This window comes from Streptomyces sp. NPDC030838 (assembly GCF_055572035.1).
This window is the reverse complement of record NZ_JBVIED010000001.1, coordinates 71,653-128,526: the sequence shown is the minus strand read 5'-3', so window position 1 is coordinate 128,526 and position 56,874 is coordinate 71,653. Positions and strand designations below refer to the sequence as shown.

The 56,874-nt window shown below is 71.6% G+C and carries 47 protein-coding genes and 1 tRNA gene (1 of these 48 only partly in view); 23 read left to right on the top strand and 25 right to left on the bottom strand.

From position 1 onward, the window contains the following. The 4 genes in view from ACZ42A_RS00570 to ACZ42A_RS00555 are tightly spaced (at most 8 nt apart) and all read right to left on the bottom strand, a layout consistent with a single transcriptional unit that may run on beyond the window. Positions 1 to 564 carry the 5' end (the start) of an ADP-ribosylglycohydrolase family protein gene (locus ACZ42A_RS00570; protein ID WP_468524918.1) on the bottom strand. The gene continues 810 nt to the left of window position 1, outside the view, so the window shows 564 of its 1,374 coding nt (coding positions 1–564); its start codon is at positions 562 to 564; its stop codon lies off the left edge, out of view. Further along, on the bottom strand, positions 552 to 1,727 hold the full coding sequence (locus ACZ42A_RS00565) for an ADP-ribosylglycohydrolase family protein (protein WP_468524917.1): 1,176 nt from the start codon (positions 1,725 to 1,727) through the stop codon (positions 552 to 554). The genes ACZ42A_RS00570 and ACZ42A_RS00565 overlap by 13 nt, the downstream gene beginning before the upstream one ends. Before the next feature lie 8 nt (positions 1,728 to 1,735). After that, positions 1,736 to 3,007, bottom strand: coding sequence for an ADP-ribosylglycohydrolase family protein (locus tag ACZ42A_RS00560; protein ID WP_468524916.1), 1,272 nt, complete (start codon positions 3,005 to 3,007; stop codon positions 1,736 to 1,738). Then, positions 3,004 to 4,008: an ADP-ribosylglycohydrolase family protein gene (locus ACZ42A_RS00555; protein ID WP_468524915.1), complete on the bottom strand. Its 1,005-nt coding sequence runs from the start codon at positions 4,006 to 4,008 to the stop codon at positions 3,004 to 3,006. The genes ACZ42A_RS00560 and ACZ42A_RS00555 overlap by 4 nt, the downstream gene beginning before the upstream one ends. 273 nt (positions 4,009 to 4,281) lie before the next feature. On the opposite strand from ACZ42A_RS00555, the gene ACZ42A_RS00550 reads away from it, so the two are divergent. From ACZ42A_RS00550 to ACZ42A_RS00540, 3 genes are all read left to right on the top strand, one after another. Then, positions 4,282 to 5,013 (top strand): VIT1/CCC1 transporter family protein, encoded by a 732-nt coding sequence (locus ACZ42A_RS00550; RefSeq protein WP_468524914.1) that lies wholly within the window; start codon positions 4,282 to 4,284, stop codon positions 5,011 to 5,013. Positions 5,014 to 5,415: 402 nt separating this feature from the next. After that, positions 5,416 to 10,008 (top strand): glutamate synthase large subunit, encoded by a 4,593-nt coding sequence (gene gltB, locus ACZ42A_RS00545; protein ID WP_468526099.1) that lies wholly within the window; start codon positions 5,416 to 5,418, stop codon positions 10,006 to 10,008. Next, positions 10,001 to 11,464 carry a glutamate synthase subunit beta gene (locus ACZ42A_RS00540; RefSeq protein ID WP_468524913.1) on the top strand — a complete coding sequence of 488 codons (1,464 nt, stop codon included), beginning with the start codon at positions 10,001 to 10,003 and terminating at the stop codon, positions 11,462 to 11,464. Before gltB ends, ACZ42A_RS00540 begins: the two co-directional genes overlap by 8 nt. A 130-nt stretch (positions 11,465 to 11,594) precedes the next feature. Here ACZ42A_RS00540 and ACZ42A_RS00535 read toward each other — a convergent pair whose 3' ends face one another. Beyond that, complete coding sequence (locus ACZ42A_RS00535) at positions 11,595 to 12,512, bottom strand: rhomboid family intramembrane serine protease (RefSeq protein WP_468524912.1); 918 nt, start codon at positions 12,510 to 12,512, stop codon at positions 11,595 to 11,597. Positions 12,513 to 12,674: 162 nt separating this feature from the next. On the opposite strand from ACZ42A_RS00535, the gene ACZ42A_RS00530 reads away from it, so the two are divergent. Both ACZ42A_RS00530 and qcrB read left to right on the top strand, forming a co-directional pair. Then, positions 12,675 to 13,397, top strand: coding sequence for a vWA domain-containing protein (locus ACZ42A_RS00530; RefSeq protein ID WP_468524911.1), 723 nt, complete (start codon positions 12,675 to 12,677; stop codon positions 13,395 to 13,397). Between the two features lie 89 nt (positions 13,398 to 13,486). Continuing rightward, the gene (qcrB, locus tag ACZ42A_RS00525) at positions 13,487 to 15,136 is read left to right on the top strand and encodes a cytochrome bc1 complex cytochrome b subunit (protein ID WP_468524910.1); all 1,650 of its coding nucleotides are present in this window, start codon (positions 13,487 to 13,489) and stop codon (positions 15,134 to 15,136) included. On the opposite strand, the gene ACZ42A_RS00520 is transcribed toward qcrB, so the two are convergent. Together ACZ42A_RS00520 and ACZ42A_RS00515 are read right to left on the bottom strand one after the other, a co-directional pair. After that, positions 15,111 to 16,073: an acyl-CoA dehydrogenase family protein gene (locus ACZ42A_RS00520; RefSeq protein WP_468524909.1), complete on the bottom strand. Its 963-nt coding sequence runs from the start codon at positions 16,071 to 16,073 to the stop codon at positions 15,111 to 15,113. The two genes, qcrB and ACZ42A_RS00520, sit on opposite strands and share 26 nt — an antisense overlap. Beyond that, complete coding sequence (locus ACZ42A_RS00515) at positions 16,073 to 17,212, bottom strand: acyl-CoA dehydrogenase family protein (protein ID WP_468524908.1); 1,140 nt, start codon at positions 17,210 to 17,212, stop codon at positions 16,073 to 16,075. Before ACZ42A_RS00515 ends, ACZ42A_RS00520 begins: the two co-directional genes overlap by 1 nt. 48 nt (positions 17,213 to 17,260) lie before the next feature. On the opposite strand from ACZ42A_RS00515, the gene ACZ42A_RS00510 reads away from it, so the two are divergent. Genes ACZ42A_RS00510 through ACZ42A_RS00500 form a run of 3 tightly spaced genes read left to right on the top strand, consistent with a single transcriptional unit; the run spans position 17,261 to position 19,854 of the window. Beyond that, positions 17,261 to 18,049 carry an SDR family oxidoreductase gene (locus ACZ42A_RS00510; RefSeq protein ID WP_468524907.1) on the top strand — a complete coding sequence of 263 codons (789 nt, stop codon included), beginning with the start codon at positions 17,261 to 17,263 and terminating at the stop codon, positions 18,047 to 18,049. 15 nt (positions 18,050 to 18,064) lie between these two features. Then, positions 18,065 to 18,679, top strand: a complete 615-nt coding sequence (locus ACZ42A_RS00505; protein WP_468524906.1) for a TetR/AcrR family transcriptional regulator — start codon at positions 18,065 to 18,067, stop codon at positions 18,677 to 18,679. A 17-nt stretch (positions 18,680 to 18,696) separates the two neighbouring features. Then, complete coding sequence (locus ACZ42A_RS00500) at positions 18,697 to 19,854, top strand: acetyl-CoA C-acetyltransferase (RefSeq protein WP_468524905.1); 1,158 nt, start codon at positions 18,697 to 18,699, stop codon at positions 19,852 to 19,854. On the opposite strand, the gene ACZ42A_RS00495 is transcribed toward ACZ42A_RS00500, so the two are convergent. The 4 genes from ACZ42A_RS00495 to ACZ42A_RS00480 are packed head-to-tail and all read right to left on the bottom strand — an operon-like array spanning position 19,838 to position 23,167. Next, a complete protein-coding gene (locus ACZ42A_RS00495; protein WP_468524904.1) occupies positions 19,838 to 20,887 on the bottom strand; it encodes an NAD(P)H-dependent flavin oxidoreductase in 1,050 nt (349 codons plus the stop codon). The genes ACZ42A_RS00500 and ACZ42A_RS00495 overlap by 17 nt on opposite strands. After that, positions 20,887 to 21,603: a CoA-transferase subunit beta gene (locus ACZ42A_RS00490; RefSeq protein WP_468524903.1), complete on the bottom strand. Its 717-nt coding sequence runs from the start codon at positions 21,601 to 21,603 to the stop codon at positions 20,887 to 20,889. Before ACZ42A_RS00490 ends, ACZ42A_RS00495 begins: the two co-directional genes overlap by 1 nt. Beyond that, a complete protein-coding gene (locus ACZ42A_RS00485; RefSeq protein WP_468524902.1) occupies positions 21,600 to 22,415 on the bottom strand; it encodes a CoA transferase subunit A in 816 nt (271 codons plus the stop codon). Before ACZ42A_RS00485 ends, ACZ42A_RS00490 begins: the two co-directional genes overlap by 4 nt. After that, the gene (locus ACZ42A_RS00480) at positions 22,412 to 23,167 is read right to left on the bottom strand and encodes an enoyl-CoA hydratase family protein (RefSeq protein WP_468524901.1); all 756 of its coding nucleotides are present in this window, start codon (positions 23,165 to 23,167) and stop codon (positions 22,412 to 22,414) included. The genes ACZ42A_RS00485 and ACZ42A_RS00480 overlap by 4 nt, the downstream gene beginning before the upstream one ends. A 66-nt stretch (positions 23,168 to 23,233) precedes the next feature. Between ACZ42A_RS00480 and ACZ42A_RS00475 the strand changes: the two genes are divergently transcribed. Next, positions 23,234 to 23,989 carry an SDR family oxidoreductase gene (locus tag ACZ42A_RS00475; protein ID WP_468524900.1) on the top strand — a complete coding sequence of 252 codons (756 nt, stop codon included), beginning with the start codon at positions 23,234 to 23,236 and terminating at the stop codon, positions 23,987 to 23,989. Continuing rightward, positions 23,986 to 24,891: an SDR family oxidoreductase gene (locus tag ACZ42A_RS00470; RefSeq protein WP_468524899.1), complete on the top strand. Its 906-nt coding sequence runs from the start codon at positions 23,986 to 23,988 to the stop codon at positions 24,889 to 24,891. The genes ACZ42A_RS00475 and ACZ42A_RS00470 overlap by 4 nt, the downstream gene beginning before the upstream one ends. 30 nt (positions 24,892 to 24,921) lie before the next feature. Here the strand turns inward: ACZ42A_RS00470 and ACZ42A_RS00465 are convergent, their stop codons facing one another. The 6 genes from ACZ42A_RS00465 to ACZ42A_RS00440 all read right to left on the bottom strand — a co-directional run bounded on the left by ACZ42A_RS00465 (position 24,922) and on the right by ACZ42A_RS00440 (position 32,201). Next, entirely contained in the window at positions 24,922 to 25,902 is a 981-nt protein-coding gene (locus ACZ42A_RS00465) for a hydroxyacid dehydrogenase (RefSeq protein WP_468524898.1), read from the bottom strand. A 38-nt stretch (positions 25,903 to 25,940) separates the two neighbouring features. Beyond that, positions 25,941 to 26,852, bottom strand: coding sequence for a carbohydrate ABC transporter permease (locus ACZ42A_RS00460; protein WP_468524897.1), 912 nt, complete (start codon positions 26,850 to 26,852; stop codon positions 25,941 to 25,943). A gap of 2 nt (positions 26,853 to 26,854) precedes the next feature. After that, positions 26,855 to 27,775, bottom strand: coding sequence for a carbohydrate ABC transporter permease (locus ACZ42A_RS00455; RefSeq protein ID WP_468524896.1), 921 nt, complete (start codon positions 27,773 to 27,775; stop codon positions 26,855 to 26,857). Between the two features lie 82 nt (positions 27,776 to 27,857). Beyond that, positions 27,858 to 29,168 carry an ABC transporter substrate-binding protein gene (locus tag ACZ42A_RS00450; protein WP_468524895.1) on the bottom strand — a complete coding sequence of 437 codons (1,311 nt, stop codon included), beginning with the start codon at positions 29,166 to 29,168 and terminating at the stop codon, positions 27,858 to 27,860. Positions 29,169 to 29,304: 136 nt separating this feature from the next. Next, positions 29,305 to 31,086 carry a glycoside hydrolase family 35 protein gene (locus ACZ42A_RS00445; RefSeq protein ID WP_468524894.1) on the bottom strand — a complete coding sequence of 594 codons (1,782 nt, stop codon included), beginning with the start codon at positions 31,084 to 31,086 and terminating at the stop codon, positions 29,305 to 29,307. A gap of 53 nt (positions 31,087 to 31,139) precedes the next feature. Next, complete coding sequence (locus tag ACZ42A_RS00440; RefSeq protein WP_468524893.1) at positions 31,140 to 32,201, bottom strand: LacI family DNA-binding transcriptional regulator; 1,062 nt, start codon at positions 32,199 to 32,201, stop codon at positions 31,140 to 31,142. 223 nt (positions 32,202 to 32,424) lie between these two features. Between ACZ42A_RS00440 and ACZ42A_RS00435 the strand changes: the two genes are divergently transcribed. Then, entirely contained in the window at positions 32,425 to 34,839 is a 2,415-nt protein-coding gene (locus ACZ42A_RS00435; RefSeq protein WP_468524892.1) for a polysaccharide lyase 8 family protein, read from the top strand. Positions 34,840 to 34,872: 33 nt separating this feature from the next. On the opposite strand, the gene ACZ42A_RS00430 is transcribed toward ACZ42A_RS00435, so the two are convergent. Further along, a complete protein-coding gene (locus ACZ42A_RS00430; RefSeq protein ID WP_468524891.1) occupies positions 34,873 to 35,769 on the bottom strand; it encodes a hypothetical protein in 897 nt (298 codons plus the stop codon). 200 nt (positions 35,770 to 35,969) lie between these two features. On the opposite strand from ACZ42A_RS00430, the gene ACZ42A_RS00425 reads away from it, so the two are divergent. The 8 genes from ACZ42A_RS00425 to ACZ42A_RS00390 all read left to right on the top strand — a co-directional run bounded on the left by ACZ42A_RS00425 (position 35,970) and on the right by ACZ42A_RS00390 (position 44,781). Continuing rightward, on the top strand, positions 35,970 to 36,737 hold the full coding sequence (locus ACZ42A_RS00425; RefSeq protein WP_468526098.1) for a S1 family peptidase: 768 nt from the start codon (positions 35,970 to 35,972) through the stop codon (positions 36,735 to 36,737). Between the two features lie 130 nt (positions 36,738 to 36,867). Beyond that, the gene (locus tag ACZ42A_RS00420; RefSeq protein WP_468524890.1) at positions 36,868 to 37,320 is read left to right on the top strand and encodes a GNAT family N-acetyltransferase; all 453 of its coding nucleotides are present in this window, start codon (positions 36,868 to 36,870) and stop codon (positions 37,318 to 37,320) included. Between the two features lie 34 nt (positions 37,321 to 37,354). Then, complete coding sequence (locus tag ACZ42A_RS00415) at positions 37,355 to 37,705, top strand: chorismate mutase (protein ID WP_468524889.1); 351 nt, start codon at positions 37,355 to 37,357, stop codon at positions 37,703 to 37,705. A 163-nt stretch (positions 37,706 to 37,868) separates the two neighbouring features. After that, entirely contained in the window at positions 37,869 to 38,408 is a 540-nt protein-coding gene (locus ACZ42A_RS00410) for a response regulator (protein ID WP_468524888.1), read from the top strand. A gap of 69 nt (positions 38,409 to 38,477) precedes the next feature. Further along, entirely contained in the window at positions 38,478 to 40,964 is a 2,487-nt protein-coding gene (gene pepN, locus ACZ42A_RS00405; RefSeq protein ID WP_468524887.1) for an aminopeptidase N, read from the top strand. A 98-nt stretch (positions 40,965 to 41,062) separates the two neighbouring features. Next, entirely contained in the window at positions 41,063 to 41,896 is an 834-nt protein-coding gene (locus tag ACZ42A_RS00400) for an NmrA family NAD(P)-binding protein (protein WP_468524886.1), read from the top strand. Positions 41,897 to 41,983: 87 nt separating this feature from the next. After that, positions 41,984 to 43,354 carry a pyridoxal phosphate-dependent decarboxylase family protein gene (locus ACZ42A_RS00395; protein WP_468524885.1) on the top strand — a complete coding sequence of 457 codons (1,371 nt, stop codon included), beginning with the start codon at positions 41,984 to 41,986 and terminating at the stop codon, positions 43,352 to 43,354. Continuing rightward, positions 43,351 to 44,781 (top strand): lysine N(6)-hydroxylase/L-ornithine N(5)-oxygenase family protein, encoded by a 1,431-nt coding sequence (locus ACZ42A_RS00390; protein WP_468524884.1) that lies wholly within the window; start codon positions 43,351 to 43,353, stop codon positions 44,779 to 44,781. Before ACZ42A_RS00395 ends, ACZ42A_RS00390 begins: the two co-directional genes overlap by 4 nt. Before the next feature lie 45 nt (positions 44,782 to 44,826). Here the strand turns inward: ACZ42A_RS00390 and ACZ42A_RS00385 are convergent, their stop codons facing one another. After that, positions 44,827 to 46,632 carry a bifunctional metallophosphatase/5'-nucleotidase gene (locus ACZ42A_RS00385; RefSeq protein ID WP_468524883.1) on the bottom strand — a complete coding sequence of 602 codons (1,806 nt, stop codon included), beginning with the start codon at positions 46,630 to 46,632 and terminating at the stop codon, positions 44,827 to 44,829. A 177-nt stretch (positions 46,633 to 46,809) separates the two neighbouring features. On the opposite strand from ACZ42A_RS00385, the gene ACZ42A_RS00380 reads away from it, so the two are divergent. Both ACZ42A_RS00380 and pyk read left to right on the top strand, forming a co-directional pair. Next, a complete protein-coding gene (locus ACZ42A_RS00380) occupies positions 46,810 to 47,529 on the top strand; it encodes an SIMPL domain-containing protein (protein WP_468524882.1) in 720 nt (239 codons plus the stop codon). A 226-nt stretch (positions 47,530 to 47,755) separates the two neighbouring features. Then, positions 47,756 to 49,192, top strand: coding sequence for a pyruvate kinase (pyk, locus tag ACZ42A_RS00375; protein WP_468524881.1), 1,437 nt, complete (start codon positions 47,756 to 47,758; stop codon positions 49,190 to 49,192). A gap of 73 nt (positions 49,193 to 49,265) precedes the next feature. Here the strand turns inward: pyk and ACZ42A_RS00370 are convergent. Beyond that, positions 49,266 to 49,338, bottom strand: a tRNA-Leu gene (locus tag ACZ42A_RS00370). A gap of 102 nt (positions 49,339 to 49,440) precedes the next feature. Here ACZ42A_RS00370 and ACZ42A_RS00365 point away from each other — a divergent pair. Both ACZ42A_RS00365 and ACZ42A_RS00360 read left to right on the top strand, forming a co-directional pair. Then, a complete protein-coding gene (locus ACZ42A_RS00365; protein WP_468524880.1) occupies positions 49,441 to 50,094 on the top strand; it encodes an ANTAR domain-containing response regulator in 654 nt (217 codons plus the stop codon). Positions 50,095 to 50,108: 14 nt separating this feature from the next. Further along, entirely contained in the window at positions 50,109 to 50,444 is a 336-nt protein-coding gene (locus ACZ42A_RS00360; RefSeq protein WP_468524879.1) for a hypothetical protein, read from the top strand. Positions 50,445 to 50,515: 71 nt separating this feature from the next. Here the strand turns inward: ACZ42A_RS00360 and ACZ42A_RS00355 are convergent, their stop codons facing one another. The 5 genes from ACZ42A_RS00355 to ACZ42A_RS00335 all read right to left on the bottom strand — a co-directional run bounded on the left by ACZ42A_RS00355 (position 50,516) and on the right by ACZ42A_RS00335 (position 56,214). Then, positions 50,516 to 51,232 carry an ABC transporter ATP-binding protein gene (locus ACZ42A_RS00355; RefSeq protein ID WP_468524878.1) on the bottom strand — a complete coding sequence of 239 codons (717 nt, stop codon included), beginning with the start codon at positions 51,230 to 51,232 and terminating at the stop codon, positions 50,516 to 50,518. Continuing rightward, positions 51,229 to 52,101, bottom strand: coding sequence for an ABC transporter ATP-binding protein (locus ACZ42A_RS00350; protein ID WP_468524877.1), 873 nt, complete (start codon positions 52,099 to 52,101; stop codon positions 51,229 to 51,231). Before ACZ42A_RS00350 ends, ACZ42A_RS00355 begins: the two co-directional genes overlap by 4 nt. Positions 52,102 to 52,106: 5 nt before the next feature. After that, entirely contained in the window at positions 52,107 to 53,930 is a 1,824-nt protein-coding gene (locus ACZ42A_RS00345; protein ID WP_468524876.1) for a branched-chain amino acid ABC transporter permease, read from the bottom strand. Positions 53,931 to 53,935: 5 nt separating this feature from the next. After that, complete coding sequence (locus tag ACZ42A_RS00340) at positions 53,936 to 54,865, bottom strand: branched-chain amino acid ABC transporter permease (RefSeq protein WP_468524875.1); 930 nt, start codon at positions 54,863 to 54,865, stop codon at positions 53,936 to 53,938. Between the two features lie 116 nt (positions 54,866 to 54,981). Next, positions 54,982 to 56,214, bottom strand: a complete 1,233-nt coding sequence (locus tag ACZ42A_RS00335) for a branched-chain amino acid ABC transporter substrate-binding protein (protein WP_468524874.1) — start codon at positions 56,212 to 56,214, stop codon at positions 54,982 to 54,984. Between the last annotated feature and the right edge of the window lie 660 nt (positions 56,215 to 56,874).

The following is a 56,874-nucleotide window of genomic DNA, read 5'->3' as shown; positions in this document are numbered from 1 at the left end:
GTCGTCGTCCTCGGGCATGCCGTCGATGTTCTCGGCGAGGGAGGTGGTGGCCGAGCGGCGGTTCCAGGGGTACTTGGCGGCGAGGTCGGCGGGCAGGCCGCGGGCGGTGAAGTACGCGGTGAGCGGCCAGTTGCCGGTGGCGTGGGCGAGTTGGCGGATGCCGTCGAGGGGGAGCTTCTCCACGGGTTTGCCGAGGAGGCAGCCGACGGCCCGGCCCAGCCACGCGGCGTGCAGGCGGGGGAGGAGGGTGGCCGGGGGAGCGGGGGCGGCGGCCGGCGCGGACGGCCACTCCGGGCACAGGGAGATGATCCGGTCCAGATCCGTCGGCTCCTGGTCCGCCAGCCTGCTGGGCAGGTCGGCCAGTTCGTCGAGCAGGTCCTCCGCGAGCAGGCGCAGATAGCGGGAGCACGGTTCGGGGGAGGCGCCGGCCCGGGCGGGGGCCTCGCAGCCGCCCGCCGCCTTCCAGCGGTCCGCGATCGCCGACGGCTCGCGGCCGTCCTGGGCGGCCTGCCGGAGTTCGTGGCCGAGCAGGTCCTCGGGCTGGACCCAGGTCAGTCGGAGCATCCGGTACCTCCCAGCGCGGCGAACGCCTCCTCGTGGGCGCGGCGGCGCCGTACGTCACGGGCGAAGATCTCCCGGGTCACCTCGGTGAGCATGCGGGCCGGTTCGTGCAGATCGAGGCGGCTGGCCTCGGCGACGGCCTTCGCCCAGTCCTCCGGGACCGGCGAGCCCAGGGCGCCGGCCAGCGCGCCGGCCATGGTGGCGATGGAGTCGCAGTCGCGGCCGTAGTTGACCGAGCCGAGCACCGCGTGCCGGTAGTCGCCGCCCGCGACCAGCAGCATGCCCAGCGCGATCGGCAGTTCCTCGATGGCGTGCAGCCGGGAGGGGCGGCGGGCGCCCAGGGAGGGGGCGCGGTAGTCGGGGCCGACCGTGTCGTACGGGGCCACCGCCTCCCGCAGCGGGCCCAGCGCCGACTCGAAGTCGGAGTGCCGCGCGGCGGTCTCGCAGACCTTCTCGATCGCCGCGCGGGTGCCGTCCTTCGCCAGGGACAGACAGGCGGCCACGACCGAGTCCGGGGTCGCGCCGGGGGCGCAGGCCGCGGCCACCGCCGCCGCGAGGACTCCGGCCGCCTCCCTGCCGTACGACGACTGGTGGGCGCCCGCGATGTCCAGTGCCTCCGCGTAAGCGCCTGCCGGGTGGGCCGCGTTGACCAGTCCGACCGGGGCCATGTACATCGCGGCGCCGCAGTTGACGATGTTGCCGACGCCGGCCTCGCGGGGGTCGACATGGCCGTAGTGGATCCGGGCGACGAGCCATTTCTCCGCCAGGAACACGCGGTGGAGGGGGAGTGCCTCGGCTTCGAGTTCGGGGATCCAGCGGGGAGTCGTCATCAGGTCGGGGACGAGGTGCTCGGCGATCGCGTAGGCGTCCAAGTGGTCGCGGACGCGGGCGTAGACCCGGACCAGGGCGTGGGTCATGAGGGTGTCGTCGGTGACGTGGCCGTCGCCCTTGTGGTACGGCGCGATGGGCCGGGCGGTGCGCCAGGCGTCGCCGTTCCAGGGGCCGACGACGCCGTGCACACGGCCGCCGTGGCGTTCGAGGATCTGGTCGGGGGAGTAGCCCTCCACGGGGCCGCCGAGGGCGTCGCCGACGGCGGCGCCGACCAGTGCGCCGGTGATCCGTTCGGCCAGGGACTCCGCTCGGCTTTCTTCTCCTTTGGGCGTCATGCCCCGAATCATCCTCCTGGTGGGGCCGGTTGTGTGGCTTCCAGGAGTTCGGCGAGTTCCACCAGGTCGGTGCCGGTGAGCCGGGGCAGGACACAGCCGGGGAGGGTGCGGCAGGCGTCGCGCCAGGACGCGGGGACCGCCGCGCCGCCGCCCAGCGCGCCGGTGAGGGCGCCCGCGAGGGCCGGGGCGGAGTCGGCGACCCGGGACAGACAGGCCGCGGCGGGGATCGCCTCGGCGATGCGGCCGTGGGCGGCGACGGCGAGCGCGAGGGCCACCGGGACGGTTTCGGCGGCGGCGATGCCGTAGCTGTAGACGTGGTCGACGATCTGGTGCTCGAGGAGCGGGATCAGGGCGAAGGCGCTGTCGGCGGTGTCCGCGAGCGCCAGGGCGTGGCGGGCGTTGCGGCCGATCTCCGTCTCCTCCGGCAGCTCGGCGAGCGCGGCGGTGGCGCAGGCCCTCGCGTCCGCGCCGGAGAGCGCGAGCGCCACCGCGGCGGCCATCGCGCGGGCGCCGTGCACGCCGTCGCCGTCCTGGGTGTAGCGGGCGTCGAACTCGGCGAGGTCGGCGGCGCCTGTCGGGTCGCCGGGGTGGGCCACCGCGAGGACGCAGGCGCGGACGCAGGCCGCGTCGTCGAAGTAGTGCGGGTTGTCGTGGCCGGTGGCGGGCGGGCGCAGGCCCGCGGCCAGGTTGCCGAGGCCCGCGCGGACGGAGATGCGGGCGCGGAGGGGGAGTACGGCGGACTCCACCTCGGGGGCGCGTTCGGCTGCCGCCGCGACCTCGCTGGCGACCGCGTTCCAGGTGAGGTCGATCGCGGCGCGCATCCGGCGGTCGCGGCTCAGGTCGCCGAGGGCGGTGTCGTCGCCGGCCCGCAGGACCGCCTCCGCGGCGAAGGCGGCCCACTCGGCGTCGTCGGAGGGGCCGAGGCGGAGGGGTTCCGGGGGCTGGTTCAGGGCGATGGGGACGGGGAGGGTGGTCGTGGCGTTGTGCTCGGCGAAGGTGTCCAGTTCGCGGGTGAGGCGGCGGGTCCAGTCGGGCATGCGGGCGGCGCGGTGGCGTGCTGCGGGCCAGCCCGCGGCGTCGCCTGCGGCGAGCCCGAGGAGCAGTCCCTCGATCCGGGCCTCGGCTTCGCCTTCGGCCCGTTCGTTCCCACCCGCACCACCCGTGCGACTTTCGTCGTCGGGTGCGGGTGGCCCCAGCGGGTGGTTCTCGCCGTCGGCGACCGCGGGTTCCAGGGGCTCCTTCAGCGTCGTCGCGTCGTCCCAAGGCGCCGGAGGGCTCATGACCCCGCCTCCCGGGTCAGCAGGTCCGCCACGTCCAGGACATGGTGGCCCGCCATCGACGGCAGGCAGCTGCCGCGTGCCGGGCCGATGGCCGCCGCCCAGTCCTCCGGGATGGCGGACACGCCCTGGGTCGCGCCGGCGAGGGCGCCCGCGACCGCTGCCGTGGTGTCGGCGTCGCGGCCCATGTTGACGGCGGTCAGGACCGCCTCCTTGAAGTCGCCGTCGGCGGCGGCGTAGGCACCGAAGGCGAGGGCGACGGCCTCGGGGGCGAGGTCGGTCCAGGGGTAGCCGCCGATGACGACGGCGGAGCGGACCGCGCGTTCGCCCTGGTGCGCGACCGCCGCCGCGCGGCGCAGGGAGCGGGCGGTCCAGGAGTCGTCGGGGACCACGGCGAGGGCGGAGGCGACGACCGCGACGGTCGGCGCGCCCGCCATCGCCGCCGCGACGCCCGCCGCGACCGCCTGGCCGCCGTAGATGCCCTCGCCGTCGTGGCTGACCGAGCCGTCGATCGCCACCAGGCGGGCGGCCTCCGCGGGGCGGCCCGCGGCGAAGACGCCGAAGGGCGCCGCCCGCATGGCCAGGCCGTCGCTCCAGGCGTGGCGGTGCTGGGCGGAGATGGGGGCGGCGAGGCCGCGGCGCAGGTTCTCCAGGGTGCCGCGCTCGCTGAAGCCCGCGCCCCGGAAGGGGCCCTCCGCGCGATCGGCGATCCACTCGTGCCAGGCGGCCTCCACGTGGGCCGGGGTGAGCGCGGAGCCGTGCCGGGCGAGCAGCAGGCCGGAGAAGATCGCGTACTCGGTGTCGTCGGTGCCGGACGGGGTGTCGGCGACGTAGCCCGTGATGCGGCCCCAGCGGGCGCGGATCTCCGACGGCTTCATGTTCTCGGCGGGGGCTCCCAGCGCGTCCCCGACCGCGAGGCCGAGCAGTGCGCCGCGTGCCCGTGCGCGGAGTTCGGCGGCGTCCCCGGGCGCCGCGACCGAGGGAATGCAGGCGATCGATGCCATACGGGCCTCTCCTCTCAGGGGCGCCGAGGACGGCGCGGAGCCCTTTGCGGAACTGTCCCCCGGCGCGGTGTGCGGCGCAGCCTCAGGAGCCTCAGCATCACCCGGTCGACATATGTGCGGTGCTCGGCACGAATGAGCGGCAACGGGTAAAACCGCAGGTTAGCCCAGCCTTTCCTTGCTGGCGGGGAGGAATGCGAAGGCATAGTCTGGTTGCTGTCGAAAAGTAGAAGCAGTCCAAAGAAGCTTTTTCGAGCATTTTCTGGGGGACCAGTCATGGCCATCATCGAGACCGAGGCGACGCTGCACGAGGCGCACCGCGACAACCACACCCACCGGGATGTGAACGGCGGCTGGCTGCGCCCCGCCGTCTTCGGCGCGATGGACGGCCTGGTCTCCAACCTCGCCCTGATGACCGGTGTCGCGGGTGGTACGGCGAGCCAGCACACCGTGGTGCTGAGCGGGCTCGCGGGCCTCGCCGCCGGCGCCTTCTCCATGGCGGCCGGCGAGTACACCTCCGTGGCCTCCCAGCGCGAGCTGGTCGAGGCGGAGCTGGACGTGGAGCGGCGTGAGCTGCGCCGGCACCCCAAGGACGAGGAGGCGGAGCTGGCCGCGCTGTATGTGGCGCGGGGTGTCGATGCCGATCTGGCGCGGGACGTGGCGCGGCAGCTGTCCCGGGATCCCGAGCAGGCACTGGAGATCCACGCCCGCGAGGAGCTGGGCATCGACCCCGGTGATCTCCCGTCGCCGCTGGTCGCCGCGGTGTCGAGCTTCGGCTCCTTCGCGCTGGGCGCCCTGCTCCCCGTACTGCCGTATCTGCTGGGGGCGAGCACCCTGTGGCCGGCCGTGTTGCTCGCGCTGCTCGGGCTCTTCCTGTGCGGTGCGGTGGTGGCCAAGGTGACCGCGCGGAGCTGGTGGTTCAGCGGTTTGCGGCAGCTTGCCCTGGGTGGTGCCGCGGCCGGTGTGACGTACGCCCTGGGCATGGCGTTCGGTGTGGCCGTAGGATGACCCGACTGGAACTTATGCGATGGGCCGTATAAGTAGCCGTTACTCGTTGGTTTCGAATGCTTAACCACCGGGCATGAGCCGTAAGCGCTGCGGGCAATGAGGCCTGCGGCGCATCCGCGGGGTGAGCGACGCTGCTCCCCCCGCCCCGGGCCGTCGGACATCGATCTGTCCGCATCGGTCCCCCTTGCTTCCGCCGCCGTGCGCGGTACCCCCGCCGCGACCGCGGCGTCCGCATGTTGGAACGGAGTATCCGGTTCCCGAGAACCGCTCCATCATGTAACCTGCACGAAATTTTGATCTCAGCGCGGATCCCAAGGATCTCCAGCGCAGATCTCATTCGCAGAGGGCCAACGTCGTCCCTCGGCACCTTGCACATGCCACATGACGACGACGGGAGAGCCGATGCGTACGCCGCGCCAGCCGTCCCAGCACTCCGCGAATGGCCAGAACTGGTCGTTCATGGATGCTCGCCCTGCTGCGCAGGGTATGTACGACCCCCGCAACGAGCACGACGCCTGCGGCGTCGGCTTCGTCGCCACCCTCACCGGCGAGGCGTCCCACACCCTGGTCGAGCAGGCCCTCACCGTCCTGCGCAACCTCGAACACCGCGGTGCCACCGGCTCCGAGCCGGACTCCGGTGACGGCGCGGGCATCCTCTCCCAGGTCCCGGACGCCTTCTTCCGTGAGGTGGCCGAATTCCAGCTGCCCGAGGCCGGTGCCTACGCCGCCGGCATCGCCTTCCTGCCGGAGGACGGCACCGCCGACGCCGTCTCACGTATCGAGACGATCGCCGGCGAGGAGGGCCTGGACGTCCTCGGCTGGCGCGAGGTCCCGGTCGCCCCCGACCTGCTCGGCGCCACCGCCCGGTCGACCATGCCGGTCTTCCGCCAGATCTTCGTCGCCGACGGCACCAGCAAGGACATCGCGCTCGACCGCAAGGCGTTCGTGCTGCGCAAGCGCGCCGAGCGCGAGGTCGGCGTGTACTTCCCGTCGCTGTCCGCGCGGACGATCGTCTACAAGGGCATGCTGACCACCGGCCAGCTGGAGCCCTTCTTCCCGGACCTGTCCGACCGCCGCTTCGCCTCCGCGATCGCGCTCGTGCACTCCCGGTTCTCCACGAACACCTTCCCGTCGTGGCCGCTCGCCCACCCGTACCGCTTCGTCGCGCACAACGGTGAGATCAACACCGTCAAGGGCAACCGCAACTGGATGCGCGCCCGCGAGTCGCAGCTGGTGTCCGACCTGTTCGGCGAGCGCGAACTCGACCGCATCTTCCCGGTCTGCACCCCGGACGCCTCCGACTCCGCGTCCTTCGACGAGGTCCTGGAGCTGCTCCACCTCGGCGGCCGTTCGCTGCCCCACTCCGTGCTGATGATGATCCCGGAGGCGTGGGAGAACCACGACTCCATGGACCCGGCCCGGCGCGCCTTCTACCAGTTCCACTCCACGATGATGGAGCCCTGGGACGGCCCGGCCTGTGTCACCTTCACCGACGGCACCCAGGTCGGCGCCGTGCTCGACCGCAACGGTCTGCGCCCCGGCCGCTACTGGGTCACCGACGACGGCCTCGTCGTCCTCGGCTCCGAGGTCGGCGTCCTGGACATCGACCCGGGCAAGGTCGTCCGCAAGGGCCGCCTCCAGCCCGGCAGGATGTTCCTCGTCGACACCGCCGAGCACCGGATCATCGAGGACGACGAGATCAAGGCCCAGCTGGCCGCCGAGGCGCCGTATGCCGAGTGGCTGGAGGCCGGCGAGATCGAGCTGAGCGACCTGCCCGAGCGCGAGCACATCGTGCACACCCACGCCTCGGTCACCCGCCGCCAGCAGACCTTCGGCTACACCGAGGAGGAGCTGCGCGTCATCCTGGCCCCCATGGCCAAGTCCGGCGCCGAGCCGATCGGTTCGATGGGCACCGACTCGCCGATCGCCGCCCTCTCCGAGCGTCCCCGGCTGCTCTTCGACTACTTCACCCAGCTGTTCGCGCAGGTCACCAATCCGCCGCTGGACGCGATCCGCGAGGAGCTGGTCACCTCCCTGCGCTCGTCGCTGGGCCCGCAGGGCAACCTGCTGGAGCCGACCGCCGCGTCCTGCCGCTCCGTCGTGCTGCCCTTCCCGGTGATCGACAACGACGAGCTGGCCAAGCTCATCCACATCAACGCCGACGGCGACATGCCCGGCATGAAGGCCGCGACCCTCTCCGGCCTCTACCGGGTCTCCGGCGGCGGTGACGCCCTCGCCGCGCGCATCGAGGAGATCTGCGCCGAGGCCGACGCCGCCATCGAGAACGGCGCCCGGCTGATCGTCCTGTCGGACCGCCACTCGGACGCCGAGCACGCGCCGATCCCGTCGCTGCTGCTCACCGCGGCCGTTCACCACCACCTCATCCGCACCAAGCAGCGCACCCAGGTGGGCCTGCTGGTCGAGGCCGGCGATGTCCGCGAGGTCCACCACGTCGCCCTGCTCATCGGCTACGGCGCCGCCGCGGTCAACCCGTACCTGGCGATGGAGTCGGTCGAGGACCTGGTCCGCGCCGGCACCTTCCTGCCGGGCATCGAGCCCGAGAAGGCCATCCGCAACCTGATCTACGCCCTCGGCAAGGGTGTCCTGAAGGTCATGTCCAAGATGGGCATCTCGACCGTCGCCTCCTACCGCGGCGCCCAGGTCTTCGAGGCCGTCGGTCTCGACGAGGCCTTCGTCGAGAAGTACTTCAACGGCACGGCCACCAAGATCGGCGGCGTCGGCATCGACGTCATCGCCCAGGAGGTCGCCGCCCGCCACGCCAAGGCCTACCCGGCCTCCGGCATCGCTCCCGCGCACCGCGCGCTGGAGATCGGCGGCGAGTACCAGTGGCGCCGCGAGGGCGAGCCGCACCTGTTCGACCCGGAGACGGTCTTCCGCCTCCAGCACTCCACGCGCACCGGCCGCTACGACATCTTCAAGAAGTACACCGAGCGCGTGAACGAGCAGTCCGAGCGGCTGATGACGCTGCGCGGTCTGTTCGGCTTCAAGTCGGACCGCAAGCCGATCCCGGTCGAGGAGGTCGAGCCGGTCTCCGCGATCGTCAAGCGGTTCTCGACGGGCGCGATGTCGTACGGCTCCATCTCCCAGGAGGCGCACGAGACCCTCGCCATCGCCATGAACCAGCTGGGCGGCAAGTCCAACACCGGTGAGGGCGGCGAGGACCCGGAGCGCCTGTACGACCCGGCGCGCCGTTCGTCGATCAAGCAGGTCGCCTCCGGCCGCTTCGGCGTGACCTCCGAGTACCTGGTCAACGCCGACGACATCCAGATCAAGATGGCCCAGGGCGCCAAGCCCGGCGAGGGCGGCCAGCTGCCCGGCCACAAGGTCTACCCGTGGGTGGCCAAGACCCGTCACTCGACGCCGGGTGTCGGCCTGATCTCGCCGCCGCCGCACCACGACATCTACTCCATCGAGGACCTGGCCCAGCTGATCCACGACCTGAAGAACGCGAACCCGCAGGCGCGGATTCACGTCAAGCTGGTCTCCGAGGTCGGCGTCGGCACGGTCGCGGCGGGTGTGTCCAAGGCGCACGCGGACGTGGTGCTGATCTCCGGCCACGACGGTGGTACGGGCGCGTCCCCGCTGACGTCCCTGAAGCACGCCGGTGGTCCCTGGGAGCTGGGCCTCGCCGAGACCCAGCAGACGCTGCTGCTCAACGGCCTGCGCGACCGGATCGTCGTGCAGACCGACGGCCAGCTGAAGACCGGCCGTGACGTGATCATCGCCGCGCTGCTCGGCGCCGAGGAGTTCGGTTTCGCGACCGCGCCGCTCGTCGTCTCCGGCTGCGTCATGATGCGCGTCTGCCACCTGGACACCTGCCCGGTCGGCATCGCCACCCAGAACCCGACCCTCCGGGACCGGTTCTCCGGCAAGGCCGAGTACGTGGTGAACTTCTTCGAGTTCATCGCGCAGGAGGTCCGCGAGCTGCTGGCCGAGCTGGGCTTCCGCTCCATCGAGGAGGCCGTCGGCCACGCCGAGGTGCTGGACGTCGAGCGCGCGGTCGACCACTGGAAGGCGCAGGGCCTGGACCTGGAGCCGCTGTTCCACGTGCCCGAGCTGCCCGAGGGCGCGGTCCGCCACCAGCTGATCGCCCAGGACCACGGCCTGGAGAAGGCGCTCGACAACGAGCTGATCAAGCTGGCCGCCGACGCCCTGGCCGCCTCGGACGCCACCGAGGCCCAGCCGGTCCGCGCCCAGGTCGCGATCCGCAACATCAACCGCACGGTCGGCACCATGCTCGGCCACGAGGTGACGAAGAAGTTCGGCGGCGCGGGCCTGCCCGACGACACCATCGACATCACCTTCACCGGTTCCGCCGGCCAGTCCTTCGGCGCCTTCGTCCCGCGCGGTGTCACGCTGCGCCTGGAGGGCGACGCCAACGACTACGTCGGCAAGGGCCTCTCCGGCGGCCGGATCGTGGTCCGCCCGGACCGCGGCGCCGACCACCTCGCCGAGTACAGCGTCATCGCCGGCAACACCATCGGCTACGGCGCCACCAGCGGCGAGATGTTCCTGCGCGGCAAGGTCGGCGAGCGCTTCTGCGTCCGCAACTCCGGCGCGCTGGTCGTCTCCGAGGGCGTGGGCGACCACGGCTGTGAGTACATGACCGGCGGTCACGCGGTGGTCCTCGGCGAGACGGGCCGCAACTTCGCGGCCGGTATGTCCGGCGGCATCGCGTACGTCATCGACCTGGACCGCGACAACGTCAACGTCGGCAACCTCGACTCCGTCGAGGCGCTGGACGAGGCGGACCGGGAGTGGCTGCACGATGTCGTGCGCCGCCACCACGAGGAGACGGGCTCGACCGTCGCCGAGAAGCTGCTCGCGGACTGGGACTCCGCCGTGGAGCGCTTCAGCAAGATCATCCCCCGCACGTACAAGGCAGTGCTCGCCGCCAAGGACGCCGCCGAGCGAGCCGGTCTCTCCGAGTCCGAGATCACCGAGAAGATGATGGAGGCGGCGATCAATGGCTGACCCGAAGGGCTTTCTGAACCACGGCCGCGAGGTCGCCAAGTCCCGCCCGGTCGAGGAGCGCGTCAAGGACTGGAACGAGGTCTACGTCCCCGGCTCGCTGCTGCCGATCATCAGCAAGCAGGCCAGCCGGTGCATGGACTGCGGCATCCCGTTCTGCCACAACGGCTGCCCGCTGGGGAACCTGATCCCCGAGTGGAACGACTACGCCTACCGCGAGGACTGGGGCGCGGCGTCGGAGCGGCTGCACGCCACGAACAACTTCCCGGAGTTCACGGGCCGCCTGTGCCCCGCTCCGTGTGAGTCGGCGTGTGTGCTGGGCATCAACCAGCCGCCGGTCACCATCAAGAACGTCGAGGTCTCGATCATCGACAAGGCGTGGGAGACCGGTGACGTCGCCCCGCAGATCCCGGAGCGCCTGTCCGGCAAGACGGTCGCGGTCGTCGGCTCGGGTCCGGCGGGCCTGGCCGCTGCCCAGCAGCTGACCCGGGCCGGCCACACGGTCGCCGTCTACGAGCGCGCGGACCGCGTCGGAGGCCTCCTCCGATACGGCATCCCCGAGTTCAAGATGGAGAAGCGGCACATCAACCGCCGTATCGAGCAGATGCGCGCGGAGGGCACCCGCTTCCGCACCGGCATCGAGATCGGCCGCGACCTCAAGGCGACCGACCTGAAGAAGCGGTACGACGCGGTGGTCCTGGCCGTCGGCGCCACGACCGCGCGCGACCTGCCGGTGCCGGGCCGCGAGCTCAAGGGCATCTACCAGGCCATGGAGTACCTGCCGCTGGCCAACAAGGTCCAGGAGGGCGACTACGTCACTCCGCCGATCTCGGCCGAGGGCAAGCACGTCGTGGTCATCGGCGGCGGCGACACCGGCGCGGACTGCGTGGGCACCGCCCACCGCCAGGGCGCGGCCTCGGTGACGCAGCTGGAGATCATGCCCCGCCCGGGCGAGGAGCGGAACCCGGTCTCGCAGCCGTGGCCGACCTTCCCGATGCTGTACAAGGTCACGTCCGCGCACGAGGAGGGCGGCGAGCGGGTCTACTCCGTCTCCACCACCCACTTCGAGGGCGACGAGGACGGCAACGTACAGTGGCTGCACCTGGTCGAGGTGGAGTTCGTCGACGGAAAGCTGACCCAGAAGCCGGGCACGGAGCGCAAGATCCCCGCCCAGCTGGTGACGCTGGCGATGGGCTTCACCGGCACGGACCGCGAGAACGGCCTGGTGGAGCAGTTCGGCCTGGAGCTCGACGAGCGCGGCAACATCGCCCGCGACGCCGACTTCCAGACCAACGTCCCGGGCGTCTTCGTCGCCGGTGACGCGGGCCGCGGCCAGTCGCTCATCGTGTGGGCGATCGCCGAGGGCCGCTCGGCCGCCCGCGGCGTGGACCGCTTCCTGACCGGTGCCAGCGAGCTGCCGGCCCCGATCCGCCCGACGGACCGCGCCCTGGCGGTCTGACGGCCACAACAGTGACCTGACGGTCACTCACATACGTCCCGTACAAAGGCGTACGGAACACAGACGGCGCCTGCCCCTTGTCCCCGACCGGACGAATGGGCAGGCGCCGCCGCTTTGTGCGCACGCGGGTTCACGACCCCATCAGCTGGGAGGCCTTCCCGTACGTCAGCAGCAGAAGCAGCACCAGCAGCCCCGCGCAGGCGGCGGCCTGGATCAGTGCCCGGCGCGGGCCCCGGGGCACGAAGGCGTACGCCACGGTGACCGCGCCGCCCGCCAGCAGGCCGCCGAGGTGGCCCTGCCAGGAGGTGAAGCCCGCGGAGATCAGCAGCCAGACCAGCAGCAGCACGGTGTCGCGGTTGACGGTGTCCATGTCGCCGCCGAAGCGGCGGGCCATGACGTAGTAGGCGGCGCCGAGGCCGAAGAGGCCGCCGGACGCGCCGACGAAGACGGCGGACGGGTCGGCGAGGAGCAGTTCGGCGACCGAACCGCCGAGGATCGCCAGCAGATAGAGGGCGAGATAGCGGACCCGGCCGAGCTGGGTCTCCAGGATCCGGCCGAGGTGCCACAGCGCGAGCATGTTCATCACGATGTGGGCGATCCCGAAGGTGCCCTGGGTGGGCAGCAGATGCAGGAAGCCGCTGGTGATCAGCCGCTCCCACTCCCCGGCGACCACGCCCTCGGGGTGCAGGTACCCGAAGTACGCGCCCTCGTAGACGTAGTAGGCGCCGTCCGGCCCCACCAGCCGGGCGCCGAGCATCTCGAACCGGTCCTGGAACTCGGGGAGCACCAGCTGGACGAGGTAGGCCAGCACGTTCAGCGCGACCAGGGCGTAGGTCACCACGGGGGTGCCGGAGACCCTGCCGCCGACGACCGTCCGGGCCTGCCGCACCGACCGGGCGCCCTCCTTGACGCACTCCGGGCACTGGTGGCCGACAGCGGCCTCGCGCATGCAGTCCGGGCAGATGTAGCGGTCGCAGCGCACACAGCGGACGTGGCATTCGACCTTGGGGTGGCGATAGCAGGTCGTGACGGTGGACTCGGGTTCCACGGCCGGCTCCTCGGGTGGGCTGGTGACGGACGGTGAGCCGGTTGGGGACGGCGGCGAACAAAATAACGAACACCCGGGAGGGCAGGGAGAGGTGGGGCCCCGGAGGCGCCTGGGGTGCCGTACGCTCGGCGGCCGGGAAGCGGTGATCAAGGGGGATGCGGTATGGCGGCGATCAGTCTCAGCAAGGTGCAGGAGGCCGCGCCCGCGCTGGTGAGCCTGTACAAGAGCGCCGGGGTCTCGCTCACCAAGCACGGGCTGGACGGACAGCGGGCCGCCGTCTATCTCGTGGTCGACTACTCCGGCTCCATGAAGCCGTACTACAAGGACGGCAGTGTGCAGGCGCTCGCCGACCGGGTGCTCGGGCTCTCCGCGCATCTCGACGACGACGGCCGGGTGCCGGTGGTGTTCTTCTCCACGGACGTCGACGCCGTCACCGACATCGCGCTCGCCGACCACCGGGGACGGATCGAGCGGATTGCGGCCGGGCTCGGGCACATGGGCAAGACCAGCTACCACCTGGCGATGGACGCCGTCATCGACCACTACCTCGACAGCGGCGCCACCGCCCCGGCGCTGGTCGTCTTCCAGACCGACGGCGGCCCGATCAACAAGCTCGCCGCCGAGCGGTTCCTGTGCAAGGCGTCCCGGCTGCCGCTGTTCTGGCAGTTCATCGGCTTCGGCGACCCGGGCAGCCGCCAGTTCGACTTCCTGCGCAAGCTGGACGAACTGCCGGTGCCGGGCAAGCGGGTGGTGGACAACGCGGGCTTCTTCCACGCGGGCGAGGACCCCCGGGCGGTGTCCGACGCCGAGCTGTACGACCGGCTGGTGGCCGAGTTCCCGGCGTGGCTGGCGGCCGCGCGGGCGCAGGGGATCGTACGGCCGTAATCGCCTGCCACACCCGTGGCTTACCCATTGGCTTGACGGCGCCGTCGTGTCACCCTTTTGGATGATCCGACGGGGAGGCGACGCGACACATGCACGACGGCGCACGGACGGTGAGAGAAGCGGCGGGGGGCCGGCGTGAGACGCCGGGGCGCGGCGAGCGGGTGGCGGACTGGGCCGACGGACGGCTCGGACTCTACGCGCTGGCCAAGGCCAACATGCGCAAGGTCTTTCCGGACCACTGGTCGTTCATGCTGGGCGAGGTCTGTCTCTACAGCTTCCTCATCCTGATCCTCACCGGTGTCTATCTGACCCTGTTCTTCGAGCCGAGCAGCGCCCACGTGGTCTACGAGGGCTCGTACACCCCGCTCAACGGCGTGGTGATGACCCGGGCGTTCGAGTCGACGCTCGAGATCAGCTTCGACGTGCGCGGAGGGCTGCTGATCCGGCAGATCCACCACTGGGCGGCGCTGGTCTTCGTCGCCGGCATGCTGCTGCACATGATGCGGGTGTTCTTCACCGGCGCCTACCGCAAACCCCGCGAGATCAACTGGCTGTTCGGCTGGACCCTGCTGTTCCTCGGCATCATCACCGGCCTGACCGGCTACTCCCTCCCCGACGACCTGCTCTCCGGCACCGGCATCCGGTTCGCGCAGGGCGCGATCCTGTCGGTGCCGGTCGTGGGGACGTATCTGTCGTTCTTCCTGTTCGGCGGGGAGTTCCCGGGCGACGACATCATCTCCCGGCTGTATCCCGTCCACATCCTGCTGCTGCCCGGAATCATGCTCGGCCTGGTCGTGGCCCATCTGATCCTGGTCTTCTACCACAAGCACACCCAGTACCCCGGCCCCGGACGCGACCAGAAGACGGTCGTCGGCATGCCGTTCCTGCCGGTCTACATGGCCAAGGCGGGCGGCTTCTTCTTCCTGGTCTTCGGCGTGCTCGCGCTCATGGGCGGGCTCGCCCAGATCAACCCCGTGTGGGCCTTCGGCCCCTACCGGCCCGACCTGGTCACCACCGGCGCCCAGCCCGACTGGTACCTGGGCTTCTCCGAAGGCCTGATCCGGGTGATGCCGGGATGGGAGATCAGCGCCTTCGGCCACACACTCGTCCTCGGCGTCTTCATCCCGTTCTCGCTCTTCCCGCTGATCCTCCTCGCCATCGGCGTCTATCCCTTCATCGAGGCGTGGATCACCGGCGACAAACGCGAGCACCACATCCTGGACCGGCCGCGCAACGCGCCCGTGCGCACAGCGCTCGGCGTCGCCTGGCTGACGCTGTACGGAGTGACGCTGATCGGCGGCGGCAACGACATCGTGGCCACCCATCTGCATCTGTCGATCAACGCCATCACCTGGTTCGTCCGCATCGCGTTCTTCGTCGCCCCCGTCCTCGCCTACATCGTCACCAAGCGGATCTGCCTGGGCCTGCAGCGCCGCGACCGCGACAAGGTGCTGCACGGCCGGGAGACCGGCACGATCAAACGTCTCCCGCACGGCGAGTACATCGAGGTCCACGAACCCCTCGCCCAGGACCAGCGGTTCACCCTCACCCAGCACGAGCAGCCGGCGCCGTACGAGATCGGGCCGCTGGAGGACACCAACGGTGTCCGCCGCCGGGTGAGCGTCTCCCAGCGGGTGCGCGCCCGGCTGGCCCGGGCGATGTTCGGGCCCGGCAGCCACATACCGAAGCCGACCCCCGAGGAGTACCGGGAGCTCACGAGCCGGGAGCACGGGCACTGAGGACCACGGCCCGGCACTCCTGCGGGCCGCCCCAGGCCGTGCGCAGCGCCCGGGCCTTGGTCAGCCACAGGGACAGGTCGTACTCCGCCGTGTAGCCGAGCGCGCCGTGCAGTTGGAGCGCCGTACGGGCGGTGGCGTACGCCGCCTCGCACGCGCTCACCTTGGCGGCGGCCACATCGGCCGGGCTCATCGTCAGCGCGGCGCCGAGGACCAGCGGCCGGGCGAACTCCAGGGCCGTCTTCGCGTCGGCCAGCCGGTGCTTGACGGCCTGGAAGGAGCCCAGCGTCACGCCGAACTGGACCCGCCGCTTCACATGGTCGACCGTCCGGTCGAGGAGGGCCAGCCCCACGCCGAGCGCCTGGGCGGCGGTGGCGAGGCGCGCCCACAGCAGCGCCTCCGCGGCGGGCGGGGCGGCGGTGAGGAGTTCGCCGCCGGGCAGCAGGGGCGTGAGGCGGCGGGCCGGGTCGAGCGAGCGGCGCACGGGGCCGTGGCCGGGGGAGAGGCGGAGGCCGTCGGGGGTGAGGGTGAGACGTATGTCCGAGGTGTTGCCGTCGAGGGCGTACGCCCCTTCCTCGGCCACGGTCGCCATGGTCTCGCCTGCCGCCAGCGCCGGCAGGAAGCGCTTGGCCAGGTGGGCGTCGGCACCGAGCAGCACGGCCGCCGCGACCGTCTCCGCCAGCGGTCCCGGCACCGCGTGCCGCCCCAGTTCCACGAAGGCGACGGCGAGTTCGACCGGGTGGTGCCCCGCCCCTCCGTACTCCTCCGGCACCGCGAGCCCGAACACCCCCGCCTGAGCGATACGGCCCCACAGCGCACGGCCGCGTGCGGGCTCGCCCCGGCTCCACTCCCGGACGGCTGACGGCGTGTCGGCGGCGGTCAGCAGCCCGTCCAGCGAGGCGGCGAAGTCCCGTTGCCCGGCGTCCAGCAGGAAACGCATCAGCGGCGCCCCTTCGGCAGGCCGAGCAGGCGCTCGGCGACGAGGTCGCGCTGGATCTCGTTGGCGCCCGCGTAGATCGGACCGGCCAGCGCGAAGACATACGGCTCCGCCCACTCCGTGTCCGCGCGTTCGCCCCGGGCGCCGAGCAGGTCGAGGGCGGTCTCGTGCAGCGCGATGTCGTACTCGGACCAGAAGACCTTGTTCATGCTGGACTCCGCGCCCAGTGACTCCCCGTCGAGCAGGCGGGACGCGGCGGCGTAGCCGGACAGCTGGTACGCGCGGGCGCCGATCAGCGCGTCGGCGACCCGCGCGGCGAACGCCTCGGGCGCGCCCTCGGCCCGCCAGGCGGCCAGCAGCCGGTCGGCGGCGGCGAGGAAGCGGCCGGGGGAGCGCAGGGTCAGCCCGCGTTCGTCGGCGGCCGTGGACATCGCGATGCGCCAGCCCTGGCCGGGCTCGCCGACGACGTCCTCGTCCGGGACGAAGACGTCGTCCAGGAACACCTCGGCGAAGGCCGGTTTGCCGTCCAGCCGGCCGATGGGGCGGACCGTGACGCCCGGGGCGCGCAGGTCGAACATCACGTACGTCAGCCCGTCGTGCGGTCTCGGGGCGTCCGGGTCGCTGCGGAACAGGCCGAACGCGCGGTCGGCGAAGGCCGCCCGGGACGACCAGGTCTTCTGGCCGCGCAGCAGCCAGCCGCCGGCGGTGCGCACGGCCCGGGACCGCAGGGAGGCCAGATCGGACCCCGCCTCCGGCTCCGACCAGGCCTGCGCCCAGATCACCTCGCCGGTGGCCATGGGCGGCAGGACGCGGGCCCGCTGTTCCCGCGTGCCGTGGGCGAAGAGGGTGGGCGCGAGCAGGCCGATACCGTTCTGGGAGACCCGGCCGGGGGCGCCCGCCGCGTAGTACTCCTCCTCGAAGAGCAGCCACGTCACGAGGTCGGCGTCCCGACCGCCGTACTCCCTCGGCCAGTTGACGACCGACCAGCCGTCCGCGGCCAGCTCGGCCTCCCACGCGCGGTGCGCCGCGAAGCCCTCCTCGGTCTCCAGGGAGGGCAGCGGCTCGCGCGGCACATGGGCGCGCAGCCACTCCCGCGCCTCGGCGCGGAAGGCGTCATCGGCGGCGGAGAACGCCAGATCCACGGGACACGCTCCTTCCCTAACAAGTGTTTGGTAGGTTAGCGTGCCCCTATGACAGACGTCGAGAGTCCGGCGTACATGCCCGGCCACGGGCTGCTGCGCGGGCGCACCGCCGTCATCACGGCGGCGGCCGGCGCGGGGATCGGCGGGGCCACCGCGCGCCGCTTCCTGGAGGAGGGCGCGCACGTGCTGATCAGCGACGCGCACCCCGGGCGGCTCAAGGAGCACGAGGCCGAGCTGGGCCGGGAGTTCCCGGGCGCGGTGGCGGCCGTCCCCTGCGACGTCACCGACGAGACCCAGGTGCGGGCGCTGTTCGAGGCGGCCGTCCGGGAGCACGGGCGGCTGGACATCGTGGTCAACAACGCGGGACTGGGCGGCACGGCGGCCCTCGCCGACATGACCGACGAGCAGTGGTCCCGCGTTCTGGACGTGACGCTGAACGGGACGTTCCGGTGCACGCGGGCGGCCCTGCGGCTCTTCCGCGACTCCGGGGGTGGCGGGGTGATCGTCAACAACGCCTCCGTCGTCGGCTGGCGGGCCCAGGCCGGGCAGGCGCACTACGCCGCCGCGAAGGCGGGCGTCATGGCGCTGACCCGGTGCGCGGCGGTGGAGGCGGCGGAGTTCGGCGTGCGGGTCAACGCCGTCGCGCCGAGCCTGGCCATGCACCCGCACCTGGCGAAGGTGACGACACCCGAACTGCTCGCGGAGCTGACCGCGCGGGAGGCCTACGGGCGGTACGCCGAGCCGTGGGAGGTGGCCAACGTGATCGTCTTCCTGGCGTCGGGCTACTCGTCGTACATGACCGGGGAGGTCGTCTCCGTCAGCAACAGGCACCCCTAGGACCACAATGGACCCGTGTCGACCAAGAAGAAGCCCCAGGTGACCGCCGCCGCGCCCGCCCGCCGCCGCGAACTCCTCGACATCGCCGCCGAGGTCTTCGCCGAACAGGGCTACAACGCCACCACCGTCCGCAAGATCGCGGATCACGCGGGGATGCTCGCGGGCAGTCTCTACTACCACTTCGACTCCAAGGAGTCGATGCTGGAGGAGATCCTGCGGACCTTCCTCGACGAGCTGTGGAGCGGCTACGACGCCGTCCTGGAGGCCGGACGGGGCCCGCGCGAGACGCTGGAGGCGCTGGTCACCGAGTCGTTCCGGGAGATCGACCGGCACCGCGCCGCCGTCGCGATCTACCAGAAGGAGAGCAGACAGCTGGTGGCGCAGGAACGGTTCGCGTTCCTCGCCGAGTCCCAGCGCCGATTCGAGCAGGCGTGGCTGGCCACGCTGGAACGCGGAGTCGCCGCCCGGGTGTTCCGGGCCGACCTCGACGTCCGGCTCACCTACCGGTTCGTCCGGGACACGGTGTGGGTCGCCGCGTCCTGGTACCGGCCGGGCGGACAGCACAGCCCGGAGGAGATCGCCCGGCAGTACCTGTCGATGGTGCTGGACGGGATCGCCGTACGCACATAACTCATCGGGGAGTCGCCATGGCCGAGGCCTACATCGTCGAAGCGGTCCGTACGCCCGTCGGGCGGCGCGGAGGAGGGCTGAGCGGGGTGCACCCGGCCGACCTCGGCGCGCACGTCCTCAAGGAGCTGATCGCCCGCGCGGGCGTCGACCCGGCCGCCGTCGAGGACGTCGTCCTGGGCTGCCTCGACACGGTCGGGCCGCAGGCCGGGGACATCGCGCGGACCTGCTGGCTGGCGGCCGGGCTGCCGGAGGAGGTGCCCGGGGTGACCGTGGACCGGCAGTGCGGCTCCTCGCAGCAGGCGGTGCACTTCGCGGCGCAGGCGGTGCTCTCCGGCACCCAGGACCTGGTGGTCGCGGGCGGGGTGCAGAACATGTCCCAGATCCCGATCGCCTACGCCACCCGGCAGGCGGCGCAGCCCCTGGGCTTCACCGGGGGGCCGTTCGCGGGCAGCGCGGGCTGGCGGGCGCGGTACGGGGACCGGCCCGTGAACCAGTTCGCCGGCGCCGAGATGATCGCCGCCCAGTGGGGGATCGGCCGGCGGGCCCAGGAGGAGTTCGCGCTGCGGTCGCACCGGCGGGCGCTGCGCGCGATCGACGAGGGCCGCTTCGACCGCGAACTGGTGCCCTACGGCGACGTCACCGCCGACGAGGGACCCCGGCGGGACACCTCCCTGGAGAAGATGGCCGCGCTGAAGCCGGTCCTCGACGGCGGCACGATCACGGCCGCCTGCTCCTCGCAGGTCTCCGACGGCGCGGCGGCCCTGCTGCTCGCCTCCGAGCGGGCCGTCCACGACCACGGGCTGACGCCACGCGCGCGCGTGCACCACCTCTCGGTGCGCGGCGAGGACCCCATCCGCATGCTGACCGCTCCCATACCGGCCACCGCGCACGCCCTGAAGAAGACCGGCCTCACGATGGACGACATCGACCTCGTCGAGATCAACGAGGCCTTCGCGCCGGTCGTCCTCGCCTGGCTGGAGGAGACCGGCGCGGACCCGGACAGGGTGAACGTCAACGGCGGCGCCATCGCCCTCGGCCACCCGCTCGGCGCGACCGGCGCCAAGCTGATGACGACCCTGCTGCACGAACTGGAGCGCATCGGCGGCCGGTTCGGCCTCCAGACCATGTGCGAGGGCGGCGGACAGGCGAACGTGACGATCATCGAGCGGCTGTGAGCCGGTCCAGCACCTCGCCGGCCTCCCGCATGATCCGCTCCACCAGCTCCGCACAGGACGGCAGGTCGTCGATCACCCCGGCGACCTGCCCGGACGCCATCACCCCCAGGTCCGTGCGCCCGTCCACCATGGCCGCCTTCAGCAGCATCGGCGTGTTCGCGGCGAGCACGACCTGGCTCCAGGTCAGGTCCCTGCCATGGCGCAGAGCCCGGCCGTCCCGGACGAGGCGGCGCCAGCTCGTGCCGGAGAGCTTGCGGAAGGCCGCCGCGCTGCGGAGGGCCCGGGCGAAGGCCCCCGTACGGCCGGACCGCGCCAACGCGTCCACGAGATCCGTACGCAGCATGCGGTGCGGCAGCCCGTCGACGGCCCGGGTCACGGTCACGTCCCGCACGGTCGCCGCCAGATAGCGCGCCTTGACCGCGTCCGGCACCGTCGAGTCCGAGGTGAGCAGGAAGCGGGTGCCCATGGCGACGCCCGCCGCCCCGTACGCCAGCGCCGCGACCAGGCCCCGCCCGTCGAAGAAGCCGCCCGCCGCGACGACCGGGACGTCCACGGCGTCCACCACCTGCGGCAGCAGCACCGTCGTCGCCACCTCGCCGGTGTGCCCGCCGCCCTCGCCGCCCTGCACGATCACCGCGTCCGCGCCCCACGCCGCGACCTTCTCGGCATGCCGGCGGGCCCCGACGGAGGGGATCACGACGACGCCGGACTCCTTCAGCTCGGCGATCAGCTCGCGCGACGGGGCGAGCGCGAAGGAGGCGACCCGGACGCCCTCGTCGATCAGGATCCGGACCCGGTCCGCCGCGTCGTGCGCGTCGGCGCGCAGATTGACCCCGAAGGGCGCGTCCGTACGGCTCCGCACCTCCCGTATCGCCTCGCGCAGCCGGTCGGCGGACATCGTCGCGGAGGCCAGGATCCCGAGCGCGCCCGCGTTCGCCGTCGCCGAGACCAGGCGCGGGCCCGCCACCCAGCCCATGCCGGTCTGGACGATCGGATGCCGGACACCGGTCAGGCGGGTGAGGGCCGTCTCCATCAGTCCCCGACCTCCTGTGCGCGGGTGTTTCCCGGATCGATCACCTCGCGGATCAGGCGCAGTTCCTCGGCGGTCGGCTCGCGGGTGTACGGCACCTCGTCCGGGACGTGCAGTGCGAACCCCGTCGCCTCCGTGACCTGCCCGACGGTCACCCCGGGATGGAGGGAGGCCAGCCGCATCGCGTGGTCCGGCGTGGCGAAGTCGAAGACACCCAGGTCGGAGACGACCCGCGCGAGGTGGTGATGGCGGGCCCCGGCCGCGCGGTCGTAGCCCACTCCGCACACCATGTCGACCTGCTCGACGAACACCCGCCGGGAGTGCCTGGGGATCCAGTAACTGGTCGGATGGTTCAGGGTGTTGACGGGTGCGCCGCGCACGCCCAGCAGCTGCCGCCTCGGGCGCTCCCAGTCGCCGATGCACGAGATGTTCTGGTTGCCGTACCGGTCGATCTGGCTCGCGCCCATCATCACGTGCCGCCGCCCGCCGGTGACCAGGTCGAGGTGCGCGCGGTACGGCAGCCAGCCCTCGACGCCGCCGTCCGGGCCGACGAGCATCGCTTCGCCGTCGGTGAGCAGCAGGTCGGGTGAGAAGGTGTGCCGGGCGAGGCGGGCAGCGAGGGACGGGATCAGGCCCATGGGGCTCGCCAGGATCTCTCCGGCGCCGCGCCAGGCCTCGGCGCAGGCGATGACGCAGTACTCGCTCCGCGTCGCCGTCATGTCGTCCTCCCGTCGAGCCCATCGAGGTATCGCTCGGCGAACCGCGGCCAGGGTGTGGTCGCGTACTCCCGCTGGGCGGCCTCGTCCCGGCCGTAGTCCGGCGCGCAGGACGTGAAGTGCGCGCCCTTCGGGGCCTCGATCACGCCGGTGACCGTGTGCCGCCTGAGCAGGAGCGACTGGGGTGGCGCCGCCTTCGTCAGCTCGGCCGTGTCCACGATCCGTTCGCAGGAGACGTAGGCGGTGTCCGCCGCCTCGCAGAACAGGTCGTCGAAGTACGGGTCGGGGCCCAGACACTGGCCGTTGCCCCGCCGGTCGGCGCGGTTGACGTGCACCAGGGCGGCGTCCAGGCGCAGGGCGGGCACGGCGACGAACGTCTCCCCGTCGTCGTACGGCGACGTCACCGTGCGCAGGCCGGGGTTGACCCGCATCACGTCCGAGCCGAGCCCCGCGCGGACCGGCAGGAACGGCATCCGGTGCGCGGCGGCCCGCAGCCCCCACAGGAACATCGCCTCGTCGATCTCCGTCAGCTCGAACGCGCCCTGTTCGCGCGCCGCGCGGTAGTGCGGTTCGAGCGGGATCGAATCGAGGGTGACGAAGGGGGTGACGAGCCTGCGGATCCGGCCGGCCGCCGCGAGCATGCCGACGTCCGGGCCGCCGCACGAGACCACCGTGAGATCGGTGATCCCGGACCGGAGCAGTGCTCTCACCAGGGCCATCGGCTTGCGGCGCGATCCCCAGCCGCCGATGCCGACGGTCATGCCGCTCGTCAGCCGGGAGACGGCCTCCTCGGCGGTCATGGTCTTGTCGCTCACGTGGCTCCCCCCTGTCCCCGCGTCCCGAAGGTGTCGCGGACCCGGTCGGCCACCCCGCTCAGCGCCGCCTCGAAGGTGAAGCCCTGCTCGAAGCGGTACCCGCGGCGTACGTCCACCGGGTCGATGCCGTTGATCGCGGCCTTGGCGAGACGGATCAGCCGGCCGTCCTTCGCCGCGATCTCCCGGGCCAGCTCCAGGGCCGCCGCGCGCAGTTCCCCGCGCGGTACCACCCGCCACACCGACCCGTGCGCGTGCAGCTCGGCCGCGCTCACCGTGCGCGAGGTGTAGTACAGGGCGCGCATCAGATGCCCGGGGACAAGCCGGGCCAGATGGGTCGCGGCACCCAGGGCGCCCCGGTCCAGCTCCGGCAGGCCGAAGACGGCGTCGTCGCTCGCCACGATCGCGTCCGCGTTCCCGACCAGCCCGATGCCGCCGCCCAGACAGAAGCCCTGCACGGCGGCCACCACGGGCACCTCGCAGTCGTACACCGCCGCGAAGGCCTCCGCGCAGCCGGAGTTGGCCTCCAGCAGGGCGGGGTGTCCGCCCGCCTGGATCTCCTTGATGTCCACGCCCGCGTTGAAGCCCCGCCCCTCGGCGGCCAGCACCACGCAGCGGACCGCCCGGTCCCGGCCGGCCGCGCGCACGGCGTCGGCCAGCTCGCGCCAGCCGTGCGCGGGCAGCGCGTTGACCGGCGGAACGTTCACCGTGACGACGGAAATCCCCTTTTCGGGGGACGAGGTGGAGACAGTCATGGCGGCATCCGCTACCTTTCCACCAAACGTTTGTTAGGTGCGCTTGTCCCTGAAGGGTAGCGGCGGATGGAGCTGAACGGGAAGGTCGCGGTCGTCACCGGCGGCACCCGGGGCGTCGGCGCGGGGATCGCGCGGGCGTTCGCGGCGGCCGGTGCGGAGGTCGTGGTCTGCGCGCGCCGGCCGCCCGAAGTGCCCCTCGACGGCTGCCGTTTCGTGCCGGTGGACCTGCGCGACCCGCCCGCCGTCCGGGACTTCTTCGCCGCGCTGCCCCGGCTCGACGTCCTCGTCAACAACGCGGGCGGCGCGCCCCACCGGCTGCTGGCCGACGCCGACGCCGAGCGGCACGCGCGCGTGGTCGAGCTGAACCTGATCACCCCGCTCACCGCCTCGCTCGCCGCGTACGGGCTGCTGCGGCGGGCCCGGGGGTCCGTGGTGATGATCGGCAGCGTCAGCGGCGGGCGGCCGTCGCCGGGGACGGCGGCCTACGGGGCGGCCAAGGCCGGGCTGGAGAGCCTCGCGCGGTCCATGGCGGTGGAATGGGCCCCGGAAGTCCGCGTCAACACGCTCGTCGTCGGCATGGTCCGCACCGAGCTGTCGCACCTCCACTACGGCGACGCGGAGGGCCTCGCCGCCGTCGCCCGCACCGTGCCGCTCGGGCGGCTCGCCGAACCCGCCGACGTCGGCGCCGCGGCCGTGTTCCTCGCCTCCGACGCCGCCGCGTACATCAGCGGGGCGAGCCTGGCGGTGCACGGGGGCGGCGAGCGGCCCGCCTTCCTGGACGCCGCGACAGCGCACACGGAGGCTCGAGGAGGGCTGAGATGAGCGGGATCTGTGCCGGACGGGTCGTCGTCGTCACTGGAGCCGGACGCGGGCTCGGCCGGGCCCACGCCCTCGCCTTCGCGGCGGAGGGCGCGCGGCTCGTCGTCAACGACCTCGGGGTCGGGCTCGACGGGGCGCCGGACCCGGACAGCCCCGCCGCGCGGATCGCCGAGGAGATCCGCGCGGCGGGCGGCGAGGCGGTCGCGCACGCCGGGGACATCGCCACCACCGAAGGCGCCGCCTCACTGATCCGGACGGCCGTGGAGACGTACGGCGGGCTGGACACCCTGGTGAACAACGCAGGGTTCCTGCGCGACCGGATGCTGGTCAACCTCGACGAGGACGACTGGGACGCGGTCGTACGCGTCCACCTCAAGGGGCACTTCCTGCCGTTGAAGCACGCCGCCGCGCACTGGCGGACCGAGGCCAAGGCGGGGCGCGGGCCGGTCGCGCGGATCGTCAACACCAGCAGCGGGGCGGGCCTGCTGGGCTCGGTCGGGCAGGGCAACTACAGCGCCGCCAAGGCCGGGATCATCGGGCTCACCCTGGTCGCCGCCGCCGAACTGGGCCGGTACGGCGTCCAGGTCAACGCCATCGCGCCCGCCGCCCGCACCCGCATGACCGAGCGCGCGTTCGCCGCGACCATGGCCGCCCCCGCCGCCGGGTTCGACGCCATGGCCCCGGAGAACGTCTCCCCCCTCGTCGTCTGGCTCGGCTCGGCGGCCAGCGCCGGTGTCACCGGGCGGGTCTTCGAGGCGGAGGGCGGCCGGATCACCGTCATGGAGGGCTGGCGGCCCGGCCCCACCGCGGACAAGGGCGCGCGGTGGGACCCCGGGGAGGCGGGGGAGGCGGTGCGTGAGCTGCTGGGGCGGGCGGAGACGCCGGGGGCGGTGTACGGGGCGTAGGGCCCCGAGGTCACGCCGAGCGGGATGGCCTTACGCCGAGCGCGCCAACTCCTCCGCGCGGACCCCCGACTCGTACGGCAGCCCCCGCGCGTACCGCTCCAGCTCGTCCAGCGCCGCGTGGGTCATGCGGTACAGCTCGTTGCCGAGCGAGCCCGCGATGTGCGGGGTGAGCAGGACGTTCGGGAGGTCGTACAGGGGGGAGTCGGGCGGCAGCACCTCCGGGTCGGTCACGTCGAGGACCGCGTTCAGCCGACCGGAGACCAGTTCCTCGGTCAGCGCGGTGGTGTCCACCAGGGATCCTCGGGCCGTGTTGATCAGCGTGGCGCCGTCGGCGAGAAGGGCCAGCCGGGCGCGGTCGAACAGGTGCCTGGTCTCCGGGAGTTGGGGCGCGTGGATCGAGACGATGTCGCTGGAGAGCGCGAGCGTGTCCAGCGACACCGACCGCGCCCCCAGCCGCGCCGCCTCCTCGGCGTCCACATAGGGGTCGTACAGCAGAACCCGCAGATCGTACGGGCGCAGCAGCTCCAGCACCCGGCGGCCGATGCGGGACGCGCCGACGACGCCCACCGTGCGCCGGTAGTTGCCGCCCGCGCCGATCACCTCGATCGGGCTCACCCAGGACCGCCGCTCCCGGTACACCCGCGCCGCGTGCAGCACCCGCTTGCCGGAGAAGAGGATCGCGGCGACGGTGTACTCGGCCACCGGCACCGCGTTCGCGTCGGCGGCCGAGGCGACCGTGAGGCCGCGCTTCCAGCAGGCGTCGGTGATGTGGTGCTTGACCGAGCCCGCCGCGTGCACCACCGTGCGCAGCCGCGGCATCCGGTCGAGCGCCTCCGCGGTGAGCGGCGGGCAGCCCCAGCCGGTGAACAGCGCCTCCGCCTCGGCGAGCGCACCGGCCGCGGCCGGGTCGGCGAAGTCCCGTACGACCAGGGCGGGATCGGTGTCGGCGACCCGGGTCAGCCGGTCCAGGGCCGCCGCGTCGAACAGCGCCTCCCGGACGGGGACGTCCATCGCGAGGACGGTGCGCGGACGGCGGGGGGAAGGAGGAGTCACTTGACGGCTCCCGCGGTCAGGCCGGAGCGCCAGTGGCGCTGCAGCGACAGGAAGGCGACGGCGAGCGGAACGACGGACAGCAGCGAGCCCGTGATCACCAGGGCGTACAGCTGCGGTTCCTGCGGCAGCACGGCGTTCCAGCCGTACAGGCCGAGGCCCACCGGGTACAGGGACGCGTCGTTGAGCATCACCAGCGGCAGGAAGAAGTTGTTCCAGCCGGCGGTGAAGGTGAACAGGAAGATGGTCACGAAGGCGGGGGAGAGCATCGGCAGCGCCACCGAGCGGAACGTGCGCAGCTCGCCCGCCCCGTCCATCCGGGCCGCCTCCAGGGTCTCCGGCGGCACGTACGCCTCCGAGAACACCCGGGCCAGGTAGACGCCGAACGGATTGACCAGGCCCGGGATCAGCACCGCCCAGTAGGTGTTGACCAGGCCGGCCTCCGAGGCGAGCAGATACATCGGCAGCGAGATCACGGTGTGCGGCACCAGGATGCCCAGCAGCACCAGGCCGTACAGCTTCTCCTTGCCGCGGAAGGCGTACGTGGCGAAGGCGTACCCGGCGAGCAGCGAGATCAGCGTCGAGGCGAGGGCGCCGACGCCGGAGTACAGCAGGCTGTTGGCGAGCCAGCGGCCGAAGATGCCGTCCTGGTGGGTGAACAGGTCCGCGATGTTCGTGAACAGGTTGAAGTCACCGAGGCGGAAGCCGGGGCGGCCGAACAGATCGCCGTTGTCCTTCGTCGCGTTGAGCAGCAGCCAGCTCAGTGGCATCAGCGTGTACAGGGCGACGATCGCGAGCAGGGTGTTGACGGCGGCCCGGGAGGACCAGGAGGGGCCGGTGCCGCGCGGGCGTACGGCCGGAGCGGGGGCGGTGGGCGCCTCGCGGTGCGGGGCTGCGGTGTCGACGGCCATGCTCAGGCCTCCTTCCAGCGGTTGCCGAGCCGCGTGATGACGAACGACAGGGCGGCGCCCAGCACCGCGAGCAGCAGGGAGGCCGCGGCGGCCAGGCCGTAGTCGTGCTCGGTGAAGGCGGCCTGGTAGATGAACATCACCGGGCTCCACTCCGGGGAGATCGCGGATGATCGAGCGCGCAGCACCTCGGGTTCGTTGAACAGCTGGATCGAACCGACCGCGGTGAAGAGACACGTGAGCACGATCGACGAACGGATCATCGGCACCTTCACCGACCAGGCGGTGCGCAACTGGCCGGCGCCGTCCATCACGGCCGCCTCCAGCGTCTCGCGCGGCACGGCCTGGAGAGCGGCGTAGAAGATCACCATGTTGTAGCCGATCCACTGCCAGGTCGCCGCGTTGGCCATGGAGAACAGCACCGCGTCGGGGCCCAGCAGGTCCCAGTCCGCGCCGAACACGGACAGGAAGTCGATCACCGGACTGAGGCCGGGCGTGTAGAGAAACCCCCAGATGATCGCCGCGATCAGACCGGGCACCGCGTGCGGCAGGAAGTACGCCAGCTGGAAGAACCGCTTCGCGCGGGCCAGCGCCGAGTCCAGCAGCAGCGCGAGCGCCAGGGCGCCGCCGACCATCACCGGGATGTAGACCGCGCAGTACAGCGCGATGTGCGCGAAACCGCGGCGGAAGCCCGGGTCGGTCAGCGCGCGCAGATAGTTGTCGACGCCGACGAACAGCGTCTCCGTCCCGCCGAACCCCAGCCCGGACGCCGCCTGATCCCGGAACAGGCTCATCCAGACCGCGTAGCCGATCGGGGCGAGCAGGGTGAGGAGGAAGAGGAGGAGGAAGGGGGCGAGGAAGAGGGCGGGGGCGAACGCGGCGGCAGGCCGCTTGCGGGGCCCGGGGGCGGGCCGGGTGGATGCCATGGGAACTCCTGGGGCCAAGGCCGGCGACTGCTGGGGAGGGGAGCAGGGGCCGGGGGCTGCCTCAGCCCCTGCTCCCACGCGGTCACTCCGCGAGCTTCAGCCCGCGATCCTTGATCGCCTTCTCCGCCGCGACCTGCCCCGCCTGGAACGCCTCCCAGAACTCCCCGCTCTTCTGCGCCTTCCCGAACTCCGTCTGCAGCGTCAACGTCGTGGAGTTGTGCACCGGGCTCCACACCCAGCCCTCGGCGATCGTCGACACCTGCGCGCCCGCGACCTCGTAAATGTCCTGCCCGCCGAAGTACTCCGCGTCGAACGACTCCTTCGCGGTGGCGCGCAGCTCCTCGCTCGCGGGCAGCGCGCTGGACGTGCCCGCGGCCAGGCGGGACTTGACCGCGGCCGGGTCGGTGGTGGCCCAGACGGCGAACTCGGCGGCCGCCGCGGCCTTGTCGGTGTCCTTGGTCAGCGCGAACGAGGAGCCGCCGACCGCGCCGGTCGCGGGCGTGCCCCAGTGCGGCAGCGGCGCCTCGGCCCACTTGCCGGACTGCTTCGGGTACGTCGTCTTGATGCCGCCCGCGCTCCAGGAGGCGCCGATCAGCGCGATCGCCCGGGAGTCGGTGACCGCCTTGGTCGCCTCGGGGCTCCACGCCTTGTGGTTGAGCACCAGGTCGTCCTTGACCAGGTCCTTCCAGTAGTCGGCGACCTTCTTGGTGGCCGGGTCGGTGATGTTCACCGTCCAGGCGTCGCCGGACGAGCCGTACCAGCGGGCACCGGCCTGCTGGGCGAGCCCGGCCCAGGTGGCGGTGTCGTCGCCCCAGAAATCCAGGATGCGGGCCTCGCCGTCGGAGGCGGTCTTCACCTTCTCGGCGGCGGTGCGGAACTCGTCCCAGGTCCGGGGCACTTCGACGCCGTACTTCTCGAACAGGTCCTTGCGGTAGTACAGCGTCTGCGGGGCCACGTCGTAGGGGGCCGCCCAGGTCTTCCCGCCGAGGGTGACGAGGCCGCGCACGGACTCGGGGGCGTACGACGCGACCGGCTTCGCCAGTTCGGCGGAGGAGTCCCGCAGCAGTCCCTGGGTGACCAGGTCGGGCAGCGCCTGGTACTCGACGTTGACGACGTCCGGGGCGTTGCCCGCCTTCACCGCCTTGGCGAGCTTGTCGTAGCCGCCGTTGAGACCGGCCGGTATCTCGGAGAACGTGACCTTGATGTTCTTGTGGGTCCGGTTGAACGCCTCGGCCATCTCCTTGGTGCCGGGCATCCAGGACCAGTAGGTGATCTCGACGGGCTGTTCGGCGGTGCCGGTGCCCGCCTGGTCGGCGTCGGAGCCGCCGCACGCGGTGGCGAGAAGGGCGAGAGACGCCACCGCGGCGGCGAGGGCGGGCGAGGACGGCTTCATGGCACTGACTCCTACGGATGGGCGAGGCGAATGACGCACATCATTCGTGCAGGACCGATCAGAGTCAATAGAAACGAACAATCAATCAGAGAAAGCGACAGATTCGATCTCAACTTTGTTCGTTCGAGCTTGCTGTTCAGCCCAGCTCGGGCGCGTCCCGCGTCTCCACGGCCGCCGGAACCGTCCCCGCGTCCGCGTCCAGCTCCAGCACCACGACCTCGTTCCGCCCCGCCCGCAGCAGCGGCCACGGCAGGTAGAGCGTCCGCTGCGGCCCGCGGGCCGGCCAGTAACGGCCCAGGCAGAAGCCGTTCACCCAGACATAGCCCTTGCCGGCGCCGGGCAGCGCCAGATACGCGTCACCGGGCGCCGCCACGTCGAGGAACCCGCGCAGGAACACGGGACCGGTATCGGTGCCGGGGCCCTCGGCGGCGTCCCACGGCAGCCGCTCCGGCGTCCCATGCCCCAGCTCCACGCCCCGCGCCGCCCAGCCGTGCAGCAGCTGCTGGGTGTGCAGCACCCGCCGTACGCCCTTGCGGTCGCCCAGCCCGGCGCCGTAGTTGACCCGCCCCATGGACTCGACGAGCAGCTCCACCCGGGCTCCCGCCTCCGGCACCGCCACGTCCGGCACCGCCTCGGTCCCGTCCCGCTCCAGCACCCCGGCGTACACCCCGTCCAGGTAGACATGGGCGCGGTCGCCGAGCCCCTGCGCGGACAGCGGATACGGCCCGCGCGGTCCGGGCACCCGCGAGCGGTACCGCACCAGCCCGTGCCCGATGCCCAGTTCCTCGAAGGACGGCGGCAGCGGGGCCGTCGTCTCCGGTCCGGCCAGCGCGTCGAAGACGTCGGACAGCCGCAGCGCCTCGGTGAGTTCGACCCGCGCGGACGGCAGCAGCGGCGCGGGCGGCTCCGGCTCCGGCAGCGGGCCGTCGGCGTACGGCCGCAGCACCTCGCGGAAGGCCCGGAACTTCTCGGTGACACCGCCGCGTTCGTCGATCGGGGCGTCGTAGTCGTACGACGTCACCGTCGGCTGGTAGCGCGCCCCGGTGGCCGGGTCCGCGGTGTTGGCGCCCGCCCAGGTGGAGAAGTTGGTGCCGCCGTGCGCCATGTAGATGTTGACCGAGGCGCCCGCCCGCAGGATCTCGGCGAGCGTGCCGGCCGCGTCCGCCGGCTCCCGTACGACGTGCTCCTCGCCCCAGTGGTCGAACCAGCCGCACCAGAACTCCATGCACATCGGCGGGTCCTTCGGCCGCAGCCGCGCCAGCGAGGCGAACGCCTCCCCGGCCCGGCTGCCGAAGTTCACCGTCGCCAGGGTGCCCGGCAGGGTGCCGCCGGTCAGGAAGAAGTCGTCCGGCCCGTCCGAGGTGAACAGCGGCACGTCGATGCCGCGCGAGCGCAGCCCCGCGGCCAGGCGCTCCAGATGCCCCGTGTCGGTGCCGTACGAGCCGTACTCGTTCTCCACCTGCACCATCAGCACGGTGCCGCCCCGGGTGACCTGGTGCGCGGCGATCACCGGCACCAGCCGGTCGTACCAGCGGTCCACATGGGCCTGGTACGCCGCGTCCCGGCAGCGCAGCGCCCGTACCTCGGGGTCCGCGAGCAGCCACCAGGGCAGTCCGCCGTTCTCCCACTCGGCGCAGATGTACGGCGAGGGCCGCACGATCGCGTACAGACCCTCCGCGCGCGCGGTGCGCAGAAAGCGGTCCAGGTCCGCGAGGCCGGTGAAGTCGTACACGCCGGGGCGCGGCTCGTGGAGGTTCCACGGGACGTACGTCTCCACCGTGTTCAGGCCCATCGCGCGCAGCATCCGCAGCCGGTGCGGCCACTGCTCGGGCAGGACGCGGAAGTAGTGCAGGGCGCCGGACAGGACGCGCAGCGGACGGCCGCCGAGGGAGAAACCCTCGGGTGATATGTCGAACATGAGGGTTCTCCGGTTCGTACGTGAACGGGGAAAACGGGATACGCCCGGCGGAGCTAGGAGCTGGACTCCCGTACGTGCAGCTCCGGCAGGATCGCCAGCCGGTGACGGGGGCGGCCCGGGTCGGCCAGCCGCTGCGCCAGCAGGTCCACCGCGGCGGCGCCCACCGCGTGCTTCGGCGGGGCGACCGCGGTCAGCGCGATGTCGGCGAGGGCGGCCACCTCGTCGTCGTAGGCGACGAGCGCCATGTCCCCCGGCACCTCGACGCCCCGCGCGCGCAGCCGCTGGAGGACGACGATGGCGTCGTGGTCGTTGTGGACGATCGCCGCGTCGAGCCGGCCGCCGGCGACCGCGTCGGTGAACTCGGCGAGCACCCGCTCGCGTTCGGCGGAGTCACCGCCCGGCGGCGGCAGCCGGAACAGCAGGGAGTCGTCCACCGGCAGCCCGACCGCCGTCAGACCGGCCCGGTAGCCCTCCAGGACCAGCGCGCCGTGCGGGCTGTCCTCCCGCAGCAGCAGCCCGATCCGCTCGCGGTCGCCGTCGGCCAGATGGCGAACGGCGATCCGGGCGCCGTGGGCGTGGTCCGTGACCACCCGCTCGGCGCCCCACGCGTCATCGGCGGGCCGCCGCTCCACCAGGACGTACGGCACGGTCAGCCCGGCGAGCCAGGAGCGTGCCGAGGCCGGGCCGCACGGGGTGATGAGCAGGCCGTCGATGCCGTCGGCGAGCATCCGCTGGGCCTGGGCCCGCTCCTCCTCGGGGTCGTACTGGGAGATGCCGAGGACGAGGCGGACGCCGCGCGCGGCGGCGGCCTCCCGGGCGCCCTTGATCACCTCGGGGTAGTAGTAGTCCGCCGCCGGGACGATCAGGCCGAAGACCGCCTCCCGGCCGCCGCGGCCCGGAGCGGTGGCGCCCGCAGGCGCCTGTTCGTCCGGGCCCTCCGGCAGCACCGCTCCGCCGTGCACCCGGGTGACCAGGCCGCGTTCGGCCAGCGCCTCGACGTCCCGGCGGACGGTGATGGGCGAGACGTTCAGCTCCGCGGCGACGTCGCTGACCCGGATCGACCCCCGCTCGCGCAGCCTGTGGAGAATCTCCTGGTGCCTCTCTTCGGCGTGCACGTGACCGGGCTCCCCTCGTGATTGTCGACCGGGCCGACCTCGAGTCTAGCGTCCGCCTGATCGATTGTGAACGTTTCTGCTCGAACAATCAATGAACATCAATTGAGCGATGCAATGCGCATTTCATTGCCGCTCTCTGTGCGGTTGTGTTAGAAACCGCTCACCCTAGCGCGGAACCGGGCCCGACGACGCACCCTCCTTCCCTCTCCGGAGGTACTTCCGCATGCCCTCCCCTCTCTCCCGCCGCACCGTGCTGCGCGCGGCCCTCGTGGCCGTCGCCGGCGCACCCCTCCCGCTCACGGCGACCGGCACCGCCCACGCCGCCGACGCCTACGACACCCTCCGCCTGAAGTGGCGCGACCTCCTCCTGGGCACCGGCTACGACCCCACCGCCGAGCCCTACGCCGGCCGGCTCGCCGCCCTCGGGGACACCGCCGCCGCACTGCGCGCCACCATGAACCCCACCGCGGGCTCCCTGTGGCCCGGCCTCGGCTACGCCGACCCCGAGCCGGACACCGACAGCGAGTCCTACACCTACTCCGGCCACCTCCAGACCAGCTACCAGCGGCTGCGCACCCTCACCGAGGCCTATGTCCAGCCCGGCACCGGCCTGACCGGCGACGCCGGCCTCCTCGCCGACATCCTCACCGGCCTCGACCACCTGCACGACGAGGCCTACAACGCGAGCCAGGCCCGCTACGGCAACTGGTACAACTGGCAGATCGGCATCCCACAGGCCCTGCTCGACATCTGCGCCCATCTGTACGACCACCTCGGCGCGACGCGCATCGCGAACCACACCGCCGCCGTCGACCACTTCGTCCCCGACAGCGCCGTCGCCGCCTACACCGGCACCTCCACCGGCGCCAACCGCGTCGACCTGTGCCGGGTCCTCGCCCTGCGCGGCGTGATCGGCAAGAACGCCGCGAAGATCACCCTGGCGAGGGACGCACTCAGCCCCGTCTTCCCGTACGTCACCTCCGGCGACGGCCTGTACGCCGACGGCAGCTTCATCCAGCACACCTATGTGCCCTACGCCGGTTCGTACGGCGCGGTGATGCTCGGCGGACTGTCCCTGCTGTTCGCTCTGCTCAAGGGATCGGCCTGGGAGGTCACCGACCCCAACCGGCAGATCGTCTTCGACTCGGTCGAGAAGGCGTACGCGCCGTTCCTGTTCAACGGCCTCGCCATGGACGGCGTCGCGGGCCGCGCGATCAGCCGGGGCGTGCAGAAGACCGACACGCGCGGGATCCTCCAGGACGATCATCTGCGCGGTCATTCGATCATCGCGTGCATCGCGCTGCTCGCCCAGAGCGCGTCGAGCACCGAACGCACCCGCTGGGACGGCATGGTCAAGGGCTGGATCGCCCGCGACTACTACCGTCCGATCCTCACCAGCGACGCCCTCGGCGTCGCCCAGCTCGCCCGCCTCAAGGCGATCGCCGACGGCACGACCGCCGCCACTCCCGAACCCACCGGACACCGTCTCTTCCCCGGCATGGACCGGGCCGTGCACCGCAGACCCACCTGGGCCGCCGGCGTCTCCATGGCCTCGAACCGCATCACCTACTACGAGAACGGCAACGGCGAGAACCTGCGCGCCTGGCACAGCGGTTCCGGAATGCTCTACTGGTGGGGCGGCACGTACGGCAACGGCCAGTACAGCGACGCCTTCTGGCCCACCGTCGACCCCACCCGCCTGCCCGGCACCACCGCCTCCCGCAAGGCGCTGGCCGACGGCGAGGGCGGCATCTGGGGCGCGGCCCGGCCCGACGTGCGCTGGGTGGGCGGCGCCACCGACGGCACGTACGCCGCCGTCGGCCAGTACCTCAAGGGCCTGTCCTCCACCCTGCTCGCCAAGAAGTCCTGGTTCTTCCTCGACGACGCGATCGTCTGCCTCGGCGCCGGCATCCACGGCCGCGACGGCACCGGCGTCGAGACGATCGTCGACAACCGCAACCTCGGCGCGAACGGCACCCACGTCCTCACGACCGACGGCACCGCCCAGCCCACCACCCTCGGCTGGACCGCCACCCTCACCGGCTCCACGTGGGCGCACCTCGCGGGCTTCGGCGGCTACGTCTTCCCCGGCGGCGCCACCGTCAAGGCGCTGCGCGAGGCCCGTACCGGCGCCTGGTCGGACATCAACACCGGCGGCACGACCGATCCGGTCACCCGCCGCTATCTGACCCTGTGGTTCGACCACGGCACCGACCCGACCTGGGCCACCTACGCCTACGTCCTGATGCCCGGCGCGTCCGCCGCGCAGACGGCCGCCCGCGCGGCCGACTCCGGCTGGCTGTCCGTGCTCGCCAACACCAACGACCAGCAGGGCGTCCGCGTCGGCTCCCTCGGCTTCACCGGCGTCAACTTCTGGCTCGCCGGCACGGTCGGCGCCGTCACGGCGAGCGCCCCGGCGAGCGTGATGATCCGCGAGACCGGGGGCACCGCCACCGTCTGCGTCTCCGGACCGCTGCGCGACGGCGCCACGATCGACCTGACGTGGAACCGCGCGGTGTCGGCGGTGACGTCGAAGGACTCCTCGGTCCAGGTGCTGTCGACGGGCGCGTCCCTGTCGCTGCGGATCACCCCGGGGACCTTGGGCGCGGTGCACAAGGCGGTGGTCACCCTCGGCTGAACCGGTGCCGCCACGGGGCGCACTCCGGCGCCGCTACGTGTCGCACTCCAGCACCGTCCGGCACAGCGCGCACCGCGCCCGCATCCGCCCCCGCACCGGCACCCTGATCCGCTGGTGGCAGGTCGGGCAGGGGAACGACACCCGCAGCGGCCCCTGGGCGTCGGGCGAGAACGTGTAGGGCACGCCCGGGTCGGTGACGGCGGTGTGCCGGTCCTGGGCGTGCCGCCGGTCGCGGGCATAGCGGCGGCGGCCCGCCCAGCCGGCCGCCGTCAGCGGCGGCTGCTGCCCGTCCCGGCGGGCCAGGGTCATGCCCTTCGTGTACGCCGTGTACGCCTGCGGGCTGGTGAACCAGACCGACGGGTCCTCGCCGAAGACCAGGGAGCGCTTGGCGAGGACGTAGCCGAACTCCTCGGGGGTGAGATAGCCGAGCTTCTGGCTGGACGCCCCGTCCTCCCGGTAGGCGTCCAGCAGCAGCCAGCCGGCGCCGAGGTAGGTCGAGGTCGTGTCCGTGAGGATCTCGTTGTCGCGGGTGCCGGGGAAGGCCAGGCCCAGGCGGTGCAGATAGACGTGCGCCACCTCGTGCGCCAGGGCCGCGCCGATGTCGCGGCGGTGCGTGCGGAAGCGGTCGTTCAGCTCCACGAAGTACTCCGGGCCCGCGGCGAGTTCGACGTTCGCCGCCTGGGTCATCTCGCGGAAGCTGACGATCAGCCGGGCATCCGGCAGCCGGTAGTGCCGCACCAGTTCGCGGGCCACCCGCTGGGCGCCGAGATGGAGGTCGTCGGTGTCGCAGAAGGCCACGTCGGCCGGGGGCACGCTGGTCGCGAAGGTCTGGACGGTGTCGTACGACAGCCGCTTGTACAACGCGGTGATCGCGGCCCGCACCGTCTCCAGGTGTGGGTAGCCGTGCTGAACCGGTCCGCCGTTCGCCACGCCGACCCCCAGGACGCCTTGAACCCGCTTTCCACTCTACGAGCAGGGGAGCGGATTTTCGCCCGAGGGGTTCCCTCCGGGAGGCGTGAGATCCGTCCTTGTCATGCACGCCGTCTGATCACATACTGCGAGCCGCCCAACCCCCCACGAAAGGACGTACGTTGACCCATACCTCGACCACCGCCGCGAAGAGAGGCGGCCTGGCGCTGGCGAAGAAGGCCGCCGCGGCCGGAGCCGTCGCCCTCGCGGTCGCCAGCCTCCAGCCGGTCAGCACCGCGACCGCCGCCGACGCGCGCGTCATCGGCGGAAAGCCCGCCGCGCAGAACGAGTTCCCCTTCATGGTCCATCTCTCGATGGGCTGCGGCGGGGCGCTCTACAAGAAGGACATCGTCCTGACCGCCGCCCACTGCATGGACGGCTCCGGCAACAACACCCGTATCACCGTCACCGCGGGTGTCGCCGATCTGAACTCCTCCGCCGCGATCAAGGTCAAGTCGACCAAGGTCAAGGTGGCGCCCGGCTACGACGGCACGGGCAAGGACTGGGCGCTGATCAAGCTCGCCAAGCCGATCGACAAGCCCACGCTGAAGATCGCCACCACCACGCGGTACAACCGCGGCACCTTCACGATCGCGGGCTGGGGGGACACCAAGGAGGGCGCCGGCACGGGCACGACCAAGCTCCAGAAGGCGACCGTCCCCTTCATCAGCGACCGCGCGTGCAAGTGGCACTACGGCAACCGGCTGGTGCCGAAGGAGGAACTGTGCGCCGGATACACCTCCGGCGGCATCGACACCTGCCAGGGCGACTCGGGCGGCCCCATGTTCCGCAAGGACGACGCGGGCAAGTGGATCCAGGTCGGCATCGTCAGCTGGGGTGACGGCTGCGCCCGCACCGGTGTGCCCGGTGTCTACACCGAGGTCAGCACCTTCGCCGACGATATAGCCAAGGCCGCCTCCGCGCTGTAGCCGCGGACGGCGAGAGGTGTACGGCGGAGCCGCCCGCTCGGGGCGCGGCTCCGCCGTATGCGTTCCAGCCGCCTCCGGGCCTGTGGAAAACCGTTCGATCGCCGTTCCGCCCCCTGGGAGAATCCCGGCCGTGACCGCCGAACAGCAGCACCCCGACGCCGCCCAGCCGTCCCTGCGGACCGGCGGGCCGGACGACGCTCTCGAAAAGCTTCTCGACGACGAACTCACCGCCTTCAACGGCGAGGCCTGCGGGGCCGGAACGCCGGAGGAGTTCAGTGTGCGGATCGACGACGCCGCCGGGGAGCCGGCCGGCGGGCTCACCGGGTCGATCTGGGGCGGGCTGTGCGCCGTCGACCTGCTGTGGGTGCGCGAAGATCTGCGGGGCGCCGGGTGGGGCAGCCGGCTGATGCGGGCCGCCGAGGAGGAGGGCGTCCGGCGCGGCTGCACGGACATGGTCGTCTCGACGTACACCTTCCAGGCCCCGGAGTTCTACCGGAAGCTGGGCTTCCGTGAGACGGGGCGTACCCCGGGCGTCCCCGGAGGCCACGCGGACGTCTCGTTCCACAAGGTGATCGGCGGCTGATCGGCCGGGCCCCCGCCCCGTAGGGTGGACCCTCATGACCACCAGCAACACCGGCACCGGTGACGTCGACCCCGCCGTCCGCGACGAGCTCGCCCGGCTCCGGGACAGCATCGACAACATCGACGCGGCCGTCGTCCACATGCTCGCCGAGCGCTTCAAGTGCACCCAGCAGGTCGGCCGGCTCAAGGCCGTGCACCAGCTGCCGCCCGCCGACCCCGCGCGCGAGGCGCGGCAGATCGCCCGGCTGCGGGCGCTCGCGGAGAGCGCCAAGCTGGACCCCGCGTTCGCCGAGAAACTGCTCAATTTCATCATCGCCGAGGTGATCCGCCACCACGAGCGCATCGCCGAGGACGCGGTGAACGGCCAGTCGCCCGCTCCCCGTTGACCTCGGTGAACGACCCCGGGGCGTGACACGGGGCCCGCGCGGGGGCATGCTGCGCTGTGCACGGGCTGTCAGGTGGCAGGCACACACTGTCAGTGCCCGGCCCTAGTCTGGTGGGGTACGCCTGGTGCGGACCCGCCGTCCGCGCGGGAGGGGAGGGACGGGCATGCCGACGGATGCCGAGATCCTCATCGTCGACGACCACGAGGACACGCTGTACGCCCTGGAGAGCGCCCTCGCCCCGCTCGGCCGCCGGCTGGGGCGCGCCACCAGCGGCGACCAGGCACTCAAGCGGGTGCTCCGCGGCCAGGTAGGCCTGCTGCTGCTCGACGTGGGCGTGCCCGGCGACGACGACCTGGAGGTGGTGCGCTGTCTGCGCCGCCTGGAGCAGACCCAGCACATCCCCGTCGTCCTGCTCACCGGCTTCGGCCCGGACCGGGACCTCACCGCCGCCGCCTTCGGCCTCGGCGTCGCCGACCTGGTCCGCAAACCCGTGGACCCCTGGGTGCTGCGCACCAAGGTCCGCTATCTGTACGACGCCCACCAGCGCCACCTGGCCCTGCGCCGGGAGGTCCGCGAACTGCGCGCCCTGCTGGCGGCCGCAGCGCCCCCGGCCGACCCGACGACGCCACCCCCCGCCGCCCGCGTCCCCGGCCCCCGCGACTCCCGCGAGCCCACCACGGCGCGGGACGGAAGCCAGGCGTAGCGCACCCGCCCCCGCACCTCCCCCCACCGCCTCTGTCCCGTGCCGGTGCCATCAGGCAGCATGTGCTCCATGTCCGTACTCACGCGCGACGAAGCGCAGACCCGTGCCCAGCTCCTCGACGTCCACCGCTACACGATCGACCTCGATCTGACGACCGGGGACGAGACCTTCGACTCCCGTACCGTCATCAGGTTCACCGCCCGCACGGACGCGGACACCTTCGTCGAGCTCAAGCCCGCCGAGCTGCGCTCCGTCACCCTCGACGGACAGCCCCTCGACCCGGAGACCCTCGACGAGAACCGCCTGCCGCTGAAGAACCTCACGGCCGGCGAGCACGAGCTGCGGATCGACGCCGCGATGCGCTACTCCCGCACCGGCGAGGGCATGCACCGCTTCACCGACCCCACCGACGGTGAGACGTACGTCTACACCCAGCTGGCGATGGACGACTGCGTGCGCGTCTTCCCGGCCTTCGACCAGCCCGACCTCAAAGCCGTCTTCGAGCTGTCGGTCACGGCCCCCGAGGGCTGGACCGTCCTCGCCAACGGCCTCACCGAGCACACCGACGGCGTGTGGCGGGCCGCCCCCACCCCGCGGATCTCCACCTACCTCGTCGCCGTCGCCGCCGGCCCCTGGCACTCGGTGCGCACCGAGCACCGCGGCCTGCCCTTCGGCATCCACTGCCGCCGCTCCCTCGCCCCCTACCTGGACGCGGACGCCGAGGAACTGCTGGAGATCACCCGGCAGTGCTACGACCGCTACCACGAGAAGTTCGAGGAGCCGTACCCCTTCGACTCCTACGACCAGGCGTTCGTCCCCGAGTTCAACTTCGGCGCGATGGAGAACCCCGGACTGGTCACCTTCCGCGACGAGTTCGTCTACCGCTCCGCCGTCACCGACACCGAGCGGCAGACCCGCGCGATGGTCATCGCCCACGAGATGGCCCACATGTGGTTCGGCGACCTCGTCACCCTGCGCTGGTGGGACGACATCTGGCTGAACGAGTCCTTCGCCGAGTACATGGGCTACCAGACCCTCATCGAGGCGACCCGCTTCACCGACACCTGGACCGACTTCGGCGTCGTCCGCAAGGCCTGGGGCTACGACGCCGACCAGCGCCCCTCCACCCACCCCGTCGCCCCCGAGGCCGTCGAGGACACCGCCTCCGCGCTGCTCAACTTCGACGGCATCTCCTACGCCAAGGGCGCCTCCGCGCTGCGCCAGCTGGTCACCTGGCTCGGCGAGAAGGACTTCCTCGCCGGCATCAACACCCACTTCGCCCGGCACAAGTTCGCCAACGCGACCCTCGCCGACTTCATCGACTCCCTCGCCTCCGCCACCGAGCGCGACGTGCACGCCTGGGCGGACGCCTGGCTGCGCACCACCGGCGTCGACACCCTCACCCCGCGCGTCACCGCGGGCACCGACGGCACCTGCACCCTCACCGTCGACCACGCGGGCAGCCGCCCGCACCGCATCGCCGTCGGCCTGTACGACCTCGACGTCGCCGACGAGGGCCGCCTCACCCTGCGCGAGCGCGTCGAACTCGACGTCCCGCAGACCGACCCGCAGCCCATCGGCAAGCGGCCCACCCTGCTGCTGCCCAACGACGGCGACCTCACCTACGCCAAGGTCCGCTTCGACCCGGAGTCCTTCGAGGCCGTGCGCTCCGGGCTGTCCGGACTGCCCGAACCGCTCTCCCGCGCGGTGGTGTGGAACGCGCTGCGGGACGCCGTCCGCGACGGCGAACTCCCGGCCTCCGCCTACCTGGAGACCGCCCGCGCCCACCTTCCGCGCGAGACCGACCTCGCCCTGGCCCAGGGCGTCCTCGGCTTCGCGACCGTCCAGATCGCCGACCGCTATCTGGCGCCCGAGGCCCGCCCCGCGGCCCTCGCCACCCTCGCCGGCCTCTGCCGCGACCTGCTGCGCCGCACGGAGGACGGCGACCACCCCGGCCTGCGGCTGATCGCCGTACGGCACTTCATCGACACCGCCGCCCACCCCGACGCCATCGCCGCCTGGCTCGCCGACGGCACCGTGCCCGGCGGCCCCGAGCTCGACCCCGAGCTGCGCTGGCGCATCCTCGGCCGACTCGCCGTACTCGGCGCCACCGATGAGGCCGCCATCGCCGCCGAACTGGACCGCGACCCGAGCGCCACCGGCCAGGAGGGCGCCGCCCGCTGCCGCGCCGCGCTGCCCGACGAGGAGGCCAAGGCGAGGGCGTGGGAGGCCATGTTCGCCGGCGACGACCTCTCCAACTACCTCTTCACGGCCACCGCCCAGGGCTTCTGGCAGCCCGAACAGGCCGACCTCGTACGCCCGTACGTACCGCGTTTCTACGCCGACGCGGTCGACGTCGCCGCCCGGCGCGGCCCCGCCATCGCCGACGCCGCCGGGCGCTGGGCGTTCCCCGCGCACGCCGTCGACACCGAGACCCTCACCCTCGGCGAACAGTGCCTGCGCGACGCCGACCCCATCCCCGCCCTGCGCCGCAGGCTCGTCGACCAACTCGACGACCTCGCCCGCGCGTTGCGGGTACGGGAGGCGGCGGCCTAGGGCACGAGTGGTCCCTTCCGACGATGCGGGGGGCTGATCGGTCTTCCTAGGCTCGACCGAGCCGAGATCGATCAGCCCGAGCCCTCAGGAGGCAACCCGTGATCGTGGTGACCGGAGCCACCGGCAACGTCGGACGTGCCCTCGTCGACCGTCTCGTCGCCCGACAGCACCCGGTCCGGGCGCTGACCCGGGACCCGGAGCGGGCCGGACTGCCGGAGCGCGCCGAGGTGGTGCGGCTGGACCTCGACGACCCCGGTGCGCTGTTACGGGGCGCGACCGGGCTGTTCCTGTACATCCAGGGCGCCGGGGAGCGCACCGACGCCTTCCTCGCCGCCGCGCGGAAGGCCGGAGTGCGGCACGTCGTGCTGCTCTCCTCCGGGATCATCCGGGAGGGCGCCGACGAGACGCACCCGATCCACGTCATGCACGCCACGGTCGAACGGAAGGTCCGCGACAGCGGTCTGGCGTGGACCTTCCTGCGGCCCAACGCCTTCTCCACCAACGCCTTCCAGTGGATCCCGCAGATCCGCTCCGGCGACACCGTGCGCGGCGTCTTCGCGGACGCGCCCGCCGCGCCGATCCACGAGGACGACATCGCCGCCGTCGCCGAACGCGCCCTGCTCGACCCCGGCCACGAGGGCGCCGTGCACCGGCTCACCGGGCCGGAGGCGGTCACCCACGCCGAGCAGGTCGCCGCCATCGGCCGGGCGCTCGGCCGCGAGCTGCGCTTCGTCGAGATCCCGCCGGAGGAGGCCGGCCCGGACCTCTTCCCGCACGTCCCGGAGCACATGCTGCGCGGCTTCCTGAAGGCCCTCGGGAGCCTGGTCGGCACCGAACCCGAGATCACCACGACCGTGGAGAAGATCACCGGCACTCCGGCCCGCACGTTCGCCGAGTGGGCCGAGGATCACGCAGCGGACTTCCGGGGCTGAATACGGCGGTACACGGCGGTACCCCCTTTCGAGTGCTGATCCCGCGCTTTTCGGGCGCGCCGCCGCGGCCGCCGCCAAGCTGACCGCATGACCATGCCGCCCCTCGCTTCCGGGACCGAAGCCCCCGGCGCGCTGCGGCCGTTGCTCGACACGGTCCTCGACGCGCTGGCGGGCGGCGGCCGGGCGCGGGGCGGCCCCCTGCCGGCCGGCGGGCCCGGCACGGTGGCCGCGCGGATGCGGGCAGCGGCCGGGGAGCCGCTCCCCGACGAGGGCGACCCGGACGCCCTGCGCCTGCTCGTCCACGCCCTCGCGGAAGGCGCCGCCGACCCCGCCGACCCCCTCTGCGCCGCCCACCTGCACTGTCCGCCCCTCGCCGTGGCCACCGCCGCCGACCTCGCCGCGAGCACCCTCAACCCGTCCCTGGACTCCTGGGACCAGTCCCCGTCGGCGTCGGCGCTGGAGACACTGGTGACCGGTGCGCTGGCCGCCGAGGTCTACCCACGGCAGGCCGGACCCGACTGCCTGATCACCACCGGCGGCACCGAGTCCAACCACCTCGCCCTGCTGCTCGCCCGCGAGGCACGGGGCGGGCGTACGCGCCTCGTCCGCGGGGCCAACGCCCATCACTCGCTCGCCCGCGCCGCCTGGCTGCTGGGACTGCCCGAGCCCGTCGTCGTCGCCACGCCCGCCGGTGTCCTCGACCCGGCCGCCCTCGACGACGCCCTCACCCGCCTGCGCGGCCCGGTGCTCGTCGCCGCCACCGCCGGTACCACCGAGGCGGGGCGCGTCGACCCGCTGCCCGAGATCGCCGCCCGCTGCCGGGCCCGAGGTGCCCGGCTGCACATCGACGCCGCCTACGGAGGCGGGCTGCTGTTCAGCGAGCGGCACCGGGGCCGGCTCGCGGGACTCGACGCCGCCCACACCGTCACCCTCGACCTGCACAAACTCGGCTGGCAGCCGGTCGCCGCCGGACTGCTCGCGGTGCGCGACGCCCGCGACCTCGCCGCCCTGCACCAGCGGGCCGACTACCTCAACGCCGACGACGACACCGAGGCCGGGCTGCCCGACCTGCTCGGCCGCTCCCTGCGCACCACCCGCCGCCCCGACGCCCTGAAGATCGCCGTCACCCTCAAGACCCTCGGCAGAAAGGGGCTCGGCGCCCTCGTCGACCGGGTCTGCGACCTCGCCCGCGACTTCGCCGGCCTCGTCGACGACCACCCCGGCTTCGAGCTGTACGACCGGCCCACGATCAGCACCGTCCTGTTCCGGCCCGCCGGGGCCGCCGACGACGCCGTGGCCGCCGTACGCCGCACCCTCCTCGCCGACGGCCGCGCCGTCCTCGGCCGGGCCCGCCTCGACGGCCGGCTCTGGCTGAAGGCCACCCTCCTCAACCCCCACGCCCGGCCCCACGACCTGGCCACACTCCTGAAACTGGTGGAAGGACACACCCCCCGATGACCCCGGCCCCCGCCTCCCACGACCCCCGGACCGAACACACCGAAGCACCCCGCGATCTGGTCGGCATCGGCATCGGACCGTTCAACCTCTCCCTCGCCGCCCTCGCCCACCCGCTCGCCGAACTCGACGCCGTCTTCTACGAACAGCGCCCCGCCTTCGACTGGCACCCCGGCCTGCTCATCGACGACGCCACCATCCAGGTGCCGTTCCTCGCCGACCTGGTGACCCTCGCCGACCCCGCCAGCCCCTGGTCCTTCCTCAACTACCTCAAGACCCGCGACCGGCTCTTCCCCTTCTACTTCGCCGAGCGCTTCCACATCCGGCGCGCCGAGTACGACGCCTACTGCCGCTGGGTCTCCGAGAGCCTGCCCGGACTCCGCTTCCGCCACCAGGTCGACGCCGTCCGCTGGAACCCCGAACGCGACGTCTTCGAGGTCGACTTCAGCCAGCTCGACGCCGACGGGGAGGCGGAGGCCCTGGGCCGCACGTACACCCGCAACGTCGTCCTGGGCATCGGCGGCGAGCCGTACGTCCCCGACCCGCTGCGGCCCCTCGTCGACCTGCCGGGCGTCCCCGTCGTGCACGCCGCCGACTACCTCGACCACCGCGCGGACTTCCTCGCCGCCGAGCACGTCACCGTCATCGGCACCGGGCAGTCCGGCGCGGAGGTCTTCCTCGACCTGCTCCGCAACCGCCCGGCCGGCCGGGAGAAGCTGCACTGGCTCGGCCGCACCGAGGCGTTCGCGCCCATGGAGTACTCCAAGCTCGGCCTGGAGCACTTCACCCCCGACTACGCCCGCTACTTCCACGCCCTCACCGAACCCGTCCGCGACGGACTCGTCACCGCCCAGTGGCAGCTCCACAAGGGCATCGACGCCGGCACGATCGCCGCCATCCACGACGAGCTGTACCGCCGCACCCTGCACGGCGGCTGGCCCGACGCCGTGCTCACCCCGGGCGTCCGCGTCCGCACCGCCGGCCGGATCGCCACCAGCAAGGTCGAAGTGCACCTGGAGCACATCCAGCAGGGCACCCGCTCCCGGCTCACCACCGACGCCGTGGTCCTCGCCACCGGCTACCGCGAGCGCCCCCTGAACCGGCTCCTCGCCGGCCTCGACCCGTATCTGCGCCGCGACAGCCGCGACCGCCCCCGCGTGGACGACGCGTTCCGGCTCGTCCTGGACCCGTCCGTCACCGGCTCGGTGTACGTGCAGAACGCCGGGCTGTACTCGCACGGCGTCGGCGCCCCGGACCTCGGCCTCGCCGCCTGGCGCAGCGCGACCATCCTCAACTCGCTCACCGGCAAAGAGCCCTACCCGCTGCCGAGCCGCACCGCGTTCACCACCTTCGGGCTGGAACAGCGACAGCCCCAGATCCCGCCCGGCCGCCACCCGAAGGCGCTGACCCCCTTGGCGGACGGGATCTGAGGCTGTTCACCAGCACAATCGTGCTGTAAAGAACAAGCGTGCGGGCTAGAACACCGGCGTGCCGTTCCGCGTCAGCTTCCAGTCGACGGAGGCGAAGTCCTTCGGGTCCAGCACACCCTTCGCCGTCACCCACTCGGCGATCCGGGTGCGGATCTCCGTCGACTCCGCCCACAGCTCCGGCGCCGAGGCGACGTGCGGGAACGCGCCGCCGCCGTTGGCGCGGTAGTTGTTCACCGCGAACACGAACTTCTGCGCGTCGTCCAGCGGGGCACCGTTGTAGCTGAGGTTCCTGATCCGGGAACCGGCCGGCTGGGCGATGTCGATGTCGTACGACAGGCCCGAGACGTAGTCGTAGTTGTAGTCCGGGCGGCCGTTCGCGTTGGTCAGCTTGTTCACGTCGACCGGCGCGTCGGCCGCCGTCTGCATGAAGTACTCCGCCGAGTACTCCAGGTACGCCCGCAGCTGCGCGCCGGTCATCAGCTTGGCGACCAGCGTGTTGTCGTAGACGTACAGGCTCGACAGGTCCCGGATGGTCACGTCGCCCGCCGGGATCTCGCTGGTCCGCGAGAACGGCGAGGCCTGCGCGAGCACCGGCAGCGCGGCGTGCTCGGTGCCCGCCAGGGCCGCCTTCACGACGTCCTCCTGGACCTTGGTGATCAGGTCGATGATCGGGGCGTCCTTGTAGCGGGCCTCGACCGTCGTCAGGGTCTCGGTGGCGGTGCCGACGACCTGGTTGACGTACGCCACGACCTTGGCGTGCTCGTCGTCGAGCAGCTTGCTGATGTACGGGTGGTCCTCGACCGTGTTGGAGTTGCGCAGCGAGGCCTTGACCGACTCGACGTGCCAGCGGCCCTTGCGGAAGACCAGCTCGAAGTCGAACAGGGTGAGCCGCTCGGCGTAGCACAGCGGTTCGGAGAGCACGACGGTCTTGCCGGTCTGCTCGTTGGTGACCAGCAGTTCCTCGATCTCCACGTGCGCGTGGCCGACCAGGATCGCGTCGATGCCGGGCACCTGCTTCGCCACGTTGGCGGCGGCGTTCTCCACGTACGGCAGCTGGTCGCCGTAGGAGGAGGTGCCGGACGAGCCGCTGTGCGCGGAGACGACCACCACGTCCGCGCCCATCGAGCGCAGCTTCGGCACCCACTTCGCGGCCTGCTCCTCAAGACCCGGGAAGGCCAGCTTGCCCTGGACGTACGCCTTGTCCCAGATCGCGATGCCCGGGTTGGTCAGACCGAGCACGGCGACCTTGACCGGCGGCAGGCCCGGCACCTTGAACGTCTTCATGAAGTACGGCGGGAAGGCCGGCCGCAGCGTCGTCGCGTCCACCGCGTTCGCGCCGAGCAGCGGGAAGTCGCACTGCTCCTCGAACTTGCGCAGGGTCTCGATGCCGTAGTTGAACTCGTGGTTGCCGAGCGCCACGGCGTCGTAGCCGATGGCGTTCATCGCCTGCGCCATCGGGTGCACCGGGCCGCCCTCGGCGGTGATCGGGTCGACCTTGGCGTAGTAGTACGTCAGCGGGGTGCCCTGGATGGTGTCACCGGCGTCCAGCAGCAGGGTGTTGCGGCGGCCCTTCTCCTCACGGACCTGCTCCACCAGCGTGGCGATCCGCGCCAGGCCCTTGGCATTGCCCTTGGCGTCGGAGTACTCCGCGTCCTTGAAGTAGTCCCAGTTGAAGATGTTGCCGTGCAGGTCGGTGGTGCCCATCACGGTGAAGGAGTACCGCTTGGCCGGCTTCGTGCCCTTCGCCGTCTCCGCGGCCTGCGCGGACGGCGCCGCCGCCGCGCCGGCGACGGCCACTCCGGCTCCGGTCGCGGCGGACTTCTTCAGGAACTTCCGGCGGTTCAACGGCATGTCGTGCTCTCCTCGGTGCCACGGTCGATGACGGCGTTCGATGACGCGCGTAGACGGACGCGCGTAGATTCTGACCCGTGCATGACCGACGGCAACAGGTCCCCGAGGTTGCGATCTGGTGACCTCGCCTGCGAATCCCCGGTGTTGGCCCCGGCCGAGGGTGACAGAGTAGGGCGTATGAGCACCGCCGCCGCAGCCGAAGCCCAGCCCGCTGTCCCCTACGGGACCCCCGATGCCCCGCGGATCGCCGTCCGCGGCGAAGCCCGCCTCGAGGTCGACCCGGAGATCGCCCGGATCGGCATCACCGTCAGCGCCCGCGGCCGCGACCGGCGCGGTGCGCTGGAGGACCTGACCCGCCGCAACGCCGCCGTCCTGGACCTGGTGAAGTCGTACGGCGACGCGGTGGAGCGGCTGGAGACCGGCGCCTTCTCCATCACCCCGGAACTCACCAAGCACGGCAAGGGCGAGCGCGTCCGCACCTACCACGGCGGGGTCCGGGTCACCGCCGAGCTGACCGACTTCACGGCGCTCGGCGAACTGACCACACGGCTCGCCGATCTGGACCTGACCCGGGTCGACGGCCCCTGGTGGGCCCTGCGCCGGAACTCGCCCGCCTATCGCGAGGCCCGTCAGCAGGCGGTCCGGGAGGCGGTGCAGCGTGCCCGCGAGTACGCCGAGGCGCTGGGCACCACCCTCGCGGCCCTGGTCGAGCTGGCCGACATCGGCGCGGAGGGGCCGGCGGCCCCGGCCTATCCGGCGGCTCCCGGGCGGGCGCGGTCCGCGGCCTTCGGCCCGGCGGAGCCCGCGGGGGCCCCGCCGCTCGACCTGGAACCGCAGCGCCAGCAGGTGTTCGCCGCGGTCAACGCCCGCTTTACGATGGCGCCGCCCCGCCTGTAGGAAATGCCGCGCCGGACCGAATGTCGAAAGGATGGTCGAGCGCGGAAGCGGGGCTGTGCGGGGAAACGTGCGGGGAAAAGGAGTGCTCGGGAAAGGAGTTGTGGAATTGCTCATCAGAGCGCCCCGTCGCACAATTCAACGCTTGTCAACACCCCTTCATGCAAAGGTTGTTGAGTAGTCATGCCCGGCCAATTGTCTACCGGCGGGTAAGCTCTAGGCTCGAATCATGCGCCGAGCAAAGATCGTTTGTACTCTTGGGCCCGCCACCGACTCGTACGACCAGATCAAGGCCCTGGTCGACGCCGGAATGGACGTCGCCCGATTCAACCTCAGCCACGGTGACCACGCCGATCACGAGGAGCGTTACCGGCGGGTGCGCAAGGCCGCGGACGAGACCGGCCGCAGCGTCGGGATCCTCGCCGACCTTCAGGGCCCGAAGATCCGGCTCGGACGTTTCGCCGAAGGTCCCGTACTCCTTGAACGCGGCGACACCTTCACCATCACCGTCGAGGACGGCGCCGAGGGTGACCGGCAGTCCTGCGGGACGACGTACAAGGGACTCGCCGCCGACGTCACCCCCGGCGAGCGCATCCTCGTCGACGACGGCAAGGTCGCCCTGGAGGTCACCGAGGTCGACGGTCCCCGCGTCCGCACCAGGGTCGTCGAGGGGGGCATGGTCTCCGACCACAAGGGTCTGAACCTCCCCGGCGTCGCGGTCTCGGTGCCCGCCCTCTCCGAGAAGGACGAGGCGGACCTGCGCTGGGCGCTGCGGACCGGCTTCGACGTCATCGCCCTCTCCTTCGTCCGCAGCGGCCGGGACGTCGAGGACGTGCACCGCATCATGGACGAGGAGGGCCGCCGTCTGCCGGTGATCGCCAAGGTCGAGAAGCCGCAGGCGGTGGAGAACATCGAGGACATCGTCGCCGCCTTCGACGGCATCATGGTCGCCCGCGGCGACCTGGGCGTGGAGATGCCGCTGGAGCAGGTGCCGATCGTCCAGAAGCGCGCGATCAAGCTGGCCAAGCGGAACGCCAAGCCGGTGATCGTCGCGACGCAGATGCTCGATTCGATGATCGAGAACTCTCGTCCGACCAGGGCCGAGGCCAGCGATGTCGCCAACGCGGTGATCGACGGCACGGACGCGGTGATGCTGTCCGGCGAGACCAGCGTGGGCAAGTACCCGGTGGAGACGGTCCGGACGATGGCCAAGATCGTGGAGGCGGCCGAGGAGGACATCCTCGCCAAGGGCCTGTCGCCGCTGACCGAACGCAACAAGCCCCGCACCCAGGGGGGCGCGGTGGCTCGCGCGGCGGCCGAGATGGGCGACTTCCTGGGCGCGCGGTTCCTGGTCGCCTTCACCCAGTCCGGCGACACCGCCCGCCGCCTGTCCCGCTACCGCTCCCCGATCCCGCTGCTCGCCTTCACCCCCGACCCGGCCACGCGGTCGCAGCTCAGCATGACCTGGGGGGTGGAGACCTTCCTCGGCCCGCGGGTCGACACCACCGACGCCATGGTCGCCCAGGTCGACGAACTGCTGACGCAGTACGGCCGCTGTCGGAAGGGGGACACCGTCGTCATCACCGCCGGCTCGCCCCCCGGTGTCTCCGGGACGACCAATCTCGTCCATGTGCACCACATCGGCGAGGACCGCGGCGGACGATAACCAGACAAAGAAAGCGGATGTTCACGGGACCGTGGACATCCGCTTTGGCGTGACCTTGAAGTCTAAGGAAAAGTACCCCGGGTCGGATTCGAACCGACGCTGGATGGTGTTTGAGACCATTGCCTCTACCGCTGGGCTACCGGGGCCCCCTTCAAAAAGAAGGTTGGCGGCTACCCGCCGTGCCCCCACCTTACCGTAGCTAGGTAGGCTCTTGTCAGCAGTACCCCTGCCCGGAACAAGGAGCCCCCGTGACCGCCGAGTCGCCCCAGCCCGTAGACGCGCCCGACGACGACAAGTCGCACGTGCCTCCGCTGACGACCCGAGTCGTCATCGCCGAGGACGAGGCCCTGATCCGGCTCGACCTCAAAGAGATGCTGGAGGAAGAGGGCTACACGGTCGTCGGCGAGGCCGGCGACGGCGAGCAGGCCGTCGAGCTGGCCCGAGAGCACCGGCCGGACCTCGTGATCCTCGACGTGAAGATGCCCAAGCTCGACGGTATCTCCGCGGCCGAGAAGATCACCGAGGAGTCCATCGCCCCGGTGCTGATGCTCACCGCCTTCTCCCAGCGCGACCTGGTCGAGCGGGCCCGGGACGCCGGTGCCATGGCGTATCTGGTGAAGCCCTTCAGCAAGAGCGACGTCGTCCCGGCCATCGAGATGGCCGTCTCGCGGTACACGCAGCTCAAGGAGCTGGAGAAGGAGGTCGCCGACCTCACCCAGCGGCTGGAGACCCGCAAGCTGGTCGACCGGGCCAAGTCGATCCTGCAGACGGAGTACGGCCTGACCGAGCCCGCCGCGTTCCGGTGGATCCAGAAGACCTCCATGGACCGCCGGTTGTCCATGCAGCAGGTCGCCGAGGCCGTCATCCAGGACGCCGAGGAGAAGAAGGCCGCCAAGGGCTGAGAGATCCCGAAGGCATGTCCGATCTGATCCCCGCGGCCAGAAGCCTCGGCCGGACGCTCGACGAGGCCGGCGCCGAGAGCGGGCAGGTCCGGGACGCCGTCCGGGAGTTCGTCGAGACGGTCACGTTCGCGACCGCCGACGAGATCCGCGCGATGCTGAGGGAGGTCCTCGCCGAGGACTGGATGGCCCTGCCGCCGTGGGCCCGCAACCTCGCCTACCGGCTGGCCTGCCTCCAGCGTCCGGAGGATCCCGAGCTGCTCCGCGAGGCCGCCGCCGATCTGCTGTGCTTCGGACCGGACTGGGACGAGCAGGCCGAGGAGCTCCAACGGCGGGCCGCGGAGCTGGAGTAGGTCAGGCGACGGGGCAACAGAAAAGACCGCCGCTTCCCCGGGGAAGCGGCGGTCGGTGAGTGGCCGGGGACCTAGTCCTCGCCCAGGTACGCCTTGCGCACCGACTCGTCGTGCAGCAGGTCCTGGCCCGAGCCGGACAGGACGATCTTGCCGACCTCCATGACGTGGCCGTGGTCGGCCAGGGAGAGGGCCGCCTGGGCGTTCTGCTCGATGAGCAGAATCGTGGTGCCCTGCGACTTCAGCTCCTGGATGGTCGCCATGATCTTCTGCATCATGATCGGCGAGAGGCCCATGGAGGGCTCGTCGAGCATGAGCAGCTTCGGCCGGGACATCAGCGCCCGCCCCATGGCGAGCATCTGCTGCTCACCGCCGGAGAGGGTGCCCGCCGCCTGCTTCCGGCGCTCCCCGAGGATGGGGAACAGGTCGTAGGCGCGCTGGATGTCCTTCTCGATGCCCTCCTTGTCGTTGCGCAGGAACGCGCCGAGCCGGAGGTTGTCCTCGATCGTCATCCGGGGGAAGATGTGCCGCCCCTCGGGGGAGTGGGCGAGGCCCAGCGAGACGACCTTGTGGGCGGGGACCTTCTTCAGCGACTTGCCGTCGAAGCGGATCTCGCCGGACACCGGCGTGAGCAGCCCGGACAGCGTGCGCAGCGTGGTGGTCTTCCCGGCGCCGTTGGTGCCGATGAGGGTGACGACCTCGCCCGCGTTCACCTTGAACGAGATGCCCTTGACGGCCTCGATCTTGCCGTAGGCGACCCTGAGGTCCTCGACCTCCAGCAGAGCGGTCACTTGTCGTCCCCTTCCGTGGTGCTGTGCGCCTCGGCCTCCGCGGCTTCGACCTCGGCGGCCTCCTCCTTGCCCGGCGCACCCTCGAAGGGGGTGCCGAGATAGGCGGCGATCACGCGCTCGTCGGCCTGGACGACCTCGGCGGGGCCCTCGACGATCTTCTCGCCCTGGACCAGCACGGCGACCCGGTCGCAGAGGTTCATGATGAACCGGATGTCGTGCTCGATGACGAGGACGGCGATGCCCTTGTCCCGGATCGCGAAGATCAGCTCCTCGGCGGCCCGGGTCTCCTGCGGGTTCATACCGGCGGTCGGCTCGTCGAGGAGGAGCAGACCGGGCTCGCTCGCCAGCGCCCGGGCGATCTCCAGCTTGCGCTGCTCGCCGTAGGGCAGGTTGCGGGCGAGGTGGTCGGCCTTGGCGGCGAGACCGGTGAACTCCAGGAGTTCCATGGCCCGTTCGCGGGACTCCTGCTCGGCCTTCTTGAAGCCGGGCAGCCGCAGCAGGGCCGACCAGAGGCCTTCCTTGGTGCGGGTGTGCCGTCCGACCAGCACGTTCTCCAGAACGGTCATGTTGGCGAAGAGCCGGATGTTCTGGAACGTACGGGCGATGCCGGCCTGGGTGACCAGGTGCGGCTTGGGCGGCAGGACGGTGCCCTTGTAGGAGACCTTGCCCTCGGTCGGCACGTACAGGCCGGTCAGGCAGTTGAAGAAGGTCGTCTTCCCGGCGCCGTTGGGGCCGATGAGTCCGACGATCTCTCCGCTGTTCACGGTGAGGTCGACGTCGCGGACGGCGGTCAGGCCGCCGAAGCGCATCGTGACGCCGCTGGCGTCGAGCACCGTCGTGCTGGTGGGTGCGGTCGTGGTGGTGGTCATGGCGGTCACGCCCCTGCCTTGGCGACGCCGGTCGCGCCCTCGGGCAGCGACTTGTCCTCCGGTACGTCGAGCTGTCCGGTCTCGTGGAATTCGAGCTGCTTCCTGCGGTCGGCGACCAGGCCCTCGGGGCGGAAGCGCATCAGGAGCATCAGCGCGACGCCGAAGAGCAGCAGCTGGTACTCCGCCATGAACTGGAGCTTGGCCGGGATCAGGTAGAGCAGCGCGGCGCCGATCAGCGGGCCGCTGATGGTGCCCATGCCGCCGAGGATGACGGCGGCGAGCAGGAAGGCCGAGTTCGGCGGCACGGAACCGGCGAACTGGTACTGCTCGGGGGTGACGCTGTACGACACATGCGCCTGGACGGTGCCGGCGAGGCCGGCGAGGCACGCGCCGAGCGCGAAGGCGAGCAGCTTCAGGCGGAAGCCGTTGATGCCCATCGCGGTCGCGGCGGTCTCGTCCTCGCGGATGGCGACCCAGGCACGGCCGATGCGGGACTCCGCGGAGCGGCGGAAGACCAGCACGACGATGGCCGTGAACAGCAGCATCAGCAGGTAGTAGTTGCCCGAGCGGGTCAGCTCGTGGCCCAGGACGTTGTGCGGCAGGCCCAGGTTGAACCCGAAGATCTCCAGGTCGGGGATGTTCGGGATGCCGTTGGAGCCGTTGGTGACGTCCGGACCGCTGTTGCCGTTCAGGTTGTTCATGGTGATGCGGAAGATCTCACCGAAACCGAGCGTCACGATGGCGAGGTAGTCGCCGCGCAGTCGCAGGGTCGGGGCGCCGATCACCACGCCGAAGACCAGCGAGGCGAGGGCACCGGTGAGGACGGCCGCCCAGAACGGGAAGTGCACGCCGATGGTCGACTGCGGGGAGCCGGAGACCAGGGCGGCGGCGTAGGCGCCGACGCCGAGGAAGGCGACGTAACCGAGGTCGAGCAGGCCGGCGAGGCCCACGACCACGTTCAGGCCCAGAGCGACGGTGGCGAAGATCAGGATGTTCGCACCGATCAGCGCGAACTGATCGTTTGTCTGGGTGAACGGGAAGCAGATCGCCGCGACGAACGCCGCCGCCATGGCGACGTTGCGGTGCTTGGCGGTGAGCGCCGAGAGCCGCTTGAGCAGGCCCGCGCGGGTGACGGCGGTGAAGCCGAACGCGGCGATGATCAGGAAGCCGATGAACAGCTCGGAGTACTCGGTGCCGATGCCGTACGCGAAGACGTACAGGCCGACGCCGAAGCCCGCGGCGATGATCAGGATCTCGGCCCAGGAGGGCAGCTCCTTGGCCCGGGCCGGCTCGGGGGCGGTCAGCGCGTGGCGGATACGGCCCCACAGGTTCGGGGTCGGGTCGCCCGCGTCGTACGGCTGGTCGACCGGCAGACCGAGGGCGCCGACCACGGCGACCAGGGCGCCGACGCCGGAGACCCAGGCACCGGGCTCCAGGTTGACCAGGCCGCCCAGCTCGTAGGAGATCGCGCCGAGGGCGTAGCCGGTGGTGCCGAGGACGCCGAGGGCGCTCAGCAGGACGGGGCTGTTGGTGCCGCCGGGGGTGAGCCAGCGCAGGCCCTTCACGCCGTAGCCGGAGACCGCGAACAGCAGGGTGAGCAGTGCTCCCACGAGCGTGAGCACCTGCAGGCCGCCCGGGTAGCCGGTGATCGTGAGCTTGCCGGGGAACTCCTCGGTCCAGGTCCAGGCGAGGAACGTACCGACGAAGGCGACGGCGGAGCCGGCGATGGTGATCGCGCGGGCCGCGGCGGGCGGCAGCGGGACGATCGGGGTGGCCGGGGCGGTGGACACCTTGGTGGTGTCGACGGTGGTGTCGGTGGTCTTGGTCATGGGTATCACGCCCGATCCGCGACGCGTTCGCCGAGCAGGCCCTGTGGCCTGAAGAGCAGGACGAGAATGAGCAGGCTGAACGCCCACACGTCCTTCCAGGCGCCGCCGCCGAAGAGTTCCATGCCGGGGATGTCGCCGATGTAGCCGGTGGCGAGGGACTCGGCGACGCCGAGCACGATGCCGCCGAGCATGGCGCCGTAGATGTTGCCGATGCCGCCGAGCACGGCGGCGGTGAAGGCCTTGAGGCCCATCAGGAAGCCCATGCGGAAGCCGACCTGGCCGTTCTTCAGGCCGTAGGCGACGGCGGCGATGGCGGCGAACGCGGCACCGATGGCGAAGGCCATCACGATGATGCGGTCGGTGTTGATGCCCATCAGCTTGGCCGTGTCCGGGTCCTGGGCGGTGGCCTGCATACCGCGCCCGGAGCGGGTCTTCGTGACGAAGAGACCGAGGGCGATCATGCACAGCGGGGCGGCGATCAGCACGAAGAGGTCACCGCGCTGGACGTTGGCGCCGAGGATGTCGATGGGGTCGCCGTCGAACTGCGGGAACGAGACGTCCTTCTTCGCGTCCGGGTACCACATCCACACGACCTGCTGGAGGACGATGGACAGACCGATGGCGGTGATCAGGGGTGCCAGCCGTGGCGCGGTGCGCAGTGGCCGGTAGGCGAAGCGTTCCGCCGCGGTGGCGACGGCGACCGAGACGAGGATGCCGCCGACGATCATGAGGGGGACGGCGGCGCCGAGGGCGAAGCCGTCGGGGAGTATGAGCCAGACGGTGAGGGCCCCGAAGCCCCCGACCATGAAGATCTCGCCGTGGGCGAAGTTGATGAGCTGGACGATGCCGTAGACCATCGTGTAGCCGATCGCGATGAGTCCGTACATCGCGCCGAGGATGAGTCCATTGGCCAGCTGTTGCGGCAGTTCGTTCACCGCAGGGCCTCCGTGGAGTGGTTCGGATATGGCGCCGCGCGGGAGCGCTGGATGGGCGCTACCCGCGCGGCCTGGATCAATGTGTGAGGGGGAAGCTCTCTCTACTCGTCCCCTGCTCAGTCCACCTTGGGCGAGGCGCTGTACTCCGGCGCCCAGGCGTTGGACTTGACCTTGTACGCGGTCATCAGCGTGTTGGTGGTGTCACCGAACTCGTCGAAGGAGATGGTGCCGGTGACGCCGTCGAACTTGACCTTGGCCATGGCGTCCAGGACCGCCTTGCGGCCGTCGGACGGGAGCTCGCCGTCGTTGCCCTCGACCGCCAGCTTGACGGCCTCGATGATCGACCAGGTGGCGTCGTAGGTCAGACCGCCGTAGGCCTCGTAGGCGTCCTCGTAGCCCTCGGCCTCGTAGTTCTTGATGAACTCCTTGGCGGAGTCGAGCTGCTCGACCGGCTTGCCCACGGAGGTGGCGAGGTCGCCCTCGGCCTTCTTGTTCAGCTTCGGGTACTCGCCGGAGTAGATGCCGTCGCCGCCCATCAGCGGGATGTCCTGGCCGCTGTCCTTGAGCTGCTGGCTCAGCGGAGCCGCGGCCGGGTACTCGCCGCCGTAGTACAGAGCCTCGGCGCCGGTCTTCTTGATCTTGGCCACGACGGAGTTGAAGTCGCGGTCGTCGGGGTTGATGTGGTCGCTGCCGACGATCTTGCCACCGAGCTTGGTGAAGTTCGTCTTGAAGGAGGCGGCCAGGCCCGCGCCGTAGGTCTTCTGGTCGTCGATCAGGTAGACCTTCTTGATGCCGGCCTTGTTGTACAGGTACTCGGCGGCGAAGGCACCCTGGATCTCGTCCGTGGTGGCGGTGCGGAAGAAGGTCTTGAACTGGCGGACCGAGTTGCCGGTCTTCCAGCCGTCGCCCTGGGTCAGCTCGGTACCGGTGTTGGCCGGGGAGACCTGGACCAGGCCGGCGTCGTTGAACGGCTTCTGCATCTGCTGCGAGACGCTGGAGTTCAGCGGGCCGACGACGCCGAGGACGTCCTTGTTGCTGATGAACTTCTGGGCGTTCTGCTGGCCGACGGAGGGCTGGGCCTGGTCGTCCAGGGCCTCCAGCTTGAACTCGACGCCCTTGACGTACTCCTCCTTGTTGGCCGTCTTCACGGCCAGGTCGGCGGAGTTCTTGATGCCGAGGCCGAGGGCGGAGAGGTCACCCGTCAGGGGGGCGTCGACGCCGATGACAACAGTGGTCTTGTCGCCGCCACCGCTGCCGTTGCTGCTGTCGTCGCGTGACCCGCATGCGGTGAGGGTGAGCGATCCCGCCGCAAGCGCGGCGGTGATGGCGAGGAGCGAACGTTGACGCACGAATCAGGTCCTTTCCCTGGCACGGCGGCTCCCGGTGGAGCACGTCGAGTCGAGCGCGGGACCGAAGAAACTTCGAATCCGTCGGCGCGGTGACTGGGCGTGACTCTAAGCGTGTGTGGGGAACGTGGAGGAGAGTCTGTCCAAGGCTGTGACGCTCTTGTTATGACACGACGTAATGCAGAGCGGTACTAGGCGGGTGGAAGCGCGGAATTCTGGCTGATTCGCCCGGTCCATATGGTGAGACTCGCAGGCCCTGCCCGGCTCTTATCAGCAGTGTTCTTGCTTTTTGCTGATGTCGCGGAATCGTTGCTGCGGGCTACTTGCGAGGCCTGAGGGGAGGGCTTGTGGGGGCCGGTGCGGGGTGTTCGCCGAGGGGTGGAGGGGTGGGGCTGTATTGCGCGCGTATTACGAAGAGTTACGCCCAGGAAAGGGAGTCCGACGTTCCGCGGCACTTTCGCGGATTCGCTCGCTTTCAGGAAGGAAGAGGGGTGAAATCGCCGTTACGGAAATGCTTGGCCGATGCATGGAAAAGCCGCCGCGGGGGGGGGAGGGGGGGGGGGGAGGGGGGGGGGGGGGGGGGGGTTTGGGGGGGGGGGGGGGGGGGGGGGAGGGAATACGGCGGGCTTCGGCGTCACGGGGGTAGTTGGAGAGGATCAGGCG

What these genes read in the sequence shown, in the direction of transcription:
- ACZ42A_RS00565 (WP_468524917.1), bottom strand. Translation starts at nt 1,727, where the DNA reads ATGACGCCCAAAGGAGAAGAAAGCCGAGCGGAGTCCCTGGCCGAACGG.
- ACZ42A_RS00560 (WP_468524916.1), bottom strand. Translation starts at nt 3,007, where the DNA reads ATGAGCCCTCCGGCGCCTTGGGACGACGCGACGACGCTGAAGGAGCCC.
- ACZ42A_RS00555 (WP_468524915.1), bottom strand. Translation starts at nt 4,008, where the DNA reads ATGGCATCGATCGCCTGCATTCCCTCGGTCGCGGCGCCCGGGGACGCC.
- ACZ42A_RS00550 (WP_468524914.1), top strand. Translation starts at nt 4,282, where the DNA reads ATGGCCATCATCGAGACCGAGGCGACGCTGCACGAGGCGCACCGCGAC.
- gltB (WP_468526099.1), top strand. Translation starts at nt 5,416, where the DNA reads ATGCGTACGCCGCGCCAGCCGTCCCAGCACTCCGCGAATGGCCAGAAC.
- ACZ42A_RS00540 (WP_468524913.1), top strand. Translation starts at nt 10,001, where the DNA reads ATGGCTGACCCGAAGGGCTTTCTGAACCACGGCCGCGAGGTCGCCAAG.
- ACZ42A_RS00530 (WP_468524911.1), top strand. Translation starts at nt 12,675, where the DNA reads ATGGCGGCGATCAGTCTCAGCAAGGTGCAGGAGGCCGCGCCCGCGCTG.
- qcrB (WP_468524910.1), top strand. Translation starts at nt 13,487, where the DNA reads ATGCACGACGGCGCACGGACGGTGAGAGAAGCGGCGGGGGGCCGGCGT.
- ACZ42A_RS00520 (WP_468524909.1), bottom strand. Translation starts at nt 16,073, where the DNA reads ATGCGTTTCCTGCTGGACGCCGGGCAACGGGACTTCGCCGCCTCGCTG.
- ACZ42A_RS00510 (WP_468524907.1), top strand. Translation starts at nt 17,261, where the DNA reads ATGACAGACGTCGAGAGTCCGGCGTACATGCCCGGCCACGGGCTGCTG.
- ACZ42A_RS00500 (WP_468524905.1), top strand. Translation starts at nt 18,697, where the DNA reads ATGGCCGAGGCCTACATCGTCGAAGCGGTCCGTACGCCCGTCGGGCGG.
- ACZ42A_RS00495 (WP_468524904.1), bottom strand. Translation starts at nt 20,887, where the DNA reads ATGGAGACGGCCCTCACCCGCCTGACCGGTGTCCGGCATCCGATCGTC.
- ACZ42A_RS00490 (WP_468524903.1), bottom strand. Translation starts at nt 21,603, where the DNA reads ATGACGGCGACGCGGAGCGAGTACTGCGTCATCGCCTGCGCCGAGGCC.
- ACZ42A_RS00480 (WP_468524901.1), bottom strand. Translation starts at nt 23,167, where the DNA reads ATGACTGTCTCCACCTCGTCCCCCGAAAAGGGGATTTCCGTCGTCACG.
- ACZ42A_RS00475 (WP_468524900.1), top strand. Translation starts at nt 23,234, where the DNA reads ATGGAGCTGAACGGGAAGGTCGCGGTCGTCACCGGCGGCACCCGGGGC.
- ACZ42A_RS00470 (WP_468524899.1), top strand. Translation starts at nt 23,986, where the DNA reads ATGAGCGGGATCTGTGCCGGACGGGTCGTCGTCGTCACTGGAGCCGGA.
- ACZ42A_RS00465 (WP_468524898.1), bottom strand. Translation starts at nt 25,902, where the DNA reads ATGGACGTCCCCGTCCGGGAGGCGCTGTTCGACGCGGCGGCCCTGGAC.
- ACZ42A_RS00460 (WP_468524897.1), bottom strand. Translation starts at nt 26,852, where the DNA reads ATGGCCGTCGACACCGCAGCCCCGCACCGCGAGGCGCCCACCGCCCCC.
- ACZ42A_RS00455 (WP_468524896.1), bottom strand. Translation starts at nt 27,775, where the DNA reads ATGGCATCCACCCGGCCCGCCCCCGGGCCCCGCAAGCGGCCTGCCGCC.
- ACZ42A_RS00450 (WP_468524895.1), bottom strand. Translation starts at nt 29,168, where the DNA reads ATGAAGCCGTCCTCGCCCGCCCTCGCCGCCGCGGTGGCGTCTCTCGCC.
- ACZ42A_RS00445 (WP_468524894.1), bottom strand. Translation starts at nt 31,086, where the DNA reads ATGTTCGACATATCACCCGAGGGTTTCTCCCTCGGCGGCCGTCCGCTG.
- ACZ42A_RS00435 (WP_468524892.1), top strand. Translation starts at nt 32,425, where the DNA reads ATGCCCTCCCCTCTCTCCCGCCGCACCGTGCTGCGCGCGGCCCTCGTG.
- ACZ42A_RS00415 (WP_468524889.1), top strand. Translation starts at nt 37,355, where the DNA reads ATGACCACCAGCAACACCGGCACCGGTGACGTCGACCCCGCCGTCCGC.
- ACZ42A_RS00410 (WP_468524888.1), top strand. Translation starts at nt 37,869, where the DNA reads ATGCCGACGGATGCCGAGATCCTCATCGTCGACGACCACGAGGACACG.
- pepN (WP_468524887.1), top strand. Translation starts at nt 38,478, where the DNA reads ATGTCCGTACTCACGCGCGACGAAGCGCAGACCCGTGCCCAGCTCCTC.
- ACZ42A_RS00395 (WP_468524885.1), top strand. Translation starts at nt 41,984, where the DNA reads ATGACCATGCCGCCCCTCGCTTCCGGGACCGAAGCCCCCGGCGCGCTG.
- ACZ42A_RS00390 (WP_468524884.1), top strand. Translation starts at nt 43,351, where the DNA reads ATGACCCCGGCCCCCGCCTCCCACGACCCCCGGACCGAACACACCGAA.
- ACZ42A_RS00385 (WP_468524883.1), bottom strand. Translation starts at nt 46,632, where the DNA reads ATGCCGTTGAACCGCCGGAAGTTCCTGAAGAAGTCCGCCGCGACCGGA.
- ACZ42A_RS00380 (WP_468524882.1), top strand. Translation starts at nt 46,810, where the DNA reads ATGAGCACCGCCGCCGCAGCCGAAGCCCAGCCCGCTGTCCCCTACGGG.
- pyk (WP_468524881.1), top strand. Translation starts at nt 47,756, where the DNA reads ATGCGCCGAGCAAAGATCGTTTGTACTCTTGGGCCCGCCACCGACTCG.
- ACZ42A_RS00360 (WP_468524879.1), top strand. Translation starts at nt 50,109, where the DNA reads ATGTCCGATCTGATCCCCGCGGCCAGAAGCCTCGGCCGGACGCTCGAC.
- ACZ42A_RS00350 (WP_468524877.1), bottom strand. Translation starts at nt 52,101, where the DNA reads ATGACCACCACCACGACCGCACCCACCAGCACGACGGTGCTCGACGCC.
- ACZ42A_RS00345 (WP_468524876.1), bottom strand. Translation starts at nt 53,930, where the DNA reads ATGACCAAGACCACCGACACCACCGTCGACACCACCAAGGTGTCCACC.